The sequence below is a fragment of the Mesorhizobium sp. M0001 genome (genome assembly GCF_040324255.1).
Classification (GTDB): domain Bacteria; phylum Pseudomonadota; class Alphaproteobacteria; order Rhizobiales; family Rhizobiaceae; genus Mesorhizobium.
In genome coordinates this window covers 1-57,153 of the sequence record NZ_JAMYVS010000001.1, presented here as the reverse complement: position 1 = coordinate 57,153, position 57,153 = coordinate 1, and the positions used below count along the sequence as shown (strand labels likewise).

At 61.1% G+C, this 57,153-nt stretch carries 57 protein-coding genes (1 of these 57 only partly in view); 35 read left to right on the top strand and 22 right to left on the bottom strand.

The window, feature by feature from the left end; all coding sequences use genetic code 11:
- Positions 1–242, top strand: partial view of a c-type cytochrome gene (locus tag NKK50_RS00285; RefSeq protein WP_023712217.1) — the 3' portion only. It extends 175 nt beyond the left edge of the window; only the last 242 of its 417 coding nucleotides appear in the window; its start codon lies beyond the left edge, outside the window; the stop codon is at positions 240–242.
- 1 nt (position 243) lies between these two features.
- Here the strand turns inward: NKK50_RS00285 and NKK50_RS00280 are convergent, their stop codons facing one another.
- From NKK50_RS00280 to NKK50_RS00245, 8 genes are all read right to left on the bottom strand, one after another.
- Entirely contained in the window at positions 244–1,050 is an 807-nt protein-coding gene (locus tag NKK50_RS00280) for a lanthanide ABC transporter permease protein PedC (RefSeq protein WP_023729521.1), read from the bottom strand.
- Positions 1,047–1,772, bottom strand: a complete 726-nt coding sequence (locus NKK50_RS00275) for a lanthanide ABC transporter ATP-binding protein PedB/LutE (protein ID WP_023824782.1) — start codon at positions 1,770–1,772, stop codon at positions 1,047–1,049. Before NKK50_RS00275 ends, NKK50_RS00280 begins: the two co-directional genes overlap by 4 nt.
- Complete coding sequence (locus NKK50_RS00270; protein ID WP_352543000.1) at positions 1,769–2,719, bottom strand: PQQ-dependent catabolism-associated beta-propeller protein; 951 nt, start codon at positions 2,717–2,719, stop codon at positions 1,769–1,771. Before NKK50_RS00270 ends, NKK50_RS00275 begins: the two co-directional genes overlap by 4 nt.
- Positions 2,719–3,894: a lanthanide ABC transporter ABC transporter substrate-binding protein PedA1 gene (locus NKK50_RS00265; RefSeq protein WP_023833990.1), complete on the bottom strand. Its 1,176-nt coding sequence runs from the start codon at positions 3,892–3,894 to the stop codon at positions 2,719–2,721. The genes NKK50_RS00270 and NKK50_RS00265 overlap by 1 nt, the downstream gene beginning before the upstream one ends.
- On the bottom strand, positions 3,891–4,562 hold the full coding sequence (locus NKK50_RS00260; protein ID WP_031204093.1) for an ABC transporter ATP-binding protein: 672 nt from the start codon (positions 4,560–4,562) through the stop codon (positions 3,891–3,893). Before NKK50_RS00260 ends, NKK50_RS00265 begins: the two co-directional genes overlap by 4 nt.
- Positions 4,562–5,329, bottom strand: a complete 768-nt coding sequence (locus NKK50_RS00255) for an ABC transporter permease (protein ID WP_023833991.1) — start codon at positions 5,327–5,329, stop codon at positions 4,562–4,564. The genes NKK50_RS00260 and NKK50_RS00255 overlap by 1 nt, the downstream gene beginning before the upstream one ends.
- A 10-nt stretch (positions 5,330–5,339) precedes the next feature.
- Entirely contained in the window at positions 5,340–6,374 is a 1,035-nt protein-coding gene (locus tag NKK50_RS00250) for an ABC transporter substrate-binding protein (protein WP_031204096.1), read from the bottom strand.
- A 157-nt stretch (positions 6,375–6,531) separates the two neighbouring features.
- The gene (locus tag NKK50_RS00245; protein ID WP_023696361.1) at positions 6,532–6,873 is read right to left on the bottom strand and encodes a DUF768 domain-containing protein; all 342 of its coding nucleotides are present in this window, start codon (positions 6,871–6,873) and stop codon (positions 6,532–6,534) included.
- 188 nt (positions 6,874–7,061) lie between these two features.
- Here NKK50_RS00245 and NKK50_RS00240 point away from each other — a divergent pair, with 188 nt between their 5' ends.
- The 4 genes from NKK50_RS00240 to NKK50_RS00225 all read left to right on the top strand — a co-directional run bounded on the left by NKK50_RS00240 (position 7,062) and on the right by NKK50_RS00225 (position 10,389).
- Complete coding sequence (locus NKK50_RS00240) at positions 7,062–8,018, top strand: NAD(P)/FAD-dependent oxidoreductase (RefSeq protein ID WP_031201448.1); 957 nt, start codon at positions 7,062–7,064, stop codon at positions 8,016–8,018.
- A gap of 165 nt (positions 8,019–8,183) precedes the next feature.
- Positions 8,184–9,470 carry an SDR family oxidoreductase gene (locus NKK50_RS00235; protein ID WP_031204098.1) on the top strand — a complete coding sequence of 429 codons (1,287 nt, stop codon included), beginning with the start codon at positions 8,184–8,186 and terminating at the stop codon, positions 9,468–9,470.
- Positions 9,470–9,952: a DUF2269 family protein gene (locus tag NKK50_RS00230; RefSeq protein WP_023741841.1), complete on the top strand. Its 483-nt coding sequence runs from the start codon at positions 9,470–9,472 to the stop codon at positions 9,950–9,952. Before NKK50_RS00235 ends, NKK50_RS00230 begins: the two co-directional genes overlap by 1 nt.
- 110 nt (positions 9,953–10,062) lie before the next feature.
- The gene (locus tag NKK50_RS00225) at positions 10,063–10,389 is read left to right on the top strand and encodes a low affinity iron permease family protein (protein WP_023681103.1); all 327 of its coding nucleotides are present in this window, start codon (positions 10,063–10,065) and stop codon (positions 10,387–10,389) included.
- Between the two features lie 212 nt (positions 10,390–10,601).
- On the opposite strand, the gene NKK50_RS00220 is transcribed toward NKK50_RS00225, so the two are convergent.
- On the bottom strand, positions 10,602–10,877 hold the full coding sequence (locus tag NKK50_RS00220) for a hypothetical protein (RefSeq protein ID WP_023667991.1): 276 nt from the start codon (positions 10,875–10,877) through the stop codon (positions 10,602–10,604).
- Positions 10,878–11,094: 217 nt separating this feature from the next.
- Here NKK50_RS00220 and NKK50_RS00215 point away from each other — a divergent pair, with 217 nt between their 5' ends.
- The 9 genes from NKK50_RS00215 (at position 11,095) to NKK50_RS00175 (ending at position 20,313) form a co-directional block, all read left to right on the top strand.
- The gene (locus NKK50_RS00215) at positions 11,095–12,201 is read left to right on the top strand and encodes an NAD-dependent epimerase/dehydratase family protein (RefSeq protein WP_023833995.1); all 1,107 of its coding nucleotides are present in this window, start codon (positions 11,095–11,097) and stop codon (positions 12,199–12,201) included.
- Entirely contained in the window at positions 12,198–13,271 is a 1,074-nt protein-coding gene (locus NKK50_RS00210) for a GDP-mannose 4,6-dehydratase (RefSeq protein WP_023833996.1), read from the top strand. Before NKK50_RS00215 ends, NKK50_RS00210 begins: the two co-directional genes overlap by 4 nt.
- Positions 13,268–14,560, top strand: a complete 1,293-nt coding sequence (locus tag NKK50_RS00205) for a TIGR04295 family B12-binding domain-containing radical SAM protein (RefSeq protein WP_023833997.1) — start codon at positions 13,268–13,270, stop codon at positions 14,558–14,560. Before NKK50_RS00210 ends, NKK50_RS00205 begins: the two co-directional genes overlap by 4 nt.
- The gene (locus NKK50_RS00200; RefSeq protein WP_023744470.1) at positions 14,545–15,645 is read left to right on the top strand and encodes a glycosyltransferase family 4 protein; all 1,101 of its coding nucleotides are present in this window, start codon (positions 14,545–14,547) and stop codon (positions 15,643–15,645) included. The genes NKK50_RS00205 and NKK50_RS00200 overlap by 16 nt, the downstream gene beginning before the upstream one ends.
- Positions 15,646–15,647: 2 nt before the next feature.
- Positions 15,648–16,778 (top strand): CgeB family protein, encoded by a 1,131-nt coding sequence (locus NKK50_RS00195; RefSeq protein ID WP_023744469.1) that lies wholly within the window; start codon positions 15,648–15,650, stop codon positions 16,776–16,778.
- Entirely contained in the window at positions 16,775–17,869 is a 1,095-nt protein-coding gene (locus NKK50_RS00190; RefSeq protein ID WP_023667985.1) for a CgeB family protein, read from the top strand. The genes NKK50_RS00195 and NKK50_RS00190 overlap by 4 nt, the downstream gene beginning before the upstream one ends.
- On the top strand, positions 17,866–18,969 hold the full coding sequence (locus NKK50_RS00185; protein ID WP_023681097.1) for a CgeB family protein: 1,104 nt from the start codon (positions 17,866–17,868) through the stop codon (positions 18,967–18,969). The genes NKK50_RS00190 and NKK50_RS00185 overlap by 4 nt, the downstream gene beginning before the upstream one ends.
- Before the next feature lie 23 nt (positions 18,970–18,992).
- Positions 18,993–20,033 carry a UDP-glucuronic acid decarboxylase family protein gene (locus NKK50_RS00180; RefSeq protein ID WP_023744467.1) on the top strand — a complete coding sequence of 347 codons (1,041 nt, stop codon included), beginning with the start codon at positions 18,993–18,995 and terminating at the stop codon, positions 20,031–20,033.
- A gap of 94 nt (positions 20,034–20,127) precedes the next feature.
- Complete coding sequence (locus tag NKK50_RS00175) at positions 20,128–20,313, top strand: hypothetical protein (protein ID WP_023667982.1); 186 nt, start codon at positions 20,128–20,130, stop codon at positions 20,311–20,313.
- Positions 20,314–20,321: 8 nt separating this feature from the next.
- Here the strand turns inward: NKK50_RS00175 and NKK50_RS00170 are convergent, their stop codons facing one another.
- Positions 20,322–22,136, bottom strand: a complete 1,815-nt coding sequence (locus NKK50_RS00170; RefSeq protein ID WP_245265754.1) for a hypothetical protein — start codon at positions 22,134–22,136, stop codon at positions 20,322–20,324.
- A gap of 85 nt (positions 22,137–22,221) precedes the next feature.
- Between NKK50_RS00170 and NKK50_RS00165 the strand changes: the two genes are divergently transcribed.
- From NKK50_RS00165 to NKK50_RS00115, 11 genes are all read left to right on the top strand, one after another.
- Positions 22,222–23,325, top strand: a complete 1,104-nt coding sequence (locus tag NKK50_RS00165; protein WP_023736084.1) for an inositol-3-phosphate synthase — start codon at positions 22,222–22,224, stop codon at positions 23,323–23,325.
- On the top strand, positions 23,322–23,918 hold the full coding sequence (locus NKK50_RS00160) for a histidine phosphatase family protein (RefSeq protein ID WP_023667978.1): 597 nt from the start codon (positions 23,322–23,324) through the stop codon (positions 23,916–23,918). The genes NKK50_RS00165 and NKK50_RS00160 overlap by 4 nt, the downstream gene beginning before the upstream one ends.
- A gap of 14 nt (positions 23,919–23,932) precedes the next feature.
- Complete coding sequence (locus NKK50_RS00155; RefSeq protein ID WP_023699986.1) at positions 23,933–25,033, top strand: CgeB family protein; 1,101 nt, start codon at positions 23,933–23,935, stop codon at positions 25,031–25,033.
- Entirely contained in the window at positions 25,033–25,836 is an 804-nt protein-coding gene (locus NKK50_RS00150) for a sugar phosphate nucleotidyltransferase (RefSeq protein WP_352542999.1), read from the top strand. The genes NKK50_RS00155 and NKK50_RS00150 overlap by 1 nt, the downstream gene beginning before the upstream one ends.
- A gap of 3 nt (positions 25,837–25,839) precedes the next feature.
- Positions 25,840–26,601, top strand: coding sequence for a TIGR04290 family methyltransferase (locus NKK50_RS00145; protein ID WP_023687791.1), 762 nt, complete (start codon positions 25,840–25,842; stop codon positions 26,599–26,601).
- Positions 26,594–27,526, top strand: a complete 933-nt coding sequence (locus tag NKK50_RS00140) for a glycoside hydrolase 5 family protein (RefSeq protein WP_023699985.1) — start codon at positions 26,594–26,596, stop codon at positions 27,524–27,526. Before NKK50_RS00145 ends, NKK50_RS00140 begins: the two co-directional genes overlap by 8 nt.
- A gap of 7 nt (positions 27,527–27,533) precedes the next feature.
- On the top strand, positions 27,534–28,691 hold the full coding sequence (locus NKK50_RS00135; RefSeq protein WP_023744465.1) for a glycosyltransferase: 1,158 nt from the start codon (positions 27,534–27,536) through the stop codon (positions 28,689–28,691).
- Between the two features lie 8 nt (positions 28,692–28,699).
- Entirely contained in the window at positions 28,700–29,680 is a 981-nt protein-coding gene (locus NKK50_RS00130; protein WP_023696375.1) for a GNAT family N-acetyltransferase, read from the top strand.
- Positions 29,681–29,684: 4 nt separating this feature from the next.
- On the top strand, positions 29,685–30,587 hold the full coding sequence (locus tag NKK50_RS00125) for a class I SAM-dependent methyltransferase (protein WP_023744463.1): 903 nt from the start codon (positions 29,685–29,687) through the stop codon (positions 30,585–30,587).
- Positions 30,588–30,660: 73 nt separating this feature from the next.
- On the top strand, positions 30,661–30,879 hold the full coding sequence (locus NKK50_RS00120) for a hypothetical protein (RefSeq protein ID WP_023741848.1): 219 nt from the start codon (positions 30,661–30,663) through the stop codon (positions 30,877–30,879).
- Between the two features lie 143 nt (positions 30,880–31,022).
- On the top strand, positions 31,023–31,199 hold the full coding sequence (locus NKK50_RS00115; protein ID WP_023696378.1) for a hypothetical protein: 177 nt from the start codon (positions 31,023–31,025) through the stop codon (positions 31,197–31,199).
- Here NKK50_RS00115 and NKK50_RS00110 read toward each other — a convergent pair whose 3' ends face one another.
- The 5 genes from NKK50_RS00110 to NKK50_RS00090 form a co-directional block, all read right to left on the bottom strand.
- On the bottom strand, positions 31,200–31,763 hold the full coding sequence (locus NKK50_RS00110) for a sigma-70 family RNA polymerase sigma factor (RefSeq protein ID WP_023667968.1): 564 nt from the start codon (positions 31,761–31,763) through the stop codon (positions 31,200–31,202).
- 625 nt (positions 31,764–32,388) lie between these two features.
- The gene (locus tag NKK50_RS00105; protein WP_023687785.1) at positions 32,389–33,360 is read right to left on the bottom strand and encodes an amino acid ABC transporter permease; all 972 of its coding nucleotides are present in this window, start codon (positions 33,358–33,360) and stop codon (positions 32,389–32,391) included.
- A gap of 19 nt (positions 33,361–33,379) precedes the next feature.
- Positions 33,380–34,660: an NAD(P)/FAD-dependent oxidoreductase gene (locus NKK50_RS00100; protein ID WP_023833999.1), complete on the bottom strand. Its 1,281-nt coding sequence runs from the start codon at positions 34,658–34,660 to the stop codon at positions 33,380–33,382.
- 144 nt (positions 34,661–34,804) lie between these two features.
- Complete coding sequence (locus NKK50_RS00095) at positions 34,805–35,632, bottom strand: transporter substrate-binding domain-containing protein (RefSeq protein ID WP_023736090.1); 828 nt, start codon at positions 35,630–35,632, stop codon at positions 34,805–34,807.
- Positions 35,633–35,930: 298 nt separating this feature from the next.
- A complete protein-coding gene (locus NKK50_RS00090) occupies positions 35,931–37,133 on the bottom strand; it encodes an MFS transporter (RefSeq protein WP_023712240.1) in 1,203 nt (400 codons plus the stop codon).
- A 176-nt stretch (positions 37,134–37,309) separates the two neighbouring features.
- On the opposite strand from NKK50_RS00090, the gene NKK50_RS00085 reads away from it, so the two are divergent.
- From NKK50_RS00085 to NKK50_RS00070, 4 genes are all read left to right on the top strand, one after another.
- Positions 37,310–38,221 (top strand): LysR family transcriptional regulator, encoded by a 912-nt coding sequence (locus tag NKK50_RS00085; RefSeq protein WP_023744461.1) that lies wholly within the window; start codon positions 37,310–37,312, stop codon positions 38,219–38,221.
- Between the two features lie 289 nt (positions 38,222–38,510).
- A complete protein-coding gene (locus NKK50_RS00080; RefSeq protein WP_023667962.1) occupies positions 38,511–38,714 on the top strand; it encodes a hypothetical protein in 204 nt (67 codons plus the stop codon).
- A 224-nt stretch (positions 38,715–38,938) separates the two neighbouring features.
- Positions 38,939–39,193, top strand: coding sequence for a hypothetical protein (locus NKK50_RS00075; RefSeq protein WP_352542998.1), 255 nt, complete (start codon positions 38,939–38,941; stop codon positions 39,191–39,193).
- Between the two features lie 315 nt (positions 39,194–39,508).
- The gene (locus tag NKK50_RS00070) at positions 39,509–40,483 is read left to right on the top strand and encodes a L,D-transpeptidase family protein (RefSeq protein WP_023744460.1); all 975 of its coding nucleotides are present in this window, start codon (positions 39,509–39,511) and stop codon (positions 40,481–40,483) included.
- 87 nt (positions 40,484–40,570) lie between these two features.
- Here the strand turns inward: NKK50_RS00070 and NKK50_RS00065 are convergent, their stop codons facing one another.
- The 6 genes from NKK50_RS00065 to NKK50_RS00040 all read right to left on the bottom strand — a co-directional run bounded on the left by NKK50_RS00065 (position 40,571) and on the right by NKK50_RS00040 (position 47,617).
- Positions 40,571–42,541, bottom strand: a complete 1,971-nt coding sequence (locus NKK50_RS00065; RefSeq protein ID WP_196814981.1) for a CHASE2 domain-containing protein — start codon at positions 42,539–42,541, stop codon at positions 40,571–40,573.
- A 90-nt stretch (positions 42,542–42,631) separates the two neighbouring features.
- Positions 42,632–43,456 (bottom strand): FecR family protein, encoded by an 825-nt coding sequence (locus tag NKK50_RS00060; protein WP_031247047.1) that lies wholly within the window; start codon positions 43,454–43,456, stop codon positions 42,632–42,634.
- Entirely contained in the window at positions 43,453–44,670 is a 1,218-nt protein-coding gene (locus NKK50_RS00055) for a tetratricopeptide repeat protein (RefSeq protein WP_196814982.1), read from the bottom strand. The genes NKK50_RS00060 and NKK50_RS00055 overlap by 4 nt, the downstream gene beginning before the upstream one ends.
- Before the next feature lie 539 nt (positions 44,671–45,209).
- The gene (locus tag NKK50_RS00050) at positions 45,210–46,397 is read right to left on the bottom strand and encodes a magnesium transporter (protein WP_023744457.1); all 1,188 of its coding nucleotides are present in this window, start codon (positions 46,395–46,397) and stop codon (positions 45,210–45,212) included.
- A gap of 204 nt (positions 46,398–46,601) precedes the next feature.
- Positions 46,602–46,757, bottom strand: coding sequence for a hypothetical protein (locus NKK50_RS00045; protein ID WP_023681074.1), 156 nt, complete (start codon positions 46,755–46,757; stop codon positions 46,602–46,604).
- A 143-nt stretch (positions 46,758–46,900) separates the two neighbouring features.
- A complete protein-coding gene (locus NKK50_RS00040; protein WP_352542997.1) occupies positions 46,901–47,617 on the bottom strand; it encodes a pentapeptide repeat-containing protein in 717 nt (238 codons plus the stop codon).
- 889 nt (positions 47,618–48,506) lie between these two features.
- Between NKK50_RS00040 and NKK50_RS00035 the strand changes: the two genes are divergently transcribed.
- The 5 genes from NKK50_RS00035 to NKK50_RS00015 all read left to right on the top strand — a co-directional run bounded on the left by NKK50_RS00035 (position 48,507) and on the right by NKK50_RS00015 (position 54,645).
- Positions 48,507–48,782, top strand: coding sequence for a hypothetical protein (locus NKK50_RS00035; protein ID WP_023744455.1), 276 nt, complete (start codon positions 48,507–48,509; stop codon positions 48,780–48,782).
- A 280-nt stretch (positions 48,783–49,062) separates the two neighbouring features.
- Entirely contained in the window at positions 49,063–50,511 is a 1,449-nt protein-coding gene (locus tag NKK50_RS00030; protein WP_023744454.1) for a TolC family protein, read from the top strand.
- A gap of 37 nt (positions 50,512–50,548) precedes the next feature.
- Entirely contained in the window at positions 50,549–52,681 is a 2,133-nt protein-coding gene (locus NKK50_RS00025) for a type I secretion system permease/ATPase (RefSeq protein WP_023691465.1), read from the top strand.
- Positions 52,682–52,724: 43 nt separating this feature from the next.
- Positions 52,725–54,014 carry an HlyD family type I secretion periplasmic adaptor subunit gene (locus tag NKK50_RS00020; protein WP_023667951.1) on the top strand — a complete coding sequence of 430 codons (1,290 nt, stop codon included), beginning with the start codon at positions 52,725–52,727 and terminating at the stop codon, positions 54,012–54,014.
- The gene (locus NKK50_RS00015) at positions 54,004–54,645 is read left to right on the top strand and encodes a ribbon-helix-helix domain-containing protein (RefSeq protein WP_023667950.1); all 642 of its coding nucleotides are present in this window, start codon (positions 54,004–54,006) and stop codon (positions 54,643–54,645) included. The genes NKK50_RS00020 and NKK50_RS00015 overlap by 11 nt, the downstream gene beginning before the upstream one ends.
- 85 nt (positions 54,646–54,730) lie before the next feature.
- Here the strand turns inward: NKK50_RS00015 and NKK50_RS00010 are convergent, their stop codons facing one another.
- Entirely contained in the window at positions 54,731–55,675 is a 945-nt protein-coding gene (locus NKK50_RS00010; RefSeq protein ID WP_023834002.1) for a transglutaminase-like cysteine peptidase, read from the bottom strand.
- A 322-nt stretch (positions 55,676–55,997) separates the two neighbouring features.
- Between NKK50_RS00010 and NKK50_RS00005 the strand changes: the two genes are divergently transcribed.
- Positions 55,998–57,153: hypothetical protein (locus NKK50_RS00005; protein WP_352542996.1), on the top strand; the 1,156-nt coding region annotated here is incomplete at its 3' end.

Here is a 57,153-nt window from a genome sequence, read left to right as displayed (position 1 = left end):
GCTGCTCCGGCTGCCATACGATACCCGGCGTGCCGGGTGCGCAAGGCCAGGTCGGACCCCGCCTGGACGGTGGCCTTGCCGACAGGGTCTTTATCGGTGGACTGCTGGCAAACAATCCGGAGAACATGATCCGCTGGATACGCTCGGCGAGAGAAGTCAATCCGCACACGGCCATGCCGTCTACGAGGATCACCGAACAACAGGCGCGGGACATCGCCGCTTATCTCTATGCGTTGAGGTAATTCATCCCTCGCCGCCGCGCCGGGACCACAAGCCCCGGCCGGGGTCATAGCCGATGACCGCCGCGAGGAAGAAGGCGACGAGGCAGCCAAGGACCACAACCGCCGCGACAGGATCGAACCGCAGATAGAGCGCGAAGCGTATCAGCTCGACCGCCGAGCTGAACGGGTTCCAGGCGGCGATTGTTGCCAGCACCGGTCCCGCCTCGGCAAGCCGCCACAGCGGATAGAGCGCCGTCGAGGCAAAGAACACCGGAAAGATGACGAAGTTCATGACACCGGCAAAGTTCTCCATCTGTGTCGAAACCGAGGAGACAAGCAGGCCGAACGCGCCAAGCATCAGGCCCGCCAGCACGAGCGCCGGAAATACCGCGACGTAGCCGAGAACGGGCGGCCGCACATCCCAGAAACGCGCGATCAACAGAAACAAATAGACCAGCGGCACGCCGACGATCACGCTGGCCAGCAGGCGCGCCGCAAGCAGGTACCAGCGCGGCAATGGTGCGGTCAGCAACAAGCGCATGCTGCCCATCTCGCGATCGTAGACCATGGCCAGCGAACTCGCCATGGCATGGAAGAGCAGCATCATGGCCGCTAGCCCGGGCACCACATACACGTCATAGAGAACATAGGTCTGGTAGGGTGGCGTGATCGACAGACCGAGAACGGAGCGGAAGCCAGCGGCAAAGATTGCCAGCCAGACCAGCGGCCGTACCATCGCCGAGAGCAGCCGGCCGCGTTGCCGCAACGTGCGCAGCATCTCCCTGCGCAGGATGCCGTTGAGCGCGCGCACCGCGTGAGACGTTTTCATTCGGACTCCGTCAGCGACGCGAAGGCCTCGCCCGTGCTCGCTACACCGAGATCGGTAGCCAGGCGATCGGCGCGGCCGGCCCACCGCATGGTGCCTCGATGCAGCACCACCACATCGTCATCCGCCGTTAGTTCTTCCAGAAAATGTGTTGCCCACAGAACGGCAATGCCGCGCTGGCGGCAAAGCTCCCGCACGTGCCGCTCGAGCGCGCGGCGGCCCGGCACGTCGAGCCCGGTGGTCGGCTCATCCAGCAGCAAAAGGCGTGGGCTATGCATCAGAGCACGTGCGATCTCGACACGGCGACGCTGCCCCCCGGAAAGCGCTCGGGCAGGATCGTCGATCCTGTCCAGCACGTCCAGCCGGCCGAGTTCGTGGATGGAGCGCTCCTTGCTCAAGGCCTGGCTAAGCCCATGCAAGGCCGCGTGGTAACGCAGGTTCTCGCCGGCCGTCAGATCGAGGTCGAGGGTCGGCAACTGGAAGACGACGCCCATCTGCGCCAACGCGGCGGACGGGTTGACATCCATCGCCTGGTCGAAGACATGCACCGAGCCGGAGCGGGCGTGATAAAGACCGGTGATCAGCGAGAACAACGTCGTCTTGCCGGCGCCATTGCGGCCTAGCAAGATGCACATCCTGCCTTGGGCCACAGAGAAAGAGACGCCGTCGAGAACCCGCCGGTTTCCGAAGCTATGGCCCAGATTCTCGACCGACAAGGCGTTCATGGCCCGATCACGACGCCCCACGGCCCCCGCCCCACCGGCAGCGATTTCACCACCTCCTGGTTTTCCAGATCGATAAACGAAATATCGCCGGAATTCCCGTTTGCGCTGACCAGGCGCTTCTCGTCGCCGGAGAGCGCAACGTGCCAGGGTCGTTGACCAACAAGGTAGAGCCGACGGACCGCCAGCGTTTTCACATCGAGTTCCGCAATCCTGTTGGCGGGGCCGAGCGCCACATAGACGGTCGTGCCATCGCGGGACGTCGCCATGCCGACCGCCTGCACACCCTCGCGTCGTATACCCGGCACCTCGAACTCGACTTTGCCGGTCTGCGCGCGCGTTGCCGTGTCGAAGACGGTGACGGTGCCCCGGATCTCCGAGGACACCCAGAATTGCTTACCGTCCGGCGAGAATAAAGCCGCGCGCGGCCGGGTATCGACCAGCAGATTGTCGACGAGTTCAAGCGTGCCTGCGTCGATCAGATGCACCATGCTGGTGGTCTCCGAAGTGCAGGCGACATAGCGGCCGTCGGCGCTGGCCGCCATTCCTTCCGGTTCGACGCCGACATCCACGGTGCCGATGACCTTGGCCGCGGCGATGTCCACCACCGACACCAGATTGTCATTCTCGTTGGCGACGAACAGCCGCTTGCCATCGGGATGGACTGCGAAGAATTCCGGATCGGCTCCCGAAGGCAGTTCCCCGACGACCCGCCGCTTCGCGACGTCGACCACGTCGATGCGGTTGTCGTCGCCTTCCGCGACGAAAAGCATCTTGTTGTCGATCGACAGCGCCAGCCCGCGCGGACGGCGGCCGACATCGATCGTCGCCAGCAAAGTCATTGTCACGCCGTCGACGACCGCGACGGTATTATCCTGCTCATTGGAAACGTAGATGGTCTCGGCGGCGGCGGGAGCAGCAAGAGCGAACGCCGCCAACAACAGCGTCATCAGAACTTGCATGTGCTCTCCTCCAGGTCGATGCCCAGCGTGTCGAGCGGCGTGCGCTGATGCAGGAAGCCCGGTTGCGGTGAGCTGGAAATCAAGAGGCGAGGCCCGGCGATCAAAATGGGCTGGCGCATCTGTCCGTCCCAGGGACGGAAACTAAGCCCCTGCCCCTTGAAGCCAGCGAGAAGAAACGCGTCGCCGCGTATATATCTGCCGATTGCCGCGGGATCGAGACTGTGCAGGCGCGTCGCCGCTTCGCCGGTACTGCGCACAGCGAGCCAGGCCGCGTAGTCGCTGGGCAACATCCAGCGCCCTGCCTGCCTGTGGAAACGGTCCTGCAATTGCGTGGCGCCCCATTCCTCGCTGACAGCGCTCCAGCCTGTGGTGACCAGCCCTTGCGTGCCGGCGACGATTCTCGGCAGCGCAGTGCGGCCCTCCAGATAGGCGCCGAATTCATCCGCCTCGTCGGCGACCACGAGCACATCATAGTCGCTGACCTGCGTGACCGCGGGTATTTCGGTCTGCAGCGTGACATGCCCTGTATCGGCACGTCCGTTGGCGGGCCTGAATGTCCACGGCTGGTCGATCGTGATCTCGGCTCCGAAGCGAGCCGCCGCCCGTCGAAAGGCCGCCGCCATCGCCTGATCCTGCGAATGCGGCCCCACAAGCAGGAACCAACGCTGCCAGCGCTTCCAGGCGAGATATTGCGCCAGCCCGTCGGCGAGCATGGCGCGGCTCGGGATCGTGTGCAGCACGTTCCGACGGCAGTCCTGCTGGCGAAGCTCGTCGTCCGGCGCCCGGCTGTTGAACAACGTCATCTGCTCGGCACCGGGCGCGGCACTGGCCTGTAGAAGCTGACGGGCGTCGAGATCGGCGATGACAAAGGCGATGCCGGCATCGGCGAATTGTCTTACCGCGTCGTCCGGCGTTTCGGTTGGTTTCAATATCCTTTCCTCCAGCCGAAATTTCTGCCCAAGAAACCGGCCGGTGCTTTCGTCGTCGGCAATGCCGAGCCGTGCGCCTTGCAGGCCGTCGTCGGTGACGGTTTCATCAAGGGGTCCAAGGGGCAGAGCCGGTTTGCGCTCCTGGCCGATATACCCGATCACCATCGTCTGTTGCTCGGTGACGCCAGGGCCGGTGATCAGCAAAAGAAAGAGAAGGCCCAGCAACAGTCTCATTGTGTCGCCCCCAGCCCAAAGCGCGACGATCCCGCTTCATCGCCACGAGAGATTGCGACATCGCGCACGATGCGCGCCGGCGATCCCTCCAGAACAATAACCCGATCCCCCAGCGACGAGGCATAGGCGAGATCATGCGTAACCAGCAGCGTGGTAGTCCGCCGACTGGCGAAACAATCCTGCAGCAGGCGGCGCATGGCTTGCGCGGTCGCCTCGTCGAGTGAAGCGAATGGCTCGTCGAGGAGCAGGAGCGCAGGCTCCACGGCGAGCGCCCGGGCAAGCGCTACGCGCCGCGCCATACCGCCCGAGAGTCGCTGCGGATAGCTCTTCTCATTGCCTTTCAGGCCGACAGCGGCAAGCCACCGGGCCGCATCGGGCGCGCGATCCGGGATGGCCAGCTCTACATTGCGCAAGGCGGTGAGCCAGGGCAGCAGCCTCGGTGTCTGGAACAGCATGCCTATCGGAAGCGGTCGTCCGCTCACGCTGCCGCGAAATTCGCGGTCGACGCCCGAAACGATCGACAGCAGCGTCGACTTGCCGACACCGGAAGGGCCGGTCAGGACGCAGACCTGTCCGTCGGCTATATCAAGCGACAGCGCGCGAAAGATCGTCCGGCGCTGGCCGTCGTCACCGGGGAAAGTCTTGTCCTCGATCCTGATCCTCAGCATCAGCGTCGCCAGGCGAACAGACGACGTTCCAACGGCACAAGCAGTCCATACTCTATGGCAAGCATCACAACGCCGAAGCTGATCGCATAGGCAAGGATGTGGGTGACGTCGAAGTTCTGAAAATAGACCTGTAGCTGGAACCCGACGCCGTTGGAGCGGCCGAGCAGTTCGGCGAGCAACACGATCTTCCACGTCAATGCCAGCCCGCTGCGCAGGGTGACGAGAAAGAACGGCGCCAATTGCGGCAGCACGACATGCCGCAGCTTTGCAGCACGCCCGAAGCGATAGAGCTCAGCCATTTCGGCAAAGTCCTTGTCCAGCCGGCTGGCGCCTTCACGAATAGTCACCACGACATTGGGGATCTTGTTGAGCGCGACCGCAAGGACAAGCGCAGTCTCGGCAAGACCAAGCCAGATATAAATTAGAATGACCGTGATCAGCGCCGGCATGTTGAGGAGTAACACGATCCAAGGCCTCATCCATATGTCGGCTCTGTGCGAGCGGCCTGCCGCGTAGCCAAGGGCCGCGCCAATGACGATTGCCGACCCGAGGCTTGCCACGACGCGCGCAAGCGAGATGCCCAAATGGTATGGCAGCTCGCCCCGAACCACTTCGTGCAGGAGAACCGAAACAACCTGGACCGGACCAGGAAACAGGCGATCGGCGGCGATCGATGATGCAATCTGCCAGACGAGCACCATGGTCAGCAATGCCGCAGTGGATTGCGAACGCTGCATTGTGATGGGGAACGCTGGGACATCGGTCATTGGCGCGAGCTCAAGCCGGTATGGCCCGGAAGACACCAGGATCGAGGCTCGTCGCCTTGCCGACCAGATCCTCGCCGCCCAATTCGGCCAGGATTGCAAACAACCGGGCCGCGCCATCACGTTCGTCTTTGCCGAACCGACGAGGGATTCCGGCTCGATAGGCGGCGCGTAACGCCGCCTGTAGGTGAGGATCGTCCGTGCCCAATTGGGGCGCGAGCACCCGCCATTCGTCGTCCGAAGACTCGAGCAGCGACTTCGCTGCCGCGGTCGCGCTCGTGAATCGCGCGAGGGCTATCGGGTTGGCCCGCGCCCAGCTTTCATGGAAGACGTAGCCGAGCATCGGCAAGTCCACGGATACGCCAAGCCCCTGCAGGATTTGCGCGACACTGAGCAGAGGCCTTGCCCCCTCTGACTCGAGACGGGCGGCGAAATTCCAGAACGTCAGCAGTGCATCCAGTCGCCCCGCCAGAAATTCCTGCTCCAACAAAGGCGGCGCGCCGAACACTGGCTCCACCTCTTCAGCAAGATCGCGCTTCACCTGACGGAGGCCGAGCGCGCGCAACAGGATCCAGCTTTTGTCCAGCGGACCACCTGCGATCCCCAGCCTTTTGCCCTTGAGGTCCGCAAGAGTTCGAATGGGCGAGCCTTGCGGCAGTTCCAGCGCGCCGACGGCACGAGAATAGGGATAGAAGACCAGATCAGCGCCTTCGCTGCGCTGGCGCATGACCCACACCCAGTCCGAAACGATGACGTCGACGCTGCCCGCCAGCAATGCGGTCTTACCGGCTTCGGTACCGGCAAGCCGCTGAGCCTCGATTGATACGCCGTGCATAGTGTCCAACGCATGTCGCCGCATGACGTCAACTTCCCAGGCGGCGGTGCCAAATCCCAGCACGCCAAATCGCACGAGCGGCGATGGCTGTGGCGCGGCTTCTGCGGAAGCACCCAATAGCCAGCAACAAATACCCGCAAGAGCGGCCCGCCGCGAGATGTGACCCTGATCATGCCGGGTCAGCCATTCGCCTGGAAGGGTAGCAGTCAGCACGGGCGCACCGGGTGTGAAGGAACTTTCCTAACGCCGTGGCGGCAGGAATGTTCCTCAATGGTGCATGGAACTAACGGGAAAGCACCTAAGGTCCGTTTTTCAGCTCGTATGGCAGCCCGGGGGGCTTGTTCAGGCGAACAGAAGAAGGTGTCAGGGGCTACGGTCCGCTCTTGGCATCATCGACCTCCAACGCGTCCATTACAGGTGCCGGATCGCTCTTTTCGGAGCTCGGGCTCTGCACCCCGGACCCGGCGTTCTCGATCGCTTGCACGATAGCATCTTCGATGTTTCCGAGTTCGTCCTCCCTTACTTCACGCCCATAACCAGCCACCTCGGCATCCTGCTCGAATTGCTGAGCGAGCACCGCGACGCTGACTTCCTCTCGACCAGGAAGTGTGCCGACATTCTCCTGTAGCCAGTTTTGAAAAAACTCTCTGGTCGCGCTCATCTCAGACCACCCTTTCGCCAAACTAAGCGCGACGGTGAGCCGAAGTTCCATGATGCGTTCACTTTCCCAGTGGTGCTGTACTCACAGCGTTGGGAGCCACGAGGTTTTTGCAGGCTTGATGAGGCAGTGGCCTTTCTCTTCACGACTCGATTGGAGTTCACTCTTATTGTGCAGTGTGCATCCTGATTGCGTCCATTTCGACCCTGTGGAACAAGCTCGTTGAGTTGAAGTTAGGCCCGATGCCAAGCTTTTCGGGCGAACCAAGCTTTTCGGGCGCACAAGTTTTTGACGTTGCCATCGTCGGCGGCGGCCCCGCGGGGCTCGCTGCAGCCATGTATTTAGCCAGGTTTCTGCGTTCGGTGATCTCGCTCGACGCGGGGCATGCGCGTGCCAAGCTCATCCCAAAATCCCGCAACTGTCCCGGCTTCCCCGACGGCATCAGCGGGGAAGAACTGCTCGGCCGCCTACGAGCCCAGGCACAGCTATACGGCGCGAGCCTTGTCCATGGTTGCGTAGGCCACGCCGAAAAACGCGAGGTTTTTTTTGTCCTGACGACCACCTGCGGGATTGTCCAAGCAAGGCGCGTGATTCTGGCAACGGGCATTGTGGACAAGGCACCTCCCATTGAAAGACTGGAGGAGGCGATCGCAACCGGCATTGTCAGACTGTGCCCGGTTTGCGATGCATATGAGGCCCGGGGTAGCCGCATCGGCGTTGTTGGTCCGGAGCATCTCGCCGTCAGGGAGGCTCTGTTCCTGAAGGGATATGGCAGTCAGGTCGCCTTGCTCGCCAATAACCAGGATGATGTTTCCGAAGCTGCCCGCGGCGCCGCCTTGGCAGGCGGAGTTGAAATCTGGGACGCTGTCGATGACCTGATCCCTCGACGAACCGGGTTCGATGTCGTCATGGCCGAGGGCGCCCCGATGCGCAACATCGATGTGGTGTACCCTTCGATGGGCAGCGACGTACGCTCCGAACTCGCGGTTGCTCTGGGGGCTAACTGTGACGCAGAAGGCTATGTCCTGGTCAACCGACACCTTGAGACTTCAACGCCAGGACTCTATGCCATTGGCGACGTGGCCGAGGGGCTCAATCAAATTGCTGTTGCGTTCGGAGACGCCGCCAAGGCTGCAACTCACATTCATAACGACCTCCGCGATTGCGCCGAGCCGGCGACGAACTTCCGGCGAAGTTGACCTGCAGATGCGAACGCACCGTACCGGCTCACCTTTGGCTGCGTTGATGCCCGGAACCTGTTCCACCCGGCGTGAGACTACCGGCTTCGGCTTTGCTAGAGTTCTCCCAGGCGCAGCCGCTGGGTTGATGGACGGGCACGCGCTGGCGAACGGCTGGAGGAAGGAATGAAAATTCTCGTCACCGGCGCGTCAGGTCTGATTGGAGCCGCGCTTTGCGCGCGCCTGGCCGGCGAGAGTCATGAAGTGGTCCGCGTGCTTCACCACGCAGACACTGGCGTCCACCCGGAGATCCAAACCGTTTCCCTGGATATGGCGCGGGCCTTGCGACCTCAGGACTGGACCCCCTATCTCGCCGGTGTGGACGCCGTCGTAAACTGTGCCGGCGTCCTGCAGGATAGTGCCCGGGAAAACACCCGGCATGTCCATTCTACCGGCGCCTCGGCTCTCTTCACCGCGTGTGAGCACGCAGGTGTGAATAAGGTGATCCACTTTTCTGCCATCGGGGTCGATCGCCAGCAGCCGTCCGCCTTTTCCGCCAGCAAGCTCGCCGGCGATGAGGCACTGATGGCACGTAGCCTTGACTGGGTCATCCTGCGCCCCTCCGTAGTACTGGGAAGGCCGGCCTTCGGCGCAAGTGCACTTTTTCGCGGCCTCGCGGCGTTGCCGCTCTTGCCGTTGATGCCCGACACGGGCCGTCTCCAAGTCGTCCAACTCGATGACGTGATCTCCACCGTCCTGTTCTTCCTCAAACCCGGCAGCCCATCGCACCTCACGCTGGACCTGGCTGGGCCCGAGGCACTTTCGATGAGCGAGGTCGTGGGTCGCTATCGCCGCTGGTTCGGATGGAGCAGTGCTCGGGAGTTCATCTTGCCCAATTGGGCCGCAGCTATTTTGTACAGGTTCGGGGATGCCGCGGCTCAGCTGGGCTGGCGCCCGCCGATGCGCAGCAATGCAGCAAAAGAGATTGCCCGTGGCGCTGTCGGCGATCCCCAACCCTGGATGACGGCGACCGGCATTCAACCATCAAGTCTTACATCTGCACTGCGTTTAAATCCTGCGGCGGTGCAGGAGCGATGGTTCGCCGGTCTTTACTTCGTCAAGCCGGCGCTCTTTGTCATCTTGCCGCTCTTCTGGATCATGACGGGCATCATTTCCCTCACTGCCGGCTGGCGCAGCGGAGTTGATTTGCTGATTGGCACTGCTGCCGGCCCCTTGGCCGAACCGGCGGTAGTCGCCGGCGCGCTGGCTGACATCGCCGTCGGGGCGCTTATCGCCTGGCGCCCAACCAGCCGGCTTGGTCTTTTCGGCGCAATCGCGGTATCGCTTTTCTATGCGATCGCTGGGAGCATTCTGCGGCCGGATCTTTGGCTTGAGCCACTCGGGCCGTTGATCAAAATCCTCCCGATCCTCGTTCTGCATTTTGCAGCGCTGGCCATTCTGGAGGAACGCTGATGACGTACTTCGTGCTTAAATACCTGCACGTGATCGGCGCTGCTGTGCTGCTCGGAACTGGTGCCGGCATTGCTTTTTTCATGCTTTTGGCACACCGGACCGGGAATGCCGCGACGATCGCAGCCGTCGCCCGCATTGTCGTGCTGGCTGATTTCCTGTTCACGGCTACGGCCGTTATCGCACAACCTCTGACCGGACTGGGCCTCGCTAGGGTTGCGGGGTATTCGCTGTCCGAAGGATGGATCGTTCTCTCGATCCTGCTCTACATCTTGACGGGCCTGTTCTGGCTGCCTGTCGTGTGGATGCAGATCGAGATGCGAAATCTAGCCACACAGGCCGCACTCTCCAACCAACCTCCTCCCGAGCGCTACCATCAGCTGTTCAGACGCTGGTTTGTCTTCGGCTTCCCAGCTTTCGGCGCCGTGCTCGCCATTTTCTGGCTGATGATTGCGCGCCCGGCAATCGAGTGGTCATCGTTGTAGCTGCGATCGGCAAGCACTGCGCCGTGAATTCATCCGTCGCGCCTAGCTGGTTCGTGCCGGCGCGATGCACTGCGGTCGGGAACCACGGTCACTGCCGCGAGTTCTTTCGCATGGCCAATCATCCCGTCACCGGCGTGCTTACCTCAATCGGCACATTAACCTCCCGCCCCGCGGCATTCCTGATCCTGTTGGTCTACGCAATCCTTTGGATGATCTTCGAGCGACAGACCCTGGACTGGCATGGAGCGGCTACCTTGTTTACGTGGGCCATGACGCTGTTCATCCAGCGTGCCGAGCACCGCGACACTCAGGCCATTCACGCCAAACTGGATGAGATCCTGCGATCAGACCACAATGCCTCGAACATCACGCGGATCGACGATGAAGAGCCCGAGGAAATCGAAAAACACCGCCACCGCAGGCAGCAGGACGACTGATGAGCGGCGTTTTGGTTTCACGGCAGGACGAGTAGCGGGTTTCCAGCTTTTGACGCCTATCCAGCCTCGCCGCCTCCTGCGCTCAGGCCCAGGCCTTCGATCCTTGCTGCGGCTGTGGTTCAGCGACCGAAGGATCGGAGCCTCTATTGTTCCACCGCATCCAGAAATTGGCCCGAGAACCAGGTCGGGCAAATCGGCCGGCTCGAAATGTGTCATTCGCCTTTCTGGTTGCGCTCGACGAACTTGTTGAAACGGCTGGTTTGTCCGTCACCAGTCTTGGACTGGTAAAGAAAGGCCAGATCGTTCTCGTCGAATATGCGGAAGAACTCGTCCCATTCGACCGGCTCGAATGCTTCCTCGGGTTTGCCGAAGTCGATCCGCAGGATGCCGCCCGCCCCTTTGGTGCGAACCACTGCCGGCCGTCCATCCCGCTCCTCGGCCCATTTGCGGATTTCGTCGTGATTGGTGGTCGTTTGCGACTGGGACATTGAAATCTCCTTTGATCATCGGCGTTGCCAACATCGGGCATCGTCGGGGCTGCCGGCGTCCTAACAGCACAAGGGCGGCAATGTTCCGGCACGGCGCGGCGAGCGCGATGTGGCTGCTTCCGAACGAAGCCGGCCAAAGGAACTTTGTTGAAGCCAAGGGAACAAACCTTTTGCCGAAAAGTTCGGGTCGCCAAGATTACCTGTCTGAGGAGTGGTCGTGAAACGGATATTGGTTACAGGGGGCTGCGGCTTCATTGGCCGGCATGTCGCCCAGGAACTCATCGAGCAGGATTATTCGGTTCGCATTTTGGATGTGCTGCTGGAGCAGGTGCACGCAGGCGAAACAGTCGCCCTTCCCGCCGGGGCCGAGCTGATCAAGGGCGACATTCGGGACCGGGAGGCGGTCGCCAAGGCGCTGGAAGGCATTGACGCGGTCATTCATCTGGCCGCGGAAGTCGGCGTCGGACAGTCGATGTACGAGATCGCGCGCTATGTCGGCACCAACGATCTCGGCACCGCGACGCTGCTCGAGGCGCTGATCAAACACCCGGTCGAGCGCATTGTCGTCGCCTCATCGATGAGTGTCTATGGCGAGGGCCTCTATGCTACATCGGACGGCCGGCGCATCGACAATGCCCGGCGCAAGGCGAGCGACATCAAAAACGGGCAATGGAATCCGCTGTCGCCGGAAGGCGAGCCCCTCTCCCCCCTGCCGACGGACGAGGAAAAGCCGGTCGATCTCGCCTCTATTTATGCACTGACGAAATACGCCCAGGAACGCGCCGTGCTGATCTTCGGCGAAGCCTATGGCATCGATGCGGTCGCGCTGCGCCTGTTCAACGTCTTCGGCGCCGGCCAGGCGTTATCGAACCCCTATACCGGCGTGTTGGCCAATTTTGCTTCGCGTCTCGCCAACGGCCAACGTCCAATGATCTTCGAGGATGGCGAACAGAAACGCGATTTCGTCCATGTGGATGACGTCGCCCGCGCCTTTCGTCTTGCGCTGCAGCAACGCCAGGCAAGGGGTCACGTCATCAACATCGGCAGCGGCCGAGCCTATGCCATCAGCGACGTCGCGCGGGTACTTGCCGAGGCCATGGGAACGCCGGACCGCTCGCCAGAGTTGCTCGGCAAGGCGCGCTCCGGGGATATCCGCAACTGCTTCGCCGATATTTCCAAGGCCCGTGAGCTGCTCGGTTTCGAGCCGAGGCAACAACTGGAGAATTCCCTCGCCGATTTCGTTTCCTGGGTGCGCAACTCGTCCGCCATCGACCGCGGCGCCGACATGAAACGCGAGCTTGAAGAACGTGGGCTGGTGTCATGAATACGCGCAATCGACGCGACGCGCCCGTCGCCATTGTCGGCGGCAGCGGCTTCATAGGATCGAACCTGGCCGACAGCCTGTTGTCGGATGGCGAGCCGGTGCTGGTGATCGACAATCTCAGCCGCCCCGGCGTCGAACAGAACCTTGAATGGCTGGTGCAGAAACACGGAAGCCGCCTCATGGTCGAAACGATTGACGTGCGCGACGCCAACGCGCTTGCGCCCGTTCTGAAGAGTTCCAAGGCGATCTTCCACCTGGCCGCGCAAACCGCCGTCACAACGAGCCTGGTCCAACCGGACGAGGATTTCGACATCAACCTTCGAGGAACGTTCAATGTCCTCGAGGCGGCGCGGCTGAGCAGTGAGTTTGTTCCGGTGGTCTTCGCCAGCACCAACAAGGTCTATGGCAGCCTGCCCGACGTCGCGGTGCGCGAGGACGGCGATCGTTACCTGCCTTGCGACGGCATCATCCAAGCGAATGGCATCGACGAGACCCACGGCCTGGATTTCTGCACGCCCTATGGCTGCTCCAAAGGCGCGGCGGACCAATATGTGCTCGACTATGCCAAATCCTACGGCATGCCCACGGCGGTGCTGCGGATGAGCTGCATCTACGGGCCGCGCCAGTTCGGAACCGAGGATCAAGGCTGGGTCGCGCACTTCCTGCTGAGTGCGCTGACGGGACGTCCAATCACCATTTACGGCGACGGCAGACAAGTGCGCGATATACTGCATGTCTCCGATGCGGTCGCCGCCTACAGGGCCACGCTCGATCGTATCGAGACGACCAAAGGCCAGGCATTCAATCTTGGCGGCGGCCCCGATAATGCGATCAGCCTGCGCATGCTGTTGAGCGAGATCCGTAGCTTGACCGGCCGTGAGCTTTCGATCCGCCATGATGACGAACGCACCGGCGATCAGCCCTTCTTCGTCGCCGACACCCGCAAGATCAAAGCGATGCTTGGCTGGAAAGCTCGTGTTTCATGGCGCGAAGGCATTCGCGATCTCGCAGACTGGCTGCAACAACACCGGCTCCAGCCTCGCCCCGAAGTCGTGAGGTACGTCGCATGAAAATCGCCCTGGTAAACCCGTTCTGGACCTATGACGACAGCATCTATTTCGGCTGCCGCCAACCACATCTCCCGCTGGAACTCGGCTATTCGAAATCCCTCCTCGAAACAGCCGGCCATGAGGTGTTGATGCTGGATGGGCAATTGCAGAAGCTCGACAACTCGGACCTCTCCGAGCGTGTGGCTGATTTCGCGCCTGCAATGACGGTCGTCACTACCGCCCCGACTTATCTGTTCTGGCGCTGCGCACCACCCGAGTTGCGCGTGCCGGCCGATTTCCTCAACCGTCTCGCCGGGCGCGGTGGACGCACAGTCGCGGTCGGGCCGCATGGCTCGGCTACGCCCGCGCCAACCTTGCGCAAGCTTGGCGTCGACATTGTTGTGCGCGGCGAATGCGAGGAAATCGTCGCGGAACTTGCCCGGCGCGACGACTGGAGCGCGGTCCCCTCGACCGCTTACCTGCGCGACGCCAAGGTGGTTTTGAACGGCGGCGTCCACGCCAGCTCGTTTGTCGATCATCCGCCACTCCAATGGCCATCAGACTGGATCGCAGCCCATTCGCATCACCATCACAGGTTCGATGACAAGCAGGTTGGGTTCGGCGCGGAGGTCGAAGCATCGCGCGGCTGCCCCTACAATTGCAGCTTCTGCGCCAAGATCGATTTCCGCGATGCCTATCGCCGCCGCAACCACGAGGCGGTCATAGCGGAAATCGATCGGCTGATTGCCCAGGGCGTCGGCTACATTTATTTCATCGATGAAATCTTCCTGCCGCAAAAAGCGCTGTTGGAAGCGTTGATCCATCGCGACGTGAAGTTCGGTGTGCAGACCCGCATCGACCTTTGGAAGCCCGAGCTGCTGGAATTGCTTGGTGCGGCCGGCTGCGTCTCCATCGAGGCCGGTCTCGAAAGCCTGACCGTGGAAGGTCGTGCGATGCTCGCGAAGCGCTGCCGGCTGGGTACCGAGGAACTCGCCGCGCTGCTCGTCAATGCCAGGCGTCACGTTCCATTCGTACAGGCCAATCTGATCGGCGTCGTCGAGGATGACCCTGCCCTCGTCGATTACTGGCGAACGCACCTCATCGACAACGGCGTATGGGCCAATGAACCCGTACCGCTTTATCCATATCCGAGTTCGCCAAGCTATCGCGAGCTTTGGGGCGAACCCGATGACCTCGCCTGGGAGCGCGCCCATGATCACTATCTCGCATCATTCCAGAAGTTCAGCGATATCCAGGAAAGGCGCCCGCGTCCGCTGGCGGAACTGGAGGCGACATGTTGCGGACACTGACGCCGCGCTCGCGGCGCATCCTGATGACGGTCGATGCCGTGGGCGGCGTGTGGCGCTATGCGCTCGACCTGGCCAGGGAACTTGTCAACGGCGGCGATAGCGTAGTGCTTGCCGGTCTCGGTCCGCCACCGTCCAGGCACCAGGCCGACGAGGCGGAGGCTTTCGCGAAGCTGATCTGGCTGAACACGCCGCCGGATTGGATGACCCGCAACGGCGGTGATCTCGACGCGCTGCCGCGGGAGTTGCATGCGCCCATGCGCGACCACGCCATCGACCTTGTCCATTTCAACGCGCCTTCGCAGGCGGCGGGATTCGACGCGCCATGCCCGGTCGTGGTGGTCTCCCATTCCTGCGTGACGACCTGGTTCCATGCGGTCAGAGGACAGGCGGCGGATGGGGCATGGGCCTGGCAGAAGGAGCGCAACAGACGCGGCATGGATCGGGCCGACGCGGTCATCGCGCCGAGCCGCAGCCATGCCGACATGCTAGAGACCTGCTACGGCCCGATCGCGCGCTTGAGTGTGGTCACAAATGGTGCCCGTCCTCTGCCGAAGGCCGAAAAGCATCAACCGCTCGTCTTCGCCGCTGCCCGCTGGTGGGACGAGGGCAAAAATGCGGCGGTGGTCGATCAGGCGGCGTCCCTGACGCGATGGCCTCTGTTTGCCGCCGGTTCGACGAACGGCCCAAACGGCGAGCATGTCAGCTTCAGCCATGCTGTTCCTCTGGGAGCAGTGCCGTCCGATGAGGTGCGTTCGTTGATGGCTCGCGCGGGTATTTTCGTATCGCCATCGCTCTACGAGCCATTCGGCCTGGCCGCGCTGGAAGCCGCCATGTCGGCTACGCCCCTGGTGCTTTCCGATATCGCCACCTATCGCGAACTATGGGACGGGGCCGCGATATTCTTTGACGCGCGCGATCCGCACGATCTCGCTGCCTGCCTCAACCGTCTCTCCAGCGATGCCGAGCTCCGGCGAGAGCTTGGCCAGGCAGCCATCCGACGCAGCCGCAGGTTTAGGCTGACAAAGCAGACAGCGGCTATGCGCGGCGTCTACGACAAAGCGGCCTTAGCGATGGCGGAGCGCTGATCATGCGCTTTGTGTTTTACACCCACTCGGTCGTTTCCGACTGGAACCATGGCAATGCCCATTTCCTGCGCGGCGTCATGCGAGAGCTGGTCCAGCGCCGGCATCAGACTATTGCGCTGGAGCCGGCGAATGGCTGGAGCCGGTCGAATCTGCTGGCTGAGAAGGGGTCGTTCGCCATCGAACGCTTCCGCAAGGATTTTCCCGAACTGATGCCGGTGACCTACGACGCCGGATTTGATCACGAAGCCTGGATTGCCGAGGCCGACGTTGTGATCGTTCATGAGTGGACGGATCCGGAGCTTGTCGCACGTATTGGCCGTGCCCGGGCCGCCGGCGGCAACTTCATCCTTCTTTTTCACGACACCCACCACCGGGCCGTGTCTGCGACCGAGGCACTCTCGGCGCTCCGGCTGGAGCACTATGACGGCGTTCTCGCCTTTGGCGAAACCTTGCGCGAGAGCTATCTGCGCGCCGGCTGGGGCAAGCGCGTCTTCACTTGGCATGAAGCGGCGGACGATCGCCTGTTCAAGCCGCACCCGGAGATCCACCCCACCTCCGATCTGGTCTGGATCGGCAACTGGGGCGATGATGAGCGGACCGCCGAACTCAAGGAGTTTCTGATCGAGCCGGTGCACGATCTCGGCCTTCATGCCGCTGTTCACGGCGTACGCTACCCCAAGACCGCACTTGCGGATCTGGCCACCGCAGGACTGCGCTATGAGGGGTGGATCGCCAATGCCGACGTGCCGAAGGCCTTCGCCGCGCATCGTGTCACCGTTCACGTTCCACGGCGCCCCTATCGCGAGAGGTTGCCCGGAATCCCGACGATCCGCATGTTCGAGGCACTCGCCTGCGGCATTCCGCTGATTTCAGCGCCATGGTCCGATGTCGAGCAGCTTTTCAGGCCCGGTGTCGACTTCCTGTTTGCCGAGAATGGCTCGCAAATGCGGCAACAGCTTCGGACGGTGTTGTCCGACGAGGACTTTGCGGCCTCCCTGGTGACCTCGGGTCTCGAGACCATCCGCTCGCGGCACACCTGCCGCCACCGCGTCGACGAGTTGCTCGGCGTGCTCACGCAATGCGCGAACCGACACACCGCCGTCCCGACAGCCGCAAAGGAAGCCGTCGCATGAAGATCGCATTCTATGGATCGAGCCTTTTGTCGTCCTACTGGAACGGTGCCGCGACGTACTATCGCGGTTTGCTCAAGGCACTTTCGCAATTGGGTTACGAGATCACGTTCTACGAACCCGATGTCTACGACCGGCAGAAGAACCGCGACATCGAAGCTCCCGACTGGTGCACTGTCGTCGTTTATGAGGCGACCCAGCATGCGCTGATGCAGGTCGCGGCACGTGCCGCCGGCGCCGACATCGTCGTCAAGGCGAGTGGCGTCGGTTTCGAAGACGAGGCGCTGCTTCGCGCCGTTCTCGACCACGCCCGCAGCGACGCGCTTGTCGTATTCTGGGACGTGGATGCGCCAGCCACGCTTGCCCAGTTGCGCGACGAGCCGGACCACCCGCTCCATCGTGCACTGCAGGAGATCGACCTCGTGCTGACCTATGGTGGCGGCGATCCCGTTGTCTGGGCCTATCGTGCCATGGGCGCCAAGGAGTGCGTGCCCATCTACAATGCGCTCGATCCCGAAACGCACCATCCGGTCGCCAGCAAAGCGCGTTTTGCCTGCGACCTGGCGTTCCTCGGAAACCGGCTGCCGGACCGTGAAGCGCGTGTCGAATCGTTTTTCCTCGATCCCGCCAGCCAGCTGCCGAAACAGCGTTTCCTGCTCGGAGGCTCGGGTTGGGGCGACAAGCCGCTCCCCACCAATGTAGGCTGGCTCGGCCATGTCGGCACCCGCGATCACAACGCCTTCAATGTCACCCCAAAAGCCGTGTTGAACATCAGCCGCGACAGCATGGCCGCCAACGGTTTTTCACCGGCCACGCGAGTGTTCGAGGCGGCCGGCGCGGGCGCCTGTCTCATCACGGATGCATGGCTGGGCGTGGAACTGTTCCTGAAACCAGGCGAGGAGATCCTGGTCGCGCGTGACGGCGGCGATGTCGCCGAAATAATGCGCTCGCTGACCCCCGGGCGGGCCAAGGCAATCGGCCAAGCCGCACTTCACCGCGTGCTGGCGGACCATACCTACGCGCTTCGGGCGGATGTGGCGGATGCCGTCTTCAAACGTCATTTCGAGCACGGGGCCGTGGAGGCAGCGGAATGACCAAGAAACTGGACATCGTCTTTCTCGGCCTGTCGCTGTCCTCATCCTGGGGAAACGGCCACGCCACGACTTTCCGGGGTCTTTTGAAAGGCTTGCACGGACTCGGTCACCGGGTGACTTTTCTGGAGCGCAACGTGCCCTGGTACGCCAATCACCGCGATCTGCGCGATCCGGAGTTCTGCGCCTTGCGCTACTACGAAACCACTGCGGAGCTGCAACGCGACTACGCACAGTGCCTGGAGCAGGCCGACATCATCGTCATCGGATCCTTTGTTCCAGAAGGACGCCAGGTCATCGACATCGTCGCCTCGCTTTGCAAGGGGCAGCTCTGCTTTTACGACATCGACACCCCGGTGACCCTGGCCAAGCTTTCAGCCGACGATTGCGATTATCTGAGTTCGCGGCAAATTCCGTATTTCGATGTCTATTTCTCCTTCACTGGCGGACCAACGCTCAACCATCTGGCGCAAGACTTCGGCGCGCGTCATGCCGAACCTCTCTATTGTTCGGTCGATCCAGAACGGCATCACCCGACAGGAGATCCGATCCGCTGGGATCTCGGCTATCTCGGCACCTACAGCATGGACCGGCAGACAACGCTGAACGCTCTGCTGCTCGAGCCCGCACGGCATATGCCGAACCTCCGTTTCGTCGTGGCCGGCTCCCAATATCCATCCGACATCATCTGGCCGGACAATGTCGAACGCATCGAACATTTGCCGCCAGCCGATCACGCCGCGTTCTATAGCCGTCAGCGCTACACGCTGAATGTCACACGCAGTTCCATGATCACCGCAGGATGGTCGCCCAGCGTGCGCCTGTTCGAAGCGGCGGCTTGCGGCACGCCCATCGTCAGCGACCACTGGCCAGGGCTCGACAGCTTCTTTCCCGCATCGGCGATCCACACCGCCGCGGAGACGGACGAAGTCATCGATATCCTCGTTGGCGAGTCCGAGCGCGCACGCCTGGCCATGGCCGGCCGGGCTCGCAAACTCGTCCTCGCTTCCCACACCGGTGGGGCCAGGGCTCGCGAATTCGTGGCGGCGCTGACCCAACCAACGGCGACGGCCCTCGATCTCGACATTGGAAGTGCAGCATGAACGGCAGACAGGAGAAAACAGCGATGCGACAGACAAGAAAGGCGCACAGGGCAAAGACGGTGCTTGTTGCCGGCGGCGCGGGTTTCCTCGGTTCGCATCTTTGCGAAGTATTGCTCCGCAACGGCTGGCGCGTGATCTGCGTCGACAATTTTCTGACCGGGCGCATGGAAAACATCATCTCGATCATGGACCGGCCGGGTTTCCGGTTGATCGAGCAGGACATCTGCCGGCCATTGGATCTCGGCGAGCCCGTGGATCACATCTTCAACCTGGCCTGCGCCGCCTCACCGCCGCGTTATCAGGCCGACCCGATACACACCACGCGTACCTGCGTGATAGGAACCCTCAACCTGCTCGAACTCGCTGTCCGCAATGACGCGCGACTGCTGCAGGCCTCGACGAGCGAAGTGTATGGCGATCCGGAACAACACCCGCAAAGGGAGGATTATGTCGGCCATGTGAACTGCACCGGCCCACGCGCCTGCTACGACGAGGGCAAGCGCACCGCCGAAACGCTTTGCTTCGACTATCTAAGGGCCGGCAAGGCCGACGTCCGCGTCGCGCGCATCTTCAACACCTACGGTCCGAGAATGGATCCGGCCGACGGTCGCATCGTCTCGAATTTGATCATGCAGGCGCTCGAGAAGCGTCCGCTGACGATATTCGGCGACGGCCAGCAAACGCGATCCTTCTGCTATGTCTCCGACTTGATTGATGGATTGATGCGCCTGATGAACATCGACCCCAATCCGGGCAAGCCGGTCAATCTGGGCAATCCCGGAGAATTCACCATCGTGCGACTGGCGGCATTGGTGAAGGCGATGACCGGCACCAAGTCGGATCTGAAATTTCTGCCCCTGCCGCAAGACGATCCTCGGCGCAGGCAGCCTGATATTACGCGTGCGAAAACGCTGCTCGGCTGGTCGCCGAGAGTGCCGCTCAACGAAGGGCTCAAGCTGACGATCGATTATTTCGCGGCGCTCGAAGGCACCGGCATCGGCGATCAGATGACAGGCCTTGCCAAAAGGAGACCCGCAGGCGGGCTGCAGAACCTTCCTGCATGACGTGGGCCGCGGCCGGACCTGCCCGGAGATCGTGCGGAACATCCATCCAACCTTGTAGTTTGGCGGGAGGGACCCGATACGGAGGATCATCCTCATGCAACCCAAGCGACCCGCGAAGGATGTCGACAAGATTGCCGAACGCGAGGCGGCTGCCTATTTGCGGCGCTCCTCGATCACCTATCTCGAGTGCTGCGTCAGCTTGATGATGACGCATCTGCAGCGCGAGGAAGTGGCCGCTATTCTTGAGCAGGAAGCAGACATGCTGCGAAGGCTGGATTGATCGAAACGTTACACCTGAGATTCGTCCAGGAATCGTATCAGCCCCGCCCTGTATCGGTCTGCCGTCCCGGCCAGCCTTGCTTTTTCCTGGCCATTTTCGGATTGCGCAGCCGTGCTCCAGAGCCCGATTTGGAACGCCAAATAGCAGGGTTCGAAAAAATCGATGTGGCCATTATCAATATCGAGCCCCATCCCCTCGACCAATGTCGTCACATCGCTGTCGGATAGTCCATATTCGACACGGGCGCCGGCAATGTCCCACTCTATCGGCTGGCAGCCAATCAAATCGTGTGCCCGGCAATGGTCGACGGCATCTGTCTTGAGCACCGTGCCGTCGGCACAAACGAGAAACTCCCACGCGTGAAGCTTTCCGTCGATTTCCACCCGCTGCAGAACATACGCAGGGGTTTTTTTCGAGAGCCAACGGCGCAACGTCGCCGCTCGGTTCTCGCCCAGGGCTTCAGATGTATTGGAAACAGCCATTTCCGCGAGTGCGAGCAATGATGCACCCGGTTCGCAGGTTCGGAGATTGAGCGCCCGCCAGGTTAGATAGCGCGCCAACTCCGCGACCAGCCTTCCTCTTGGCAGCGGCGCCTGGTCCATCGTGGTGCCGTCAATCCACCGTTCGACCAGAAAGCCGTGGCAAAGCCCGACCACTTGCGATCCGAACCCGGCTTTCCCCAACATTTCCGCGGCTCGTCTCTTACGCCGTCCGGTTTCGCCGAGGCCGGCGAATTTGACGAGCCAGCGACCACACCCCGCGGACGCCAGGAATTTACGCCGCTCGATGCCGCGCGGGCTCGGCGGCCAATGCTTTTCGTCGACGTAGTGGACGCTCCTCCATTCGCCACCAGACAGTTCGGTCAGGCGTAATTCGGGGCTGCCGACCGCCTCGGCCACCCATTCGCTAAGCGTGGGAATGTTCGAGCTTTCGGGGAAGGTGCATTCGAGCGCCGTCGCCACATGTTTCGGACAGCGCGACCATGTCTCCCTGGCCTCCCGTGACGCTTCGATGCCCGGGTTGCCAGGATGGCTGGGAAACAGGTGAATGCGGTCCATACCAATACCCAGTTCCCGCAGCCACGCGACGACGGCGTGCATCGAACTGCCGGACAGACCGGGACCTTCGTCTACAACGGCGAAGCGTGCCGATGGATTGTTCTTCCAGGAAGCGATCGAGCGCGGATCGGCATTGATGTGCCTGCGGAAAGGATGGCCGACCGGACGAACGCTGAACGGCGCCGGCGCGCCAATCGCGGCAGCCACTATGGCGGCAAGCCCCAGGCCGATGCTGCGGATGCCGATCACGCATGTGTTCGCATCGAGACCTGACTCCTGCGCCGCTCCCAAATAGCTTTCGGGATAAAGCGCGTAATGCGCGTAACCCTCGGCAGAACCGGTCAGAACCTCAGCCTCGCAATCCAACCCGTCCAGCAGTTGGAGAAGTCCTGGGTCGATGCCACCGCCCACGGCGAAACCGCTTCGCCACGACTTCGCCACCTCGGCCGCAAGACCAACCAGCAATCTCGCGCCTTGCTGTTGCCGCGGCGAAAAGATGTCGATGCCGCTGGTCTCGAAATCGACATCGGCAAGCGCCCGAACCAGTTCCGATACGCTGATGAATAGTCCAACCAACGCGGCATGGCGTCGGAGGCCACGAGCCATGCGGTCCAGACTTTGAGCAATCTCGCTGGCAGCTTCGCGAAGCCGTTCTGCGCTCTGCCTCCGCTTCTGGTCGCCGTAAACGATCATCGATCGGTTTTCCAATGCTTTGCCTTGCGGCAACGCAGCGAGCGCTGCTTCGATCCATGCTGTCTTGCGCAATTTTTCGGCAGGCCAAGGAACATTCCGGCACGCTGGTGGTTCGGCGGCAGGAACTTACCTTTGAACAGCATAGGGCGGCAGTTTCGTGGGATCGAAAAAGGTTCGTGTCGGTATCGTCGGGGTCGGCAATTGCGCATCCTCCCTGGTGCAGGGCCTCTCCTATTATCGTCACGCAAAAAGCAACGAACCAATCCCAGGGCTGATGCATGCCGACCTCGGCGGCTACCATGTCGACGACGTCGAGATTGTCTGCGCGTTCGACGTCGCCAGGAGCAAGGTTGGCCTCGACGTCGCTGAAGCAATCTACGCCGCCCCCAACAACACGTTCCGCTTTGCCGATGCGGCGGCAAACGGCGTTCGCGTCGAGCGCGGACCGACACTTGACGGCATCGGAAAATACTTGCGCGACGAAATCGAGGAGGCGCCGGAGCCGGTTGCCGACGTCAGCGAAATCCTGCGCAACAGCGGCGCCGACGTGCTGGTCTCTTACCTGCCGGTGGGCTCCGAGGAGGCGACGCGCTTCTACGCCGAATGCGCGCTCGAGGCCGGCTGCGCCTTCGTCAACTGCATACCCGTTTTCATCGCCTCACGTCCGGAATGGCGCCGGCGCTTCGAGCAGCGAGGGCTGCCGCTGGTCGGCGATGATATCAAGAGCCAGGTCGGGGCGACCATCGTTCACCGCCTGCTGGCCAATCTCTTCCGCGAGCGCGGCGTGCGCATCGATCGCACTTATCAGCTGAATTTCGGCGGCAACACCGACTTCCTCAACATGCTGGAACGCGAGCGGCTGGAATCAAAGAAGATTTCCAAGACCCAGTCCGTGGCCAGCCAGTTCGATGTTCCCCTGGAGCCGGGCAATATTCATGTCGGACCCAGCGACCACGTACCGTGGCTGACCGATCGCAAATGGGCCTATATCCGGGTGGAAGGGACGACCTTCGGCGGCGTGCCGCTCAACGCCGAACTCAAGCTGGAAGTCTGGGATTCTCCAAATTCAGCCGGCGTGGTGATCGATGCGATACGCTGCGCCAAGCTTGCGCTCGATCGTGGCATAGCGGGAGCACTGACCGGCCCCTGCAGCTATTTCATGAAGTCGCCTCCCGAACAGTTCACCGACGCCGAAGCGCGGCAGCGCACGCTCGCTTTCATCGCCGGCAAGGACGAGCCTTTGCTGGATGCCGCGGAATGACGACAACGTTCTTTTTGATCCGTCATGCAGCGCACGACAATGTCGGCTCCTATCTTGCAGGACGGATGGACGGCGTTTGCCTTGGCGAGGCTGGGAAGGCGCAGGCCGCGCATCTTGGTGGCCGCATGGCCCGGGAGCCGATTGAAGCCATCTTGTGCAGCCCGCGTGAGCGTACGCAAGAGACGGCCGTGCCGATCGCGCTTGCCTGCGGCGTCGGCGAAATCGCGATCTGCGCCGAACTCGACGAGATCGATTTCGGCGATTGGTCGGGAAAGACTTTCGACGAGTTGAATGGCGATGCCGGTTGGCGGGCGTGGAACGACCAGCGGCAGGAGGCCAGGACACCGAGCGGCGAGACCATGCTGGATGTCCAGGAGCGGATCGTCGCACTGATGAACGCAGTGCGCGAGCGGCATCCGAATCAGTGTGTCGCCCTGGTCAGCCACGCCGACGTGATCAAAGCCGCCGTCTGCAAGGTGCTTGGCTTGCCGGTCGGCGACTGCTTCCGCTTCGACATCGATCCAGCCTCGATCACGACGATCGTGTCGGGTGACTGGGGCTCCAAGCTCCTGCGAATGAACGAAGCTGCCTGACGAGGACTTTCCGGATGCAGATGGTCATTTTCGGTCTCACCGTTACATCATCATGGGGCAACGGCCATGCCACGCTCTGGCGCGGACTGATCCGCGCCCTGGGTCGGCTGGGATGGTCCATCACCTTCTTCGAACGCGATACCCCCTACTATGCCGGGACGCGTGATCTCGATCGGCTCGATGGCGGCAACGTCGTCATTTATCCGGACTGGGAAGACATCCGTCGCGTTGCGGAGCGGGCAATGAAGCAAGCGGATGTCGTCGTCGTTACCTCCTACTGTGCCGACGCCGTGGAGGCCTCGCGGCTGGCGCAGCAGACAGGTCGCGGATTGCGTGTCTTCTACGATCTCGACACTCCGGTCACGCTTGCCCGCATCGAGCAAGGCGAGCGTCCGCCCTATTTCGGACCTGAGGGTCTTGCCGATTTCGACCTCGTTTTGAGTTACACCGGCGGCTCTGCGATCGAGGCGCTTAAGTCGGTTTTAGGCGCGCGTCACGTGGTGCCTCTCTATGGGCATGTCGATCCCGACCAACACCGGCCGGCAGAGAAGCGGGCCGAATTCGCCGGTGATCTGTCCTATCTCGGAACTTACGCGGCGGATCGCCAGGCCGGCGTCGAAAAGCTGCTGGTCCGCCCGGCCGCGCGCCTGCCCGACCACCGTTTCATCATTGGCGGCGCGCAATATCCGCAGGAATTCCCATGGAGCGACAACATCTTCTTTGTCAGGCATCTTCCGCCAGCCGACCATCCGGCTTTCTTCTCATCATCTCGCCTGACACTGAACGTCACCCGGGAGGCGATGGCGCAAAAGGGCTGGTGCCCGTCGGGACGGCTCTTCGAAGCGGCCGCGTGTGGGGCTGCCATCGTCACCGATGCATGGCCGGGCCTGGCCGAATTTTTCGAACCCGGCCGCGAAATCTTGTTGGCGCATGACACCGATGATGTGGTCGCCGCATTGCGATTGCCGGAGCGCGAGCTCGACGGCATTCGAAGGCGTGCCCGCGACCGGGTCTTGGGCGAACACACTTCCGCACGGCGCGCGGCGGAACTGGATCGCATCCTGAACGAGGCCTTTCAAAGATCTCCCGGCGAACCGATGAGGGAAGCGGTCTAATGTTGGGCATCGTACCCGCTGCCGGGCGCGGCAGCCGCATTCAGCCGCTCGGCTTCTCGAAAGAGCTGCTGCCGGTCGGTAGCCGGATCGATGGACAGACCGAGCGTCCATGCGCCGTGAGCGAGTATCTGGTACGGCGCATGGTGCAGGCCGGCGTCGACAAGATTTGCTTCATCATCGGATCGGGCAAATCCGACATCCTTGAATACTACGCCGCCGGCTACGGTGACGCGGCGGCTCTCTTCGTGGTGCAGCCGAACCCCGTCGGTCTGTGCGATGCGATCTTCCGGGCGGCGCCCCTCGTCGCGCCCGACGAGGTCGTCCTGGTCGGCCTTCCCGATACGATCTGGTTTCCCGAGGACGGTTTCCGCCATTTGCCCGACGATCAGCTCTCATTTCTGCTTTTCCCGGTGCATCAGCCGGAATTCTTCGACGCCGTCGTCACCGACGTCCACGAGCGCGTGATCGAAATCCAGGTCAAACGACAGGATGCCGCCACGAACTGGGTTTGGGGTGCGTTCAAGATGCCGGGCCATATCCTGCATCAGCTTGCGGCACTCTGGCGTGAGCGCGAGCGCAGTGACGAATATATCGGCACTTTGGTCAACGCCTATATTGCGGCCGGCGGTACAGCTTTTGGTGTCAGGGCTGGGTCGGACTATGTCGATGTCGGCACTTTCAACGGCTATCGAACAGCTCTGCGGTTGCTTGAAAACGACGCCTCATCCGCGCAGCGCCGGCCCACCATGATCATGCCCGGCGCGCAGTCGCATGTACCCGTCGTTCCTGGCGAAGGAGCCTGAGCCATGCTGCATTCCCATGCCGAAATCCGCCGCCGCATCGATGCGCTCGGCCCGTGGTTCCACAACATGGAACTTGCCGGCGTCGAAACCGCTCCCAACCATTTTCTGGGCAACTACCCGCTGATCAAATGGCGCAAATTTGCCAATGCCATTCCTGCTGATCTGACGGGCAAGGCGGTACTCGATATCGGCTGCAATGCAGGATTTTACTCCATCGAGATGAAGCGGCGAGGTGCTGACCGTGTCCTCGGCATCGATTTCGATGACGCCTATCTGGCCCAAGCTCGCTTTGCCGCCGAGGTTGCCGATTGCGAGATCGAATTCCAGAAGCTTTCGGTCTACGATGTCGGGTCGCTGCGCGAGACGTTCGATGTCGTGCTGTTCATGGGGGTGCTTTACCATTTGCGCCACCCCTTGCTCGCGCTCGACCTGATCCGCGAACATGTCGCCCGTGACCTGATGATCTTCCAGTCCATGCAGCGCGGCAGCGCGGATCTGCCCGAGTTGGAGGAAAACTATCATTTCTGGACGCATGACCTGTTCGACCAGCCGCAGTTTCCCAAGCTGCATTTCATCGAGCACCGCTATGCCGACGATCCCACCAACTGGTGGATTCCAAACCGCGCCTGCACCGAAGCGATGCTGCGCAGCGCCGGTTTCGAGATCGTTCTGCACCCCGAGCAGGAGGTCTATTTCTGCCGCGCAGCCGGGGACCCGGCCGGCGGCGGCGCCATCTACCCCTCGAAAGGACAGCTCCATGATTGAAGCCGCCATGATCTGGAACGAGCCCAACAACAAATCGCATTGGGACCCAGAGCTCGATCCCGATTGGAGCCGCTTTGCCAGGATGGCGATCTTGTCGGCTGACGCAATCGCGTCGGAGAACCCGTCTTTGACGAAAGTACTCGGTGGCATCTCGCCGATAGATCCGGGCTTTATCACCCGCATGAAGGAATTCGGCGTGCTGGACCATGTCGATGCCGTCGCCGTGCACGGCTTTCCGCTCGACTGGAACCTGTGGCAGATCCACGAATGGCCACAGAAGATCGGCGAGATCGCGACCGTCACCAACCTTCCCATCTGGGTCAGCGAAGTCGGCGTATCGACCTTCGGCGCGGAAGAAATCCAGGTTTGGGGGCTCAAGCGCACCGCCGAGTTGCTGATTGGCAACGCACCACGCATCCAGTGGTACAGCCTCTACGATCTTCCGCGCGAATGGGAAGCAACGACGCGGCATCGCGAGGCGGAGGGCTCTTCTTACTATCGACATTTCCACATGGGGCTGCTGCGCCAGGACGGTACGCCAAAACCTGCGCTGGAGGAGTTCCTGCGCTACACGCCCGCAATGGGGCTGGTGCAGTGGTTTCATTTCGAGGACCCCCGGCTGGACGATGCCGTCGCCTGGATGAAGCGGCTGGGCGTCACCAATATGCGCACGGGGCTTTCCTGGGCAGACAGCTTCCGGCCGAACGCGCTGGACTGGTTCGACCGGCAGATGGAGGCACTCGCCGATTTCGACGTGACGGTCACCTTTTGCTTTACACCGCAGCATCGCGGAATGATGCCCCACCACACCAGCCCGCCACTGGCGCCGGAGGAGTTCGCGGAATTCTGCGCAACCATGATCCGCCGCTATGCGCCCGGCATGACGTCCGCTTCGCTCCCGACGCGGCGGGCCTCGGCAGCGTGAAAGTGTCATGCTGCCAATGCATCAGACGCCTGACACATTGGACGAATTAGCGGCATCATCGGCAGGTGGTGCGGCATACGGGACCGAGGCGCAACCAGCCGCGGCGCTCACTGTCCTCAATGTCGCCTACCCTCTCGCACCCGTCGGACCCGATGCTGTCGGCGGTGCCGAACAGGTTCTGTCGATGCTCGATCGGGAGCTGGTTCGCGCCGGCCACCGCTCTATCGTCATTGGCTGCCGCGGCTCCAGCGCGAGCGGTACCCTTGTGGAAATACCGGCTGAAAACGGCGTGCTCGACGAGGCGGCGAAGAGCCGCGCGCAGCAGGCTCATCGCAAAGCGATCGCCGCTGCCCGCGCCCGATGGCCGATCGATGTGGTTCATCTGCACGGCATCGATTTTCATGCCTATCTGCCCGACGATGGTCCGACCCTGGTGAGCCTCCACCTGCCCTTGGACTGGTATCCGGCCGAGGCTCTGCGACCGACGCGCGACGACCTGTGGCTCCATGCGGTCTCGCCCACCCAGCAGCAAACGGCGCCACCAGGGGCCAGACTGGTGGCGCCGATTCCCAACGGCGTTGACATCGAAGCACTGAGCCTGGTGCAGCCGAAGCGAGACTTTGCCCTGGTTCTCAGCCGGGTCTGCCCGGAAAAGGGCATTCACCTGGCCCTGGACGCGGCCAAACAGGCGCGCGTGCCCCTGGTCATCGGCGGCAAGGTCTATCCCTACGAAACACATACGCGCTACTTTCGCGACGAGGTCCAATCCCGTCTTGATGCTCGCCGCCGCTTCCTGGGCCCGCTCGGCTTTAACGCCAAGAGGCGCTTTCTCAACGCAGCCCGCTGTCTGGTCATTCCAAGCCTCGCCGCCGAGACAAGCTCGCTTGTCGCCATGGAGGCCCTCGCCTGCGGTACCCCGGTGGTCGCATTCCCGAATGGTGCGCTTGCGGATGTCATCGAGCACGGCAGGACGGGCTTTCTCGTCAACACAGTCGACGAGATGGCCCAAGCCATTCTTGCGGCGCCCAGCCTGGACGCCGAGGCGTGCCGGGTGGAGGCGCGACGGCGGTTTTCGCTGGAACGGATGATCTCGTCGTATATGGCTGCCTATCAGGCGCTGGCACAACTTGGCACAGATTGCCGGCGCTTCGCTGCGGCACCGTGAGAAAAGCAGTGTTGCGCAGCGAAATCATCGATGACCCCGTAAAATTCGATGCCTTGACGCCGCACTGGTGGAAACTGTGGGAGCAGAGTTCCTCTGCGACGCCGTTCCAATCCCCCGCCTGGCTGGTGCCATGGTGGCGCGCATTCGCACCCGGTGAACTGGCGACAGTCGCGGTCTGGCGTGGCGGCGATCTGGTCGGGCTGGCGCCACTCTATCTCGAGCATGGAACGGCCGGTTCGAAGCTGCTTCCGGTCGGCATTTCGCTCAGCGATTATCTGGACATCCTGGCTGTCCAGGATATCGAGGCGGCGGTCGTGTCCACAATTGCCGAAACGATCTGCTCGGTCGGGTGGTCACAATGGATCTTGTCTGATCTGCCGCAAAACAGTGCCGGTCTTACGATCGCGCATCCCGGTTTAACGGTCGAGAGGCCGGTAATTCATGCAGCCTGCCCCGTGCTTGCTGTTGCCGGCGACGAAACGTTGGCCGGCTGCGTTCCCGCTCGGCGCAGGCGCCAGTTGCGCCGGGCGCGCCAAGCGGCGTCCAGACGCGGCCGGCTCGCGTTGGCGTCAGCTCGGGGTGATCACCAGAACTTCCTGAATCAATTGATCCGCCTGCACCATGCACGCTGGGTTGGACATGGAGGTGGTGTATTGGCCGACCCCGCCGTGCAGCACTTCCATGAGCTTTCACTTCCCTTGCTCGATGCTCACGGTCTGGTCCGATGCTGGTTGCTCGCGATCGATGGCACGACTGTCGCCGCCTATTACGGATTTCACCACCGCGGCCGCGCCTATGCCTATCTCGGCGGCCTCGATCCTGCTTATGCCGAGGAGAGCCCAGGGGCGATCCTGATCGGCCACGCGATCGCGGAGTCGATCCGCGAGGATGCGCGCGAGTTCGACTTCCTGCGCGGCCAGGAGCCCTACAAATACGGCTGGGGCGCCGTTGACAGGTGGACGATGCGGAGGATCTGGACGCGGAGTTGATGTCATGAGTGTGCACGCGCAGCGCCGGACATCGGTCAGACGGGCGGTCGAAGATTGCATGGCCGATGGTGCCTGCGCCGAAGCTGTTCTCGTCAGGCTGGCGCTTCACCTGCCGCCCACAATTGAAGCGGCGGAATTGGCGGAGGTCGTGCTGAAAGTCCGTCCGGCGGATACCGGCGATGCTGAAAGACTGCGAAAGGTCGCTGGACTGCTGCGCCACAAACCGGGCGTCCTTGCCACTTTGCGAGCGACAGGCGGCGCCGTTCGGCATGAACGCGGTAACGGCGAGACGGATATCGCCGTCGTCACGCGGCTGGCCTCGAGTTTTGATGCCGCGGCAGCAATTTCGACAGCCGCAAGTGTCCAGTTAGGATCCCTTGGCGATGACGAGCGGCTGACAGCCATGACCGACGAAATCGTTGAATGGCTCGAGGCGCGAGAATTCACCGGAATTGAACGAGACATTCTCGACATCGGTTGCGGCATCGGACGTTTCGAGCGCGCGCTGTTCAATTCCTTCAAGCGGATGGTCGGCATCGACATATCGTCGCGGATGATCTCTATCGCCTCCGAGCAATGCGCAACGCTCGGCAATGTCGAACTGCGCCAAACCTCCGGTCTCGATCTGGCCGACTTCGACGACGACAGTTTCGATTGCGTGTTGGCGGTCGACAGCTTTCCCTACCTGGTCCTGGCCGGCATGGCTGAGCGGCTTTTCGATGAAATTGCGCGCGTTCTCAAACGGCCGGGCCGGCTCGCATTGCTGAACTATTCTTATCGCGGATCGCTTTCTTTGGACCGGGCCGACATCGGCCGTCTTGCGCAAGCTCACCAATTGCGGGTCGTCATCGACGGCGAGAAGCCGTTTCGGTCATGGGATGGCGACGCCTTCCTGCTTGCTGGGTGAGACGGAACATTACAGCGCGATGCCGGTTCGGGCGTCGGCACCGATCGGTGTCCTGGATTCGAAGGAGGAGATCATGGCATCCGGCGGCAAAAAGCATTTCGGCCAAGGCAGCCAAGGCAAAGGTGCCGGCGCCGGCGCAATGACCACCTTGGACAAGGACAAGATCGAGGAAAACGCGGTTTTGTCCAACCGCGACAGGAAGCAGCATGGCCGAGAGCGCGGGCTGGACGGCAATCGAACCAAGTCCGATCAATTTCAGGATCACGCCGCAAACCGGTTGCTGAAGGACTGACGCCACCGCGCCGCGTCTTGCCGCGGCACGGAGGAAAAACTGTGCAAGGGCCGCCGGTGAGCCTCTCAGCGGCCGACAACGCCTTGTAGTGCCGAGCGCTCATCCACCAGACTTGGATCTAGGGATGCTATCAAGAGAACGTGATGTCTCATTCGAGCGACGATACCACGGATCTGCTTGTCGAGATGGCAGTGGATCGGGAGATTGCTTCCCTGCTGGCCGCCATAGAGCAGGAAAAGATACCAGACCGCCTATCCAAGCTGGCGATCGAATTGCAAAATGCTCTCGTCGAGAAGCATCGGCGAGACGTGAAGAGCTGATTATCTGCGGCTGTCGACCTCTATATCGAGCTGACCATCCGACAGCTGATTTCGCCTTTCTATCAATGTCTGCAACGAGCTCTCCCCGAGTAGCTCAAGGATGTTGGCGCGGGCACGGTTCAGCCGGCTCTTGACCGTCCCTACCGCGCAGCCGCAGATTTCGGCGGTTTCCTCGTAGCCCACTCCTAAAACGCCGATCAGCATCAGCACCTCGCGCTGATGTTCGGGCAGCTTTTGGATGGCGCCGTGAACTTCCTTGCTCTGAACGGTCCATTCCTGGGTAGCTTCCGAAATCGGTCTCGAAGACGCGCAGTCGAGAAGGCCTGGCGCTTCCCGTGCAGCGATCTTGATCCGCGTGTAGTAGGTGTTGCGCATGATGGTGAAGAGCCACGACTTCATGCGTGTACCGGGTTCGAACTTGTCGATGTTGGCGAGCCCTTTGGTCAACGTTTCCTGCACCAGATCGTCGGCATCGTCTGGAACGCGGCAGAAGGTGCGCGCGAAAGCCCGCAGGGCAGGTATCAGATCAACGATGGAAACGTCATTGGTTTGTTGGTCGGCCAAGAGATAGCCTCCGGATGACAATGGTCCAGCTCCCAGAAGAAAGAGTGAATGAACGAAGCCAGAGCTAAATGCATGGAAGTTTGGTTCGTTCCCGCCGTTGGAAACAACTCTTCGAAAATTCCACCGGGCGCGAACACGCCGACTACGGTCTTCCCCCAAACACGCCCACTTCAAAGGAACGAAACACCATGCCGAGCTTCATTCCCGGGAACCTCGCCGGTGCGTTTGGCTGTGCAGGGCATGGACCGAGTCGTGCGGCTGGTAACGCGCAAACCACTGCCTGACAAACCTATTGGCGAACCACGTGGCGAACTCGGCTACCATCGATACATAGCGATAATGGTTGGCCCGGAGGACATGTTAAAGTCGTTGATTTTATCGATTTGTCGGCGCGGGTGAAATCCAGCAATCGGTCGAAGTTGCCGGGCAGTCGGCCAACGACCATGCTCGTCCAGCACTTGCTCTATTCTGCCCTCCGATCGGGCTAAGCCGATGAAATACCGGGTTGATTCACCCTTGACGGCGTCGCCGAACGGCGTGCTGTGGCGTACAATCTGCAGCTGCTCTCCGAAGCTGGCTGTTGCGGTGCTGTGCAACTCGCTTTGGCGAAAATCACGGATGACGATCAGCGCTTGAGTGAGCGCCCGAACCGGTCCTCGATCCGCGACTGCAGGAACTCGAGCCCCATCGAGAGCAGCCAATAGATCATCGAGGCGGTGATGAGCATCTCGATGTGGCGGAACTCGGTCTGGCCCTGCGTGCGTGCGAGATACATGATCTCCCAGACCCCGACCACCGAGACCAGCGAAGAATCCTTCAGCATCGCAATGAACTGGTTGCCGGTTGGCGGCACGATGACCCGCATCGCCTGCGGCAGGATCACCAGGAACATCGTCTGGTTAGCGCTAAGGCCGAGTGCCGTAGCACCCTCGGTCTGGCCGCGCGAGATGCTTTCGATGCCGGCCCGGAAGATCTCGGTCATGTACGCGCCGTAGCAGAGCGACAGCGCCATGATACCGGCCGGCACGGCGCCGATCACATAGCCAATCTGCGGCAGGCCGAGATAGATGATGTAGATCTGCATCAGCAACGGCAAGCCACGAAACAGAGAGGTATAGAAGGTCGCCAAGCCATAGACCACGCCGTTGCGGGAAAGTTTGGCGATGGCGCCAACGAAGGCGATGAGGGTGGCGATGGCGATCGAAATGGCCGAAATGTAGAGGGTCGTCACCACACCCTTCGAGACGAGGAAGCCGATCTTCTTGGCGATGAACGCGAAGGACAAGTCGAAGGAATAGAAAAACAACATTAGCAACACGAACAGCTCTATCCAAACTGCCACAATCTGCTGTTTGCGGCTGAGATACCGCAGCGCGTTCCAGTTCGCCACCAAGATCAATGCGATCAGCACCGCCGAGACCGCCCGCCCGACGTCCGGGTTGGCGGCGAGCCACTCGACCGACCCCGGAACGAGCTTGCCGAGCCAACTCGCTTTGATGCCGAGCCCATACAGGCCGGCGGCGATGGCGGCGAGCACGAAGAACACGCCAACGCGGCGCGCCGCGTCCGGGTGGTTGAGCAATAGTCGGCCGATCACGTCTTCGATCTCCCTGCGGTCAGCGGGCCCGCTCGCGCCACCAATCCTGCGCCTGCAGCTTCCAGTAGGTGAGTTGCGCAACCGCAAGTCCAGCCGGGCCGCCCGCCCAGGCAAGGCCGAAGGGTGCGAACAGCCGGTACCGGTCCGATTGTCCCAGTATGGCTTCGGCGATCAACTTGCCGGCGACCGCCGTGGTGTTGATGCCATGGCCACCAAAAGCCGTGAGGTACCAGACGCCCGGCTGCAACGGGCCTATCTGGGGCATCATGTGCCGGGCATAAGACATGAGCCCGGACCAGGCGAGTTCGGTCTTGAGGTGTTCGAGCTGCGGATAAGTGGTGACCATCTCACGGCGCAATTGCCTCGCCAACACGCCCGATGAGGCTGCCCGGGTGGTGATGCGCCCTCCCCAGAGCAGCCGCCTGCCGTCTTCGACAACACGGTAATAATCGCCTGCGCGACGGTTATCGCCGACGGCGTCGGTCGTCGTAATCGCCTTGGCGATGAGGTCAGGCGCCTCCTCGCTCACCATAACGTAAGTGGCGATAGGCAGGAATGCCCGCTGCAGCCGACCGACCAGTGGCCCCGTATATCCGCCGGTGGCAACTACGGCCTGGCGGGCGCGCACTTCGCCGCTGTCGGTACGCAAGATCTTTTCGGCGCCGTCAAGGTTAGCTTCAACGGCAGCCGTTCTCTCGTATATCCTGCCGCCCAGCCGTTCGATTTCGCCCGCAACGGCGCGCAGATAGTTAAGCGGATGCATGTGGAAGGCGCTGGGATCGCGCAGGCCTTGGTGGTAGCGATCCGAATGCAGCACCGCTCGCACCTGGTCGCGATCGAGATAGTCGAGCCGATAGTCGAAATCCCGCGCCAGTTGCTCCGCATATGCCTTGAGCGCGGCGCCGCCATCGTGGCGAAGCACGCTCAATATACCGGAGCGCGGCTCTGCCGCCTTGATGTCTAGATCGCGGATCGTCTGCCGCACGAAGTCGACGCCTTCGATGGACAGGCGGTGCAGTTTTTGTGCCGCGTCGACGCCGGCCATCGCGGCGATGTTGTCGGTGCCGGTGGCGAAACCGGGATTGACGAAGCCGCCATTGCGACCGGAGGCGCCGAAGCCTATCCGCTGCGCCTCAAGAACGACGACCTGCTGGCCGGCGCGAGCCAGCTGCAACGCCGTCGTCAGGCCGGCCAGTCCGCCGCCGACAACGACTGTCTCGCACTCGGAAACGCCGCTCAGCGGCGGCCTGATGGTGTTGTCGGCAAGCGTGCGTCGGTAATAGGTGTCAGGACATGTCATGATCAATATGATGAGGTGGCAGCACTAGAGCATTTTGCAGGCAGGCGGAGCCGCCCGGTGTCGTGGAAATGCGGCTGAAACAAAACAGATGGAGCGGGATGTTCAATTGAAGGCATCCCGCTCAAGCTTTATCCACGACGCTCCTCAGTCGGCGCTGTAATCCTTGCCGTACCACTTGGTGGTCAGTTTCGCGAGGGTACCGTCCTTCTTCATCTCGTCGAGAATGCCGCCGATCTTGGCATTCCACTCGGCATCACCTTTTTCCGCGATCACCACCAGCGGCTCACGGAAGGCATAGCCGCCTTCCAGGACACGCAACGGGTAGCCGTTCTTTATCGCGTTCTGAGCCGTCTGTTCTGGTGCGATGACCGCGTTGAGGCGCACGCCGTCGCCAAGCCTCAAATCGTCGAACGGCAGCATTGAGTCGGCGAAAGTCCTGATCTCACCTGGCTCCAGCTTGTATTCGATGGGCGGCAGGCCGGGAGCATCGATCTCGAGTTGTCTGCGGATGAAATCCTCCGACGTGGTGGCGGTCTCGACGCCGATGATCTTACCGTTCAGGTCGGCGACCGATTTGGCCGGGCTGTCCTTGTGAACCACGTAAACGTAGGGGCTATAATAATAGATGCCTTCGAAATCGATCACCTTGGCCCGCGCTTTGGTCGGCGTCACCGAGCCGACACCCAGATCGTAGCGTCCCTGCCAATGGCCGCCCGTCATCGTCGCCCAGTCCGGCGTGTCGAAACTGACCTCCACACCGAGGCGCCTTGCGATCTCCTTCGAGACGTCGATATCGAAGCCGACCAACTGATTACTGTCGTCGAGGAAACTCTGCGGCGGCCAACCGCTGTTTGTGGCGACCACCATTGCCTTCTTCGAGGTAACCCGGTCGATGGTTTCACCCGCCGACGCCGCAGACGCGAACGCGAGCGTGGTAGTGGCCAAGGCCAGCCACGCGATCAATTTCCTCACTTGAACCTCCCTCTTCATCGTCATTCAGACATATGCTTCCCAGAGCGCGCTCCCGTAGAGAAACAGCAATTGAGAGCGCGGCATGAGATCGATCTCATATCAGCACACATATCGACGAGGGGATCAAGTCCTTTTTCAAGTAGCCAGTTGTCCTCCGGGGGCGCAAGCATCGGCACCCGCACGGTGCGGCGGAACCCGCGTTTGATGTGACGCGCGTGACTTTCAAGACAGAGGAACGAAGGTCTACTTCAACCTACACAGCATCATAGACAGATGGCGGCACAGGATGGCTTGCTGTCTACGAGTTTCCGATGTTCCGGTTAAGCATGGGTGCGCGGCACACCGGCAGCAGCACCAGCAGGATGATGGCGGAGTCGACCCAGAGGACCCTGTTCACGCCCATCGTGTCGACGATCTGACTGGTCGCTAGGGTACCCACGGAGATGGCAAGATTGAAAGTGAAGCAGTAGATGGCCGTCGCGGTCTCCGCGCTTTCTGGTGCTGCACTCAGCACCCACGTCTGCAGCGTGATGGGCGCCGCGCCATACGCGAAGCCCCACACCAGCAGCAGGATGGTTCCTGTGAGCGGCGTGACCCCGAGCAAAGGGAAGAGAGCCAGCGTGGCGCCGAGCCCAATGACGATGCAGGCCAATGTGCGACCGACGGATTTGGCGGCCCAGACGCCTGCGACGGCGTTGCCAATCATTCCGAGAATGCCATACCCCAACAGTAGCCAGCCTATGCTCCCTGCAGTGACGCCCGAGACCTCCAGCAACACCGGGCTCACGAAGGTGTAGGCACCGTAGTGAGCAGCCACCAGCAGTGCGGTCGCAACCACGCCCGCCAGAAGGGCGGGATTGCGCAATTGCGCACGCAGGGCTTTCACCTCCACAGGCTGCGCCGCCTCCAGCTTCGGAAGCACAAGCAGGGCGGCGAGCAGTATGGCAAAGCTCAGACCGGCGAGAGACCAGAACGCGCCGCGCCAGCCGACTAGATCACCGATGATCGTGCCGGCCGGCACGCCCAGCACCGCAGCGGCACTTACACCGCCGAAGACAATAGTCATGGCGCGCGGCACGGACGGTCCAGGAACAAGGCGTACTGCGATGCTCCCGGCTATCGCCCAAAAGCCACCGATGGTGATCCCGACGAGCAGCCTGGACGCGAGCAGAACGGGAAAGTTCGTTGCAAGCGCTGAAATCACGCTCGCCGCAGCCATTGCCGCGAGCAGGCCCGCCATCAGAATACGCCGGTCGAGCCTCCCCACTGCCAACGGCAAACCGATAGAAGCGAACGCCGCAATTACGCCGGGTATCGTCACCGTGAGACCGCCACTCCCAATAGAGACATTCAACTCGGAAGAAATTGCCGGAATCAGCCCCACAGGGAGTTGCTCCGCAGTGATCATCGAAAAAATACCCAGCGATACGGTGAGCACGGAGAGCCACATGCGAACAGTGGCTCCCTGTTTCTCCTGAAGGGCTGCTTTGGTCAGAGACATGATCACCTCCAGCCCGCAAGAAGGCACTCGACGCCGACGTTTCGGGCAAATGTTAGAGAGACGGATCGGGCAATTGATCCCGGCCTGACTTCAGATAATCTGTCCACCGTGGATTGATAATGGAGGGAAATATGGATGGTGAATTCACGAAACGTGAATGAAAGAGGTGATTGCAGTTGGACCGGCTGACCAGCATGACCGTGTTTGCCAACGTCGTCGGTGAAGGCAGCTTCGCTGGAGCGGCCAAGCGGATGCGACTATCGCCAGCGGCCGTGAGCAAGCATGTCCAAATGCTGGAAGAGTGGCTTGGCGCACGCCTTCTCAACCGGACGACCCGGCGCATCAGCCTGACAGAGGTCGGCGCCTCCGTCTACGAGCGCAGTCTGCGCATAATCGAGGATGTCGAGGAAGTTCGTACGAGCGCGGCCGAGAGCAAGACACGTCCGACCGGCTCACTGCGTGTCAGCGCGCCGATCTCCTTCGGCGCGATGCACCTTGGGAGAGTCGTTGCAGAATATCTCGCGGTCTATCCGGAGGTGTCGGTTGAGTTGGTGTTGGACGACCGTGTGGTTGATATCGTGGAAGAGGGCTTGGATGTCGCGGTACGCATCGCTCCACTCACGGTTTCCAATCTGGTTGCTCGCCGAATCGCGCCCTCACGCGAGGTGGTCTGCGCTTCGCGCGACTATCTGGACAGACGCGGGCGTCCCACAAAGCCGTCGGATCTCCACGACCATGATTGTCTGGACTACGCGTTGCGCGCCAGCCGCGGAAAATGGCGGTTCGACGGACCAAAGGGGGAAGTGGCGGTAAAAATCACTGCACGGATGACGGCAACGAACGGGCAGCTCCTGCGCGATGCGGCGCTGGGTGGAGCAGGCATAGTACTTTGCCCCACTTTCCTTGTTGGAGAAGCCATTCGTTCGGGCCAGCTGGAGACAGTGATGCCCCAGTTCAAGCCGGTAAGCCGGTCGATATACGCGATGTACCCGTCAAGAAGGCATCTTTCCGCCAAAGTTCAAAGCTTCGTGACGCTTCTCGCCGCCCGCTTTGGTGAGAACCCACCTTGGGACAACTTTGGACCATGACGACTGGAATGTTGAGCCCAGAGGCCGCGCGCACTTGCACGGCCTTACTGTGCATGGGACCAGCACCCTGGGCCAAGGGGCGGTGCATATCGAGCCGTCCAGCACCTTTTCGAGACTGAAGCATCCGCTATTTGCCGACGGTCAGTCGCTGAGGCTCAATCCACCGCCCATCCTAAGCGCCGCCACAGCGCAAGTTGTAGCATCTGCGGTGTCTCCGGTTCTCTGCGGCCACCGGCGGAACGGGTTGTAAGCAGGCGCGTTCCTCCAGCGTCAAGCTTGGAGAACATACATGGATGACGAGCTGCGCCTGAAGTTACAAGAGCTGAGCCAAAGCATGCAAACGCGAGCGGCCGAACTTTCGACGCTCGGCGGCAGCGCAGACATAAGTACGGTGATGTCGGGGATCGCCGTCGCTCTGGAGGCGCTACTGGTGATTGCCGAAGAGATGAAAACGCCACGTTCCGGCCCTTCGGTCCTGCCCGACGCTACATGAACATCTCCGATCGTTTGGGAGAGGCTCCAGAGCGAGAGCGCCTACCGCTCACCAGCAAATCGCTCGCCGAGGAACTGGCTTTAATCCACATTCTGGGTTGGAGAGTGGAGAGCGCAATCTACTCGGTGGAGTACTCCAGGTGGGGTGAGCGTCGGCAGAAATGGATTTTGCACTCGACGATGCCTTTTGGGTAATCGAGGACGGCCTTAGGACGGAGGACCACGATGGCTTGGATGGCCGCAATTTGCCCGATTACAGATGAGCAGGCGCTCGTTAATTCGGAGACAGTTGGTGACATCCGGGAGTTTCGCTGTCCGAGTTGCGGCGACTTCAAAATCACGAACTCGGCCACCGCGATGTTCAAAGGCCTATCGGCAGAACAGATGTTGGAGCGCTTCGAATACGCTAGAGCAATCGCGGGCGACAACGCGATCACAGTGACGACGGAACATGGATCTATCGATACCGAAGATCAATAGAATACCCGCCCGATAAGCCGGTTCCCAGCGCATCTCCTCACTTGCTGCCCTGAGACCATTTGACTGCCGGTCCAGGTAGTGGGCAGTTTGAAGGTAGAAGCTCACGTCAACATGGCCAGACCATTTTTACACTGCCGATCTGCGAGGCCAGCAACGCCTCTCGTGAGGGGCAAGGCATTGGGCATCGAACGTCTCGGACCGGTCGGCGGCGTAAGGCTGGTTGCCTATGATCCTCCTACCGGCGAATGGAACCAGATCTGCCACAGCGCGTCATAGAAGCAGATCAGGTGCGATTTAACGCAAGGAGTGACATCGATGATCAGGCTCCTTCTCCTCCTCGCCATTGCATTCGCCTTCGCATGCGGCGGGACGGAGGCGGCCAAGCTGGATCTAGCCGCGGTAAATCAGGCGCAATTCTCCGCCGGCGACCCGAAAGGGCTCGATCCTGCCGTGCTGAAGGCGCAAATTTTTTTGGATCGTGCGCGCTTCTCACCGGGGCTTATCGACGGCCGCCTTGGAGAGAACTTCGCCAAGGCGGTCAAGGCCTTCCAGGCGTCGAACGGACTGGCGCCAGATGGCAAGCTCACCCAGGCGACTTGGGACAAGCTGATGGCAACCTCCACCAGCCCAGCTCTGGTCACCTATGAACTGAACCGCAAAGATGTACGCGGCCCCTTCACCAAACGCATTCCGGGGCGCATGGAGAGGATGGCTCGCCTGAGAAGGCTTGGCTATCACGACTCGATCGAGAAGCTGGCGGAGCGCTTCCATGTGAGCGAACCATTGCTCAGGAGGCTAAACCCAGGCACCGGATTCAGGAAAGCTGGAACCACGCTGCTGGTACCAGATGTTGGCCGAGGTGAACCTCCCGCCACCATTGCCGGCGTGGAAGTCGACAAAGGCGCTCATCAGGTGCGCGTGCTCGACCCCTCCAATAAAGCGCTTGCCGTCTACCCTGCGTCGATCGGGAGCGACGAGAAGCCGGCACCAAGTGGGCAGGCAGAGATCCAAAGGGTGGTGCACAACCCGACCTATCACTACGATCCCGATTTTGCATTCAAGGGAGTCAAAACCAAGCGGCCCTTCACCATTGCTGCCGGCCCTAACAATCCCGTGGGATCAATCTGGATCGACCTCTCCATCGAAAGCTACGGCATTCACGGCACGCCCGAACCCGGCAAGATCGGGAAGACCTTCTCTCACGGCTGCATTAGGCTAACGAACTGGGATGCCGAGGACCTCGCCTCAATGGTGCACAAACATATGAAGGTGACTTTCAAGGACGAGTGACGCAAGCCGTCGCATCCCTCGATGGTCGCCGAACGAGATGTCCGTCTGTGCCCGTGACAATCGCATCTTGCGATCCGCTGGATCCGATCAGCGGATGCTCCGGGTTCGGGGTGTCAGGTCAAGCGGCGCCATTTGCACGGATGGCGGCGAACCAACCACCATGGCGGGGGCGCCAGATTGCTCACCACGTTGGCTCTCTACTTCGCGGCTCATACCTTGTTGAGCAGCTTGCATCTCCGGAACGGTGAAAACCGGCACCTCGCCCTTGAAACCCTGGAGCTCAAAGGCGCCCGCCTGGACGACCGGCATCGATGCTCCTGCCGCAAAGCCGGGTCCAAGCACCAGGGGGATGCCCAGCTTCTTGGTCGTCGATTCGAGCCGTGCCGCGCGGTTCACGGGGGAGCCGATCGCGGTGTAATCGAAGCGCCGTTCGGAGCCGAAATTGCCTACCGAGCAGATGCCGGTCTCGATGGCGACGCCGATTTCGATGGAGCGATGGCCATCCGCGGTGAAGGCGGCGTCTTCGCGCCTCACCCGCTCGATAAGGGCCAGGCCCGCGTCGAGCGCACGCTCACGATGATCGGGTTGATCTAGCGGTGCGTTCCAGAAGGCCAGCACCGCATCGCCCATGAACTTGTCGATGGTGCCGTCGCGCTTGAGGATCTCATCGGTCGCAATGCCGAGGAAATGGTTGACCACCTTGGCGATCTCTTGGGTGTCGAGCTGTTCGCTCATGGTCGTGAAGCCACGTATGTCGCTGATCAAAATGGTGATCTCGCGCTTCTCGCCGGACAGGATTGCCTCGGTGTCCGAGCTTGCGAGGCGCTGCACCACGGAGGGCGACAGATATTGGGAGAACTGTCGCGTCAGGGTGGACCGGCGCTGCTCGCTGCGCCTGTAGAGGACATAGCCTTCGAAGCCCGCAACCATGATGGTTGCAAGCGCCGGCTGCAGCGGGTCATAGAGTGCACCCTGCAGGCTGTACTCGAGAGCGCCGAACACGAACGGCGTGACGGCCAGCAGCGCCAGGGAGAGGGCGCCAAGCACGACACGCCCGGCGAGCACTCCGGAAACCCCGATGAAAACGACGGCACTGAGGAGAAACCAGAGCCGCTCGAGCATACGCGCGTGCGCTGGCTCTGCCAGGAAGCGCCCGGCAAGCATCTGGCCGATCGCATCGGCGTGGATCTCCGCTCCTGGTCGCGCTGGACTCGTCGGCGTGGGCAGGTACTGCGTCAGGCCCACAGCCGACAGGTCGACAATGGCGATGGCGTCCCGCAGCCGCGGATCGCCATGGCCCGAAAGGATAGTGCTGGCAGACAGGCGAGGCGTGTCCGTGGCGGTTTCCCAGAGGCGGATGCTCCCCTCCGGCTCGAGCGGCACAATGGCGCCTGCCATCCTGAGTGCGTCGAACCCGGCTGCATTCATCCGGGCTGTGTAACCGTCCTGTCCAGCGTAAAGGCGCAGGAGCTCGAGTGCGAAAGACGGCCACAGCTGCGCGCGTTGAGGGGTATTGCGAAGCCAGAGCAGCGGCACATGGCGCAGTACGCCGTCGGGATCGGGCAAGGTGCGAATCACGCCGAGGCCTGCGGCGGCGTTCGAGAATTCGGCAAGCGACCCGGTAAGACCGGTGAAGCCGGGAAGTGTATCGGGTACTTGCCCGACGATCGACCAGCCGGCTTTGGGTTCTGCTTCTGAAACCGTCGCTTCATTGCCCAGGCTGACGGCAAGCGCCGTTCGATTTTTGGACAGCGCCGCTGCCAGGCGCTTGTCTCCGGCCATGCCCTCAGGCGAGGTGTCAGCCTCGGGGAGTACCAGCGCAAGCCCGACCACCGCCGCGCCGGATTGCGTGATGCCATCGACCAGATCGGCCAAGAGGCCACGGTTCCAGGGCCATCGCCCATGTGCCTTGAGGCTGTCGTCGTCTATCGAGACGATCACGACAGGATTGCTCGTCGCCTGACGTGGGGCGAGAAACTGATAGAAGTCGTACGTCCGCTCACGCAGGCGCGACAACGGCCCGTCAAAAGCCAAATGGCAAGCGAGCAGCAGGAGCACGACCACAAGGCCGGATATTTTGCGTCTGCCGGCTTGCCGCCAATCAGCCCAGCGCCTACCGACCGAGTGGCTCATCTCGTGCAGCCAGGCCTAATCGCAGTTGTAGTAGTAGCAGCAACCCTCACCCTCACACTCGCCCCGCCGCCCCCCGCTGCCCGCAGGTGGCGTTGGGCTGTCAGGGAATTCCATGACCACTCCTGGCAGTGCGCCGTCCCTGGACCCGCAGACTTTGAGCGAGGAGCCTAGAGCCGACGCACAAATTGCGCTTACGTCCAACCCAGGACCCGGTGCGCCCGGCAGGCCGGTTCCCGCTATCCGGTCGATACTGTCCAAGATCGGGAAGGCGTCGATGCCGCCGTAGCCGGCCAGAAGCTTGCCATCGTCCGACGTGCAGGCGTAGCCCGGGTTCGTGATGACCAGCCGTTTGCCATTGATCGTGCAGGTCATGCGGCCGGCGCGCAATATGCCGACGGTCTGGCCGGCTGCCACCAGCACTTCGATGATGCCGCCTCTCGCTCCGAGCACCATGTGCGGCGTCGCAACCTGCATGACGCCCCCTTTCGAAACCTGGCCGCCATAAAAACGGGCCAGGCCGCTGTTCATCCCGATGTCGATCTTTCCCGACCCGGAGCCCGGATTGTAGACGAACTCATCGATCGTCAGGCTGGTGTTTGGACCAATTTTGGCGCTCGATTCATCCCGGAACACCAGCATTCCGAGACCGGTGGGATTGCTGCGCAACTGGTCGCCGAGTTCGACGCCGGCGCCAACGTTCATCGTCCCGCCGTTATTGCGGACGATGATGGTCTGGTAGGCCGTCATCGACCCGACCGTCTCAGCAGCGGATGGTGCCGCGAAGGCGAGGCAGGCGACAAAAATGACGATCTGATGATACCTCATCGCGGCCTCTTTCAATTGAGCGTCAACGTATAGCTCATGAGCATTTCGAACGATTTTCGGTCGCGGTTGGCGAGGGCGAAGTTGGTTTTGCGGTAGGCGAGATCGACGCTGATCTTCTGCGCTTCCGTCAGCTGAAAATCGCTTTCCGAGGCAATGCGCCAGAAGTCGCTCTTGATATTTGTGCCGATGCCGACGGACAGATCGGGAGTGTCGCTGTGGCCGGCCGATAAGGCGATCTGGTGCGACCATGCGAAAAAATCCGGTACGTTCATCAACAGGCCGCCATAGCGGACCTCGCCCGTATAGCTGCGGCTGATTTCGCCCGATCCGGAAGCGAAGTCATTCGAGCCGACAAAGCGCAAGCCGAGCGCCTGGCCATTGCGGAAGCGGTAGCTGCCGCCTGCCTCATAGAAGACCCTGCTATCCGCGAAAATGCCTTGCGAGGCGCTTAGATCGATGTAGCCGCCACCGGCGAAGAGCGTCGTCTCGACCGTCGGGCGAACGACGAAACGTCCACTGAGGCCGATACCGGTTTCGTAAATGTCGCTGTCGAAACGATCCGTAACGGTGAACGCGGAAAGCAGCAGGCGCAGCGAATCGATCCCGCTGTTGGGCAGTCCCTTGTCCCAGGTTACCGCTGCGTTGCCGTGGATAAAAGTCTTCTCGCCACCCGGAACCGACAGGTCTTCCGTGAAAAGACGCTCAGTCGCGGTCAACGACCCCGAAAGAACGAGCGCGTCGGCACTTGGCGTGCCGAGGTCCCACCGCACAAAACCTTCCGCCTGCCCGTAAGGCGAGACGAAGCTGTCGTCGTCCTGCGCCCCGCCTGGCTCAAAATCGGTGAATGCGCTGAATACGCCGCCGGTCAGGGCGAGTTCCCAGGTGACGCCACGCAACGCGCGCTCGATGCGGGCGAGCAGGCGAACAGCTTCCTGTTGCTCACTTGCGGTCAGACCTCCGACTTCGATGCCGTACTGCACCTGCCGCCGGGCCAATTCATAGGACCCGACATGATAATATAACCGGCTGGCCGCAAGCCGGGCGCGCGCATCGCGCGGGTATTGGATCAGATACTGCTCGATCGAGGAGATCGCCTGATCGTATTGCCCAGCGTTGACCGCAACCGTGACGAATTGGGCGAGCGTCCCATTGTCGGCCGGACTGGCGATGCGGGCCGCAAACGCATCGTCATAGGCCCCAAAAAGACCTTGTGCGCCGGCCGGCAACACGCCGGCACAAAGCAGCGCTGCGGCGACGCCGAAGATCGTTCGAAACGAAGATTGCATGCCGAGAACCCACCCCAAACCCGACTAGTGCGAGAGATTTAGCACGACTGCAAGAAAAAGGCGACTGAACGGTCGCCGGACTTATGCGAGTCCTCAGCAGCTGTTGCAGCTGCGCAACAAGATATCGGGTTTATTCCTATTTCGGATGCGCTGATTGTCAAAAACTCTTCTCGACATTGCTGCACGTGATTGAAGTATTTGGCCCAAGGCTTAACAAACTCAAATCTCATCAGTAGTGGATCGCACAGCCGACAAGATTAATATTGGGTGGGCGATTCTGCGTATCTGGTCACCAGGCTTCAAGGTCACCCACGGCTTCTCCAAAGGCCTTCCGTCGCGTTTCGCAAGAGGCCGGAGAGCTGCCGGAAGGTGCTTCTCACGAGGCGTGTGCGATTCGGCCCGGGTCTTGCAATTTCTTTGAACGCGAGGTCAGCTCATTGCCCGGACTCCCAGGGACGCGTCACCGCACGCAGCTTGCTAGTCTAGAGCACGAGCATGGTTGCCAGCCCCAGCATCAGGCCCATGCCTACAATATCGGTCACGGTGGTGAGGAAGATCGCCGAGGCGACCGCCGGATCGGCGCCTACCCGGCGCAGGCCCAACGGGATCAGCACGCCGGAGATGCCGGACATGAGGCACGATCCGGACATGGCAAGCAGGATCACAAGTGCCAGCATCGGCGCCTGCGCCGCCGACGCCGGTTGCCTCGAGGCATAGAACCACATCGCCGCAGCCGCAACAACGCCGACGAGCGCGCCGTTGGCGGCCGCGAGCGCGCCTTCTCTCATCACCAAGTGCAGCTTCGGTCGTTTGTCCACATCCCCCAGGGCAAGGCCACGCAGCGTCATAGCCAGTGCCTGGCAGCCGGTGTTTCCGCTCTGCCCGGCCAAGACTGGGAGAAACGCCGCCAGAGCGACGATCTTCTCGATCGTGCCTGTGAACGAACTGACCACGAATGCGGCCATGAAGGCCGTCAGGAGATTCAACTGCAGCCACGGATGACGCTTCAGGAAGGCTGAAAACAGCGGCGTAAAAGAGCGCTCCTCCTTCTGGAGGCCTACCATCTGTCCAGACTGGGCGGAAATCTCGATGATTTGCTGCTCGAACAATCGCCAGCCGCGAACCTGCCCGAGCAGCCGGTTCTCCGCATCCACCACCGGATAGACAGGATAGTGACGCCGTACCGCCGCTTTGCATGCGTTACTCAAAGAGAGACCGACATCAAGAGCGAACGGCCTGGGCAGCATGATGTGATCGACAATCGCGTCTGGTTCGCTCAGCATCAGATCGCGCAGGACCGCCAGGCCAACCAGTTTATTGCCCTTGTCCGTAACGTAGAGATAAGTGAGCTCGGTCGGCACCTGGGCGCCTCTGACAGCTTCCACTGCGGCAGCAACCGTCGTCCCGACAGGAACGCTGGCGGGGATCGGGTCCATCACCTCGATGAGCGACTCGGGGATCGCGAAACCCATCTCACTATCATGAGAGCTGATGGGCCGCATATGCTGTGGCAAATGCTCGGCCACCTTACGGGCGTGCCCGTCAGGCAACAGCTTTAGTGTGTCGCGGATGAACTCGGGAGACTCTTTAGCGAGCAATTCAGCTGCGTCATCAGGTGCTCGAGCACGCAGCGTGCGCACCAACTTCTGAACGCCGGTCTCTTCGTTCATTATGATATGGCCCCGCAATTGAAAGTGAAAAAGTAGTGAAGTATCGGATCGCACCGGGGCGGAAATACGACAGCTTCTTCCGGCCCCAGCAGTCCGCCTTGTGGTTCTCGCAAGCGCCGCCTGCACCCTCCTAGCTTGAGAAGGCAAAGCAGACGTCTACATTTTGGGCGTGCCTTCGGTCAGATCAGCACGCGAGTGTCCGCGCTATTTCCCTCGCTTTTCAACCTTTAGATTTGGGAGGTCGGGTCGCTTGGATACCACACCGGCCTCCTTCAAGGCGGTGTATCCAACCTTTTTGAGGAGCTTCTCTGTTTTGGCGCGCTCCTTGTCCAGAGCGGTATCACCTTTGACCTTGGGCATCCGTCCTCCATTTGGTCGTTGTCGTTCGCCGGTAAATGAGATTGCCGGAAATGTCCCGCAGTGTCGTGCTTTGCCCCCTGGCCGAGGACTGAATTGAGGCGCTTTGCCGCCCGGCAGCCTTTGGCGGGAAGCGGACGGGCGGGCTATTCCTGCTGGAATTGACAGGGCCAATCTTCTGGCCTCGTCATGCCAGAAGGCAACTCGGTCCGGGCGTCCCCGCAAGCCATGTTGAGCTGCCACCGGGACAGACCCGCCGAATTGGATAGATCGAGGCCCTCGATACGGGTCAGAAAGAAAAAAGCGCCGTCAAAGTCTATCGGTGCGGTGAACTTCGCTCCTCGGAAGTCCGCCCGCGCGAGATTGGCAAACGAAAAGTGGCTGCCGCTGACATCGGCGTCATGGAACTGTGCACGCCCCAATTCCGCCTTTGTGAAATCAACATTGACCAGATTGGCGTCCTGGAAATTCGAGCGCTGCACTTCCGCGCCCGTAAACACGGCGCCCTGCGCGTCCATATGGCTGAAGTCGGTCCTGTACGCCTCGATTTTGTCGAACCGGGCGCCTTTGGCGGTCGAGCCGGCCAGGGAAGCGCGCACAAGCGTTGCCTTCTCAAAATTTGCCGCAAGGAGATTGCTGTTCCTGAGGTCGGTCGAAGTGAAATCAACACCGAACAGGTTTGCCCCGCTCAGGTCCTGTCCTTCTAGGATGAGAAGCTTTTTGTCACACTCCTGCCAATTGACGCCAGGCGTCGCGGCTGCGTAGCAATCTTGAGCGGCGGTGGCGTTTTGCCAAGCCAATACAGTGCAAACCGCCAGAACCAAGCCGGATCCGCCGTAAGCTCTGGTTCGTCTCAAAGTCATTGTCGCTGGACCCCTCTGCTACTCGTCGACAATCAGCCTTACCACATCTGCTGACACTCGAGCCACGGTAACGACCGCCGTCACAGTTGCGCATCAACGATCCGCCGATAGCCAGCAGCAGCTTGCGGAACTCATCGAGAGGTGGGGAAAGGCTTTGACGGCAGAGCGCTTTTTCGCGGATGCGATCACAAAACAAAGAGTTCGGCGTAAGCCGTGAGTTATTGGTGGGCCCGGAGGGCGAACGGAAATTGTTGATTTTGCTGAATTTTGGTGGGCCAAAATCTGAAAGGTTCCCGTGTCATTCCGTATGCTCCCGCGACCCCAAACTGCCGACCATAGCTGACCTCGTTTTGCAAACGTTGGGAGATAGGGTCCAGAACCGCGGAAATGGGGGCGGTTGCAGATCGGCAGCTGTGGCAACAGCGCGCGACCAGCTGACGGTCTAGCGCCTCGATATGGCCGATGAGACTCGGGAAGTAACAAACAAGCGGCAGCTTGCAGGCAGTTGTAATCGGTGGAATGGATTTACGAGTCGAGGCGCCGGACCAGGACGGGCTCACTTGCCTCGAAGTTCAGCCTGTTGGAATGGCGCGGAAGAACGAGTAGCGGTATCTAACGAGCCGGCGGCCCCTCGATGTTTGACCGCTCGTCCTGCAACTCTCGTATGTCGTCCCGCAAAGTGGTGGCGCTACCGACCACTTCGTTCCGCATTGTTTAAACAGCGTATGACTCGTTACAGTCAAATTTTTTTCTGAGCTGCGAAAGGCCGACACTAGAACCGTCAAAAAAATTACGCTTTTGATTTTAACGGAAAATCGCCGCAAGAAATATTTTGAGGTTTCACCAGCTATGGGCTCAATCGAGCGATTTTTGGACCTTGCGGCATTCGATGGCCTACAGAACCGCCTCAAAAAGTACCGTCACCTCTTCGGTTGACCCAGTCGTTGATCGGCCGTCATACGAGCCCTATGCTGGCACGCTGGCCAGTGAAGCAGTCGCCGGCGTTTATTCGCCGGCTCAGGGATTTATGCCCACGCTTCAGGTCGAAGAAAGGCAGGGGTGTCCGTTCCAGGCTCTTGGCAGGCGGGCTAAGATTATCCTGCCGATTGTAGCTGCCACCAAGATGTTGTCGGTCACCTCGCTGAAAAAGTACACCCAGAAATAGTCAAGCCATCAGGAGCAAATAGGTCATAAGGTGGCCTTGCGGTCCTCCTTCCCGGAGCGGTTTCGCTTGCCTGTTCAAACTCGGACGGCTGTTACTCAAAAACCGCAGTGGGTATTTTATGTGCCATTTTTGCGACATTCTATAGAATTTTGCTTGAATTTAGCGTTTTAGCGGTCACTAAATCAATAAGTGCTCCCATATTTTGCAAATTTGTGAACAATCACGGTTGAGTTGTAACGCCTGGCAATAATGGCGCAGGGGAACGTTGGGGTGGGGTGAAATGAATACGACATCTATGTCGGCGATAGGCAAGCGCCTCGGCCTGCTGACGACGGTCGCCATATTGAGTTGTGGGAATGCTCACGCGCTCACTCTCCAGGAGGCGATGGCGGTTGCGGTGGAGTCCAACCCCGAAATTGGCCAAGCGATCGAAAACCGCGAAGCAATCGAATTCGAGCTACGCCAAGCGAAGGGACTTTATCTTCCCAGCGTCGATGTCGAGGCGTCGGCGGGGGTTCGTCGTCTCGACAATTCCTCCCGGCGTTCGCTGTCCATAGAGGATGACGCGCTCTATCCGGCGGAAGCCGATGTCGTTGTCACGCAGACGCTTTATGACAGCGGCGCAAGGCGGGCGGAACTGAACCGTCAGGCGTCGCGGGTCGACGGCGCATCGTTCCGGGTGCTGGAACGGTCTGAATTCATTGGACTGTCTGTCGTCCAGGACTATCTCGAATACATGCTGCAGGCGTCGATCGTTTCAGAAGCGAAGAAGAATCTGGGCTTTCACCAGGCAATCCTCGGCGACATCCGGCAAGGTATTGCAGGCGGCGCGTTGAACGAGGCTGATCGCCAGCAGGCCGAGGAGCGGCTGTTCGCTGCCAAGGCACGTATGCAGGAGGCGACCGAAGAACTGGAGGCTTCCAAGATACGGTTCTTCAAGACGGTCGGTAAGCCGCTGACCAACGCGTCAAGGCCGAGCGATGTCTCGAGCGCGCTGCCAAGGTCGCTCGACGACGCGCTAGGGCTGGCGCGACAGAACAATCCGCGCGTCCACATGGCCAACAGCGATATCGACGCCGCCGCCTCCCTGGTGGATGCGGCGCGGGCGAAATTCGGGCCCTCCGTCATCGCCGAAGGCCGCGCCCGCGGCGGCTATGACATCGACGGCGACGATGGCGACGCTAGCGACCTGCAGGCGCGGCTGGTGCTGCGCTGGAACCTCTATCGCGGCGGCATCGACAAAGCCAACGAGCAAGAGCAGGTCCGCCGCACCAGCGAGCAGCGCCTTGTGCTGCACCAGGTTCTGCGCGAGATCGAGGAAGCCGTCCGTACGTCATGGGATCGCCGCTTCCGGCAGGCCGATCTGGCAAAGACATTGAAGCTTCAGGCTGCCGCCAACGAAAGGCTGGTGGCGTCCTATCGCGAGCAGTTCAAGGTCGGACAGCGCTCGCTGCTCGACGTGCTCGACGCGCAGAACACGCGGTTCAACACAGCTACGCTTGCCGACACCGCATCCTACGCGTCGCTTTTCGCGCAGTACCGGCTGCTGGCGGCAACCGGGCAGTTGCTGAAGACCATGAATCTTCAGCCGGCAAAACAGGCCACCGCCTATGCCAAGGCCGAGTTCAATGCGCCTGAAACGGCCGACACCGAAACCTATGCGCGCACGCCGTCGGAGCAGACGAACGATCTGCCTTTCGACATCCTCGCACCGGTAAGAAAGAAGTAGGAAGGTCAAGGACGAACGATAGTCCTGCGGGCCGATCGTGAACCCACAACCCAAAATCCTCTCCCCAAAAGAGGCGTTCAAGGCCTGCTTCTCCGCTGTTGCCGGGTACCTCGGCAGGCCGAGTTCCGAGACCGTGCTGTTTGCCGGCGTGCCGCTGTCAGACACCCGCATCGATATCGACGCCATCCGGCATCTTGCCGAACGCATCGGTCTTGAAATCACGGAATTCAGCCATCGCGACTTTCTTCGCGGACGCATCGACCTTCCCGCCATTCTGTTTCGCGTCAGCCAGTTGCCGGTTGCGCTGCTTGCCCAGACCGAGGACGGTGGATTTACGACCGCTCCCCAGGAAGACGGGCGCACGACAATCAGCAAATCCGAGTTTTCCGGAAGTTATATTAGTGGCGGCGTTTCCTTCTCGATAACCTATGCCAACGCAGTAGAGGCAATGAGCGTCGGTTCGGCGGCCAAGATCGAGCGGCGACATTGGCTGACCGGCACGATGGGGCCGTTCTGGCGCACCTATTCGAAGGTCATCCTGTCGGCGGTATTCATCAATCTGCTGGCTCTTGCCTCACCGATCTTCACCATGAACGTCTACGACAGGATCTTGCCGAACAAGGCGATATCGACGCTCTGGGTGCTGTCGATCGGGATCGGCGCGGTCATTCTGTTCGACCTGCTCTTGAAGACCGCCAGAGCGTCACTGATCGACTATGCCGGGCGCAAGGCCGATCTTCGCATCTCCTATATGCTTTTCGAGAAGGTGCTGAACTCGTCCTTGTCGGCAAGGCCCGGCTCAACCGGCGAATATGCAAATCGGGTGACCCAGTACGAGTTCGTGCGCGAGTTTTTCACGTCGAACACCATCAGCGTCTTCATCGACACAGCCTTCGTCTTCGTCTTTCTTCTTGTCATCTATGCGATAGGCGGTTGGCTGGTCGTCATACCGGCCATTGCCTTTGTCGCCTCGGTGATCGTCGGGCTGATCACGCAACGGCGCATCGGCAAACGCGTTGCCGCTTCCATGAACGAGGCTTCGCAGCGCCAGGCCCTGCTGGTGGAATCCATCTCCACGCTGGAAACGATCAAATCGCTGCGGGCAGAGGCGTACCTTCTGCGAAAATGGGCGGAGCATTCCAAGAACGCATCCAACACGTCCGAGAAGATCAAACAGCTTTCGGCTGCCGCCGGCAACATAACGCAAGCCATCCAGCAGATGGTCACCGTCGCTTTGATCGTGGCCGGCGCCTATGCCTTTTCGGAAGGGCATGTCTCGACCGGCGCCATCATCGGCACCGTCATGCTGGCGGGCCGGGCGGTGGCCCCGCTTGGGCAGATTGCGATCACCTTGTCCAGACTTCGCCAGGCGATGCTGTCCCTGCGAATGGTGAATTCGATCATGGCGCAGCCTGAGGATCGGCCGGACACGGTTGGTTTCGTCAACCGCCCCATTCGCAACGGTGCAATGGCATTCAGGAATGTCGGCTTTGTCTACCCGGGTTCCGAAAACGAAGTGCTGACCGGCCTGAATTTCTCGGTGAAGCCCGGTGAGCGGATTGGCATCATCGGCCGCATAGGCTCGGGAAAGACGACCATGGGGAGGCTGATCGGCAGGCTTTTCCTGCCGACCTCCGGCGAGCTGCTGCTGGACGGGATCGACATCCGCCAATACCACCCATCTGAGGTTCGCGCCGCGGTCGGGATCGTCGCGCAAGCCAACGATCTGTTTTCCGGCACCATCAAGGAAAATCTCCTGATGGCGTGCCCGGAGGCGACCGATGAGCAGATCGTCGAGGCGGCCAAGGCTGCCGGCGTCGACGACTTCGTCTCCCGCCATCCGCGAGGCTACGACATGAATGTCGGCGAGCGCGGCACCAATCTCTCGGGCGGTCAGAGGCAGACAATGGCAATTGCCCGCCTGTTGCTGACCAAACCTAAAATCGTGTTCCTGGACGAGCCGTCCGGCTCGATGGATCTGGCTTCCGAGCGCCAGCTGATCAAGCAGCTCAAAGTGGCTTTCGATCGCAACACGACCCTGATCGTATCGACGCACCGCTTCAGCATGCTCGAGCTGGCCGACCGCCTGATCGTCATCGAGCAGGGCAAGATCGTTGCCGATGGACCGAAAGACCAGGTGATACAGGCGCTGCAGAAAACAAGCGCCTGACGAACAGAATTATGCGTGAACACAGCACGTTGGGACGTGGTAAATGCTAGCCAGGGAAGACCGTCCGCCGCTTTTTGCGTCGGCTTCGATATTCATTATCGGAGCGCTTTTTGCGAGTTCGGTAGCCTGGGCATCCTTCGCCGAGGTCGATGAAATCGCACGCGGCGACGGCAAGATCATACCGGCGTCGAAGACCCAGATCATCCAGGCCAGCGAGCCGGGCGTGGTTCAGGAAATCGCCGTGACGATCGGTCAGGTCGTCAAGAAGAATGACCTCATCATTCGTCTCGACAACACCTTCAACACTTCCAGCCTTGGCGAGCAGCAGGCCAAGGCGCGGGCGCTGCAGACGCGCATTGCACGGCTCCAATTCGAACAGACCGGCAGCCTCGAGGGCGCGTTTCCCTGTCCGTCCGAGATCCAGAAGGTGGCGCCGGAAATCTGCGACAACGAGCAGAAGCTGCTAATCGCGCGGCGCGATAACTTCGAAGTCAAACTGTCGGTTCTAAAGTCGCGGCTCGATCAGCGTGAGAAGGAACTCGACGAAGCCAACGCCAATGCCGATCGCCTCACCAAGAACCTGGCCGTCAGCGACCAGGAGGCGAAGCTGGTCGAAGCGATGGTCAAGAAAGGCCTGATGGCGCGAACCGAGCAGCTCCGCGTAGAGCGCGAGCAGACCGAGCTCAATGGTCAGCTGACGCTTGCCGGAGAGACCATCAAGAAAGCCAGGTCTGCCATCACGGAAGCCAAGCTTCAGGTCGACGAACTTGGCCTCCAGCTGCAACAGGAAGCGCTCAGCGATCTGACGCAGGCGCTGGCCGATCTCTCGGTGGTGGACGAGACGATACGCGGTGCCACCGACAAGGTGGCGCGTACCGATATCCGTTCGCCTGTCGATGGTATCGTCAACACGCTTGACATCAACACGGTCGGCGCCTTCGTCCAGCCCGGCGCGGTCGTCGCGGGTATCGTGCCGACGTCCGAGACCCTGCTGGTCGAAGCCCGGGTCTCACCGCGGGACGTCGCCTTCATCCGGCCGGGCCAGGATGCCCTGATCAAGGTGACCGCCTATGACTTCTCGATCTTCGGCGGCATCGAAGGCAAGGTGTCGAACATCACTGCCGACAGCCTTGTCGACCAGAAGACCGGCGAACCGTACTATCAGGTGCGTGTCGCCACCGACAAATCGACCCTGACACGGGACGGCAAGACCTATTCCATCATCCCCGGCATGATCTGTTCGGTCGACATCAAGACCGGACGCAAAACGATTCTCACCTACCTTCTGAAACCAATCAACAAGGCGCGGGAGGAGGCAATGAGTGAGCGATAGTGCGATCTCCCGCCCGGTCGATCGCGACCGGCTGCTGCCACCGCTGGCGAGTGAGGATTTCGGTCTCGAGTTCCGGGTTGTGGCGCGTGGCGGCACGCGCCGCGGCATTCGTCTGGAACGGGCGTTCTGGACATCGCTGAAGCAGATGGCGGAAAGCCGCAAATGCACGATCGGCACACTGATCGAGGAAATTGCAGAGAGCCACGCCAACGCCGGAAACCTGACATCGGCAATTCGCGTAGCCTGCATGCGTGGATTGGCCGACCAAAACCTCACCTTGCAGAGGCTCGCGTCGATCAAGACCATCAGCGCCATTCTCGTCGCCTGTCCCTCGCCGGCCTTTGCCCTGGCATCGTCGAAGAAGATCCTGACCTTCAATGCGCCGTTCCAGCAACTGGTGCGGCGGCAATTGCCGGTGGCGCCGAACGAGGACGCGCGCCAGGATCTCAAGCTGGCGCTGGACCTCAATGTCGCCGACATATTCGCCAGGCTCGACGCCAATGGCGAGACGCCGGTCGCGACCGGTTTCGTCATAGGCGCCGGCGACCGCCGCTACCGCGGTCAACTGAGCGCGGTGCGGGCGCCGGTGGTCGAGCCGGAACTGCTGATGGCGTTCGTCTTCGGCGGCTAGAGCAATTCCGGGAAAAATGTGAGCGGTTTCCGTGGAAAATTGCGTCAAACTAGAGATAGAGCGCTCAAGACTCTCTGATGGGAGCTTACGGCTGCACACCTTCACCAGGCGCGACCGTCGAAAGGCCGCCCTTGATATCGGCTATTTGAGCAGAACCGGTCTTCGCGCCATGGATCCACGCGCGATCGGTGCTGAACGAATACAGCGGCACGTAGGTCGGCAGGTCTGTGTCGCGGGAAACTACATTGCTCAAACTGTCGAGAATGAAGACGCCGCTGCCGGTGCTGACCGACAGCACGGCATGAAAGAAACCGCGCTTGCGATCCTGCAAGACGACCAGCGACATGCTCTGCGCCGGGATGCCTGCATGCAGCAGCGCGGCCATCTTGAGGATGGCGAAATCCTCACAGTCCCCTGCCCGCCGCTCAAGGATTTCCCGGGGCTTGGCCCAGTAGTCGAGCTTGCCGTAAACCACGCTGTCCTTCTTGTAGGCGATGGCGCGATTTATACTTGAGTTGACGAAGGACAACTTATCGATGAAGCGCTTGTTCCCGGCTGCCTTGACGATCTCGGCAAAGGCGCTGTTCTTGCGTTCGCACGCGCTGCTCGCGGTACAGTCGACAATTGCCTTGTAGACCGGCGCCCAGCGCGCCGAAACGGGGAAATTGCGCATCGACAGGGCAACAGAACCGAACACGCCGGGAATGATCGCCGCCGTCTGGATCGGGTCGATCCCGGTGTCGTCCTGCGCAAGCGCAGAATCACGCTTTTCATCAACGGCAACAGGACCATAGCTGCCAAAAACCATACCGATCCGGTAGGCTGAAACGGGCTGCACTGGTTGCGGCCGAGCCAGCGAAACGCCGCCGAGACTGGACGGGGTTTCGACAGCCGCCAGCACCCCAGCGACAGCGCCGGCATTCACGGCAACTGCTCTCGCGGAGGATGGCTGCGGCAGGCCTGTGATCGCCACTGCCAGCAGGAAGAGTTTGAGCCCGGTTATTCCCAGGGCAGATTTTTCTTTTTTCATAGCGCCCACCTTTGACTGCGGACGCTACCAATCTTGTCTCAAATTACTGGAAAGGAAGGTGGATAAGTTTCCTGCAATCGAGAACGTCTATTTTGCGTAAAATTTTATTCAAATTTATACTTCTGCTTACCAACCCAGCTCAACCGGCGTATATCAAACGAGACGCGGCGCGGCCAATGTATATCAGGTTATATCTTTCGGGTTTACCACGTGTAAAAAATGCCGAGACGTGCATATCCGAATATATGAAATTGATTGCGGGATAGTTGCAAAACAGAAGTCGTCGCTGTCTCTATCCGGGAAATGCCGGAGGGGTTTGGCGATGACGATCAGTAACGATTTGGATACCGTCTCGAATTCTTGGGACGAGCACTCTTCACATGAACATGGCGGCTCGCCAGCGCAGGCAGGCATCCAGGTAGCGCAGGCCGCTCAGGCGACGCCTGCCGAACCGGTGCCGGTCGATGTCGGCAGCGGCGCACCCGTTAAACCGGAAGCACCCGCGGAGGCGAAGGTGCCGGCGGCAGCCGCGCCGCATGAATATGTCGCCGACGCCAGCAATGTCGTAAAACTTCCGGCCGATGTCTCCATCGACAATATCAAGGTCGACGGCCACAATCTGTTGCTGGAACAGGCCGACGGTTCAGTCATCCTCATCAAGGATGGCGCGCTCAACGTGCCGACCTTCATCATCGGTGATGTCGAAGTTCCGCGCGTGGCCTTGCTGGCCGCTCTTGAAGCGAGCCACGTCGATGTCGCCTTCGGTGCCGATGGTTCGATCTCGGCCGGCCCGGGCGGTTCGAACCCAAGCGCCGGCGCAGACTTCTCGGTTCCCCCCGGTGGCATCGGCGACGGGTTCGGTCTTTCGGCACTATTGCCTCCGACAGACCTGGCGTTCGGCCAGCCGGATCATCGCGAGCTGTTCCCAAGCCTGCGGCCGGATTCCACACCGTCGATCATCGACCTGACGCCTTCCGTCGAGGGCGGCGACACCATCGTCAATGAAAAGGGCCTGCCGGAAAGCCCTGGGCCGGAAGGTTCGGGCGAAGCGTCGGCGCCAGGCGTTGACGGCGACATCTCCGAACACAACACCGGCACCTTCACCATCGCCTCTCCCGACGGTGTCGGCTCGCTGACCATCGCCGGCCAGGTGATTTCGGGCGCGGCTCTTGCCAACAGCGCATCGACGCCGATCGACATCATCACGCCGCTCGGCAACACGCTGACCGTCAACGGCTACGACGCCAGCACAGGCCAGGTGAGCTACAGCTACACGCTCGTCCATAGCGCGACTCACCCCGACGCGGGGACAGATTCCATCTTCGACGACATGACGATGACGGTTACCGACACCGACGGAGACGTGTCCCTTCCGGGCACGCTGTCCGTCAACATCGTCGATGACGTGCCGACCGCGGTTGCCGACATCGACAGCATCGGGGCCGGCCTGTTCGGCCCGGCCACCGGCAATGTGCTGG

Bases quoted from the DNA above. Each gene is read 5' to 3' on its own strand.
- NKK50_RS00160 (WP_023667978.1), top strand. From the start codon at position 23,322: ATGACGACAACGTTCTTTTTGATCCGTCATGCAGCGCACGACAATGTC.
- NKK50_RS00045 (WP_023681074.1), bottom strand. From the start codon at position 46,757: ATGCCCAAGGTCAAAGGTGATACCGCTCTGGACAAGGAGCGCGCCAAA.
- NKK50_RS00240 (WP_031201448.1), top strand. From the start codon at position 7,062: ATGCCAAGCTTTTCGGGCGAACCAAGCTTTTCGGGCGCACAAGTTTTT.
- NKK50_RS00175 (WP_023667982.1), top strand. From the start codon at position 20,128: ATGCAACCCAAGCGACCCGCGAAGGATGTCGACAAGATTGCCGAACGC.
- NKK50_RS00135 (WP_023744465.1), top strand. From the start codon at position 27,534: ATGCTGCCAATGCATCAGACGCCTGACACATTGGACGAATTAGCGGCA.
- NKK50_RS00255 (WP_023833991.1), bottom strand. From the start codon at position 5,329: ATGACCGATGTCCCAGCGTTCCCCATCACAATGCAGCGTTCGCAATCC.
- NKK50_RS00150 (WP_352542999.1), top strand. From the start codon at position 25,033: ATGTTGGGCATCGTACCCGCTGCCGGGCGCGGCAGCCGCATTCAGCCG.
- NKK50_RS00265 (WP_023833990.1), bottom strand. From the start codon at position 3,894: ATGAGACTGTTGCTGGGCCTTCTCTTTCTTTTGCTGATCACCGGCCCT.
- NKK50_RS00225 (WP_023681103.1), top strand. From the start codon at position 10,063: ATGGCCAATCATCCCGTCACCGGCGTGCTTACCTCAATCGGCACATTA.
- NKK50_RS00020 (WP_023667951.1), top strand. From the start codon at position 52,725: ATGCTAGCCAGGGAAGACCGTCCGCCGCTTTTTGCGTCGGCTTCGATA.
- NKK50_RS00260 (WP_031204093.1), bottom strand. From the start codon at position 4,562: ATGCTGAGGATCAGGATCGAGGACAAGACTTTCCCCGGTGACGACGGC.
- NKK50_RS00210 (WP_023833996.1), top strand. From the start codon at position 12,198: ATGAATACGCGCAATCGACGCGACGCGCCCGTCGCCATTGTCGGCGGC.
- NKK50_RS00185 (WP_023681097.1), top strand. From the start codon at position 17,866: ATGACCAAGAAACTGGACATCGTCTTTCTCGGCCTGTCGCTGTCCTCA.
- NKK50_RS00280 (WP_023729521.1), bottom strand. From the start codon at position 1,050: ATGAAAACGTCTCACGCGGTGCGCGCGCTCAACGGCATCCTGCGCAGG.
- NKK50_RS00100 (WP_023833999.1), bottom strand. From the start codon at position 34,660: ATGACATGTCCTGACACCTATTACCGACGCACGCTTGCCGACAACACC.
- NKK50_RS00070 (WP_023744460.1), top strand. From the start codon at position 39,509: ATGATCAGGCTCCTTCTCCTCCTCGCCATTGCATTCGCCTTCGCATGC.
- NKK50_RS00090 (WP_023712240.1), bottom strand. From the start codon at position 37,133: ATGTCTCTGACCAAAGCAGCCCTTCAGGAGAAACAGGGAGCCACTGTT.
- NKK50_RS00140 (WP_023699985.1), top strand. From the start codon at position 26,594: ATGATTGAAGCCGCCATGATCTGGAACGAGCCCAACAACAAATCGCAT.
- NKK50_RS00245 (WP_023696361.1), bottom strand. From the start codon at position 6,873: ATGGAACTTCGGCTCACCGTCGCGCTTAGTTTGGCGAAAGGGTGGTCT.
- NKK50_RS00115 (WP_023696378.1), top strand. From the start codon at position 31,023: ATGTCTCATTCGAGCGACGATACCACGGATCTGCTTGTCGAGATGGCA.
- NKK50_RS00010 (WP_023834002.1), bottom strand. From the start codon at position 55,675: ATGAAAAAAGAAAAATCTGCCCTGGGAATAACCGGGCTCAAACTCTTC.
- NKK50_RS00080 (WP_023667962.1), top strand. From the start codon at position 38,511: ATGGATGACGAGCTGCGCCTGAAGTTACAAGAGCTGAGCCAAAGCATG.
- NKK50_RS00030 (WP_023744454.1), top strand. From the start codon at position 49,063: ATGAATACGACATCTATGTCGGCGATAGGCAAGCGCCTCGGCCTGCTG.
- NKK50_RS00200 (WP_023744470.1), top strand. From the start codon at position 14,545: ATGTTGCGGACACTGACGCCGCGCTCGCGGCGCATCCTGATGACGGTC.
- NKK50_RS00230 (WP_023741841.1), top strand. From the start codon at position 9,470: ATGACGTACTTCGTGCTTAAATACCTGCACGTGATCGGCGCTGCTGTG.
- NKK50_RS00205 (WP_023833997.1), top strand. From the start codon at position 13,268: ATGAAAATCGCCCTGGTAAACCCGTTCTGGACCTATGACGACAGCATC.
- NKK50_RS00275 (WP_023824782.1), bottom strand. From the start codon at position 1,772: ATGAACGCCTTGTCGGTCGAGAATCTGGGCCATAGCTTCGGAAACCGG.
- NKK50_RS00220 (WP_023667991.1), bottom strand. From the start codon at position 10,877: ATGTCCCAGTCGCAAACGACCACCAATCACGACGAAATCCGCAAATGG.
- NKK50_RS00075 (WP_352542998.1), top strand. From the start codon at position 38,939: ATGGCTTGGATGGCCGCAATTTGCCCGATTACAGATGAGCAGGCGCTC.
- NKK50_RS00235 (WP_031204098.1), top strand. From the start codon at position 8,184: ATGAAAATTCTCGTCACCGGCGCGTCAGGTCTGATTGGAGCCGCGCTT.
- NKK50_RS00145 (WP_023687791.1), top strand. From the start codon at position 25,840: ATGCTGCATTCCCATGCCGAAATCCGCCGCCGCATCGATGCGCTCGGC.
- NKK50_RS00040 (WP_352542997.1), bottom strand. From the start codon at position 47,617: ATGACTTTGAGACGAACCAGAGCTTACGGCGGATCCGGCTTGGTTCTG.
- NKK50_RS00050 (WP_023744457.1), bottom strand. From the start codon at position 46,397: ATGAACGAAGAGACCGGCGTTCAGAAGTTGGTGCGCACGCTGCGTGCT.
- NKK50_RS00190 (WP_023667985.1), top strand. From the start codon at position 16,775: ATGAAGATCGCATTCTATGGATCGAGCCTTTTGTCGTCCTACTGGAAC.
- NKK50_RS00195 (WP_023744469.1), top strand. From the start codon at position 15,648: ATGCGCTTTGTGTTTTACACCCACTCGGTCGTTTCCGACTGGAACCAT.
- NKK50_RS00155 (WP_023699986.1), top strand. From the start codon at position 23,933: ATGCAGATGGTCATTTTCGGTCTCACCGTTACATCATCATGGGGCAAC.
- NKK50_RS00120 (WP_023741848.1), top strand. From the start codon at position 30,661: ATGGCATCCGGCGGCAAAAAGCATTTCGGCCAAGGCAGCCAAGGCAAA.
- NKK50_RS00180 (WP_023744467.1), top strand. From the start codon at position 18,993: ATGCGACAGACAAGAAAGGCGCACAGGGCAAAGACGGTGCTTGTTGCC.
- NKK50_RS00035 (WP_023744455.1), top strand. From the start codon at position 48,507: ATGGCCTACAGAACCGCCTCAAAAAGTACCGTCACCTCTTCGGTTGAC.
- NKK50_RS00270 (WP_352543000.1), bottom strand. From the start codon at position 2,719: ATGACGCTGTTGTTGGCGGCGTTCGCTCTTGCTGCTCCCGCCGCCGCC.
- NKK50_RS00125 (WP_023744463.1), top strand. From the start codon at position 29,685: ATGAGTGTGCACGCGCAGCGCCGGACATCGGTCAGACGGGCGGTCGAA.